The sequence below is a fragment of the Frondihabitans sp. PAMC 28766 genome, assembly GCF_001577365.1.
Lineage (GTDB): Bacteria > Actinomycetota > Actinomycetes > Actinomycetales > Microbacteriaceae > Frondihabitans.
In genome coordinates this window covers 1178781-1236451 of sequence record NZ_CP014513.1, presented here as the reverse complement: position 1 = coordinate 1236451, position 57671 = coordinate 1178781, and the positions used below count along the sequence as shown (strand labels likewise).

Sequence of the window (57671 nt, the reverse complement as noted above, 5' to 3'; positions counted from 1 at the left end):
GCGATGGCGGTCTTGGTCGAGATCTCGTCGGCGACGAACGACTCGACGACGTGGATGCGAGCACCACGAGCGCGGTCGGAGAGCGAACCGAGCAGAGCGGCCGCGATCATCTTCTTGGGGGTGCGCTGCGCGTAGTTGCGGGGCGTCGGGCCGTGGACGATGCCACCGCCGGTCATCTGAGGAGCGCGGATCGAGCCCTGACGAGCGCGACCGGTTCCTTTCTGCTTGAACGGCTTGCGACCGGCACCGGAGACCTCGCCGCGGCTCTTGACCTTGTGCGTGCCCTGGCGGGCGGCGGCGAGCTGAGCGACGACGACCTGGTGGATCAGCGGGATGTTGGCGGTGACGTCGAAGAGCTCGGCGGGGAGCTCGACAGTGCCGGTCTTCGCGCCCTTGGCGTCGAGGACGTCGACGGTGGTTGCGGTTGCAGTGGTGGTAGCCATGCGTTAGGCCCCCTTAACGGCGGTGCGGACGAAGACGATGCGGCCACGGGCACCGGGGACGGCGCCCTTGACGAGCAGCAGACCCTTCTCGGCGTCGATGGCGTGCACGGTCAGGTTGAGGACGGTGACGCGCTCGCCACCCATGCGGCCGGCCATGCGCATGCCCTTGAAGACACGGCTGGGGGTCGACGAAGCACCGATCGAGCCGGGCTTGCGGTGGTTGCGGTGCGAACCGTGCGAGGACGAGACACCGGCGAAGTTGTGGCGCTTCATGACACCGGCGAAGCCCTTGCCCTTGGAAGTGCCGACGACGTCGACCTTCTGGCCGGCTTCGAAGGTGTCGACCGTGAGCTCTTGGCCGAGTGCGTACTCGGCGGCGTCGGCGGTGCGGACCTCGGTGAGGTGACGGCGCGGCGTGACGCCGGCCTTGTCGAAGTGACCGGCACGCGGCTGGTTGACCTTCCGCGGGTCGATCGGGCCGGCGGCGATCTGGACGGCGACGTAGCCGTCGTTCTCTTCGGTGCGGATCTGGGTCACGACGTTCGGCGAGATCTCGACGACGGTGACGGGATGAGCTTGTTGTCTGCATCCCAGACCTGGGTCATGCCGAGCTTCTTGCCGAGCAGGCCCTTGACGTTCTTGGTGGTGGTAGCCATCTGTCAGTCGCCCCCTAGAGCTTGATCTCGATGTTGACGTCGGCGGGGAGGTCGAGACGCATGAGCGAGTCGACGGCCTTCGGCGTCGGGTCGATGATGTCGATGAGGCGCTTGTGCGTGCGCTTCTCGAAGTGCTCGCGCGAGTCCTTGTACTTGTGGGGCGAACGGATGACGGCGATCACGTTCTTCTCGGTGGGGAGCGGCACGGGGCCGACCACGGTCGCACCGGCACGGGTCACCGTGTCGACGATCTTGCGAGCTGACGTGTCGATGACCTCGTGGTCGTACGACTTCAGTCGGATGCGGATCTTTTGTCCCGCCATGTGTGACTCTCTCTCGATGTATACGTCGCGCACCTTCACGGGGCCGCCTGACGCGCATTCCGGAACCGAGGCCCGGGCTGCTGTGTCGGTAGGCAGGAGTCGCTCTCTTTCGAGAGCGGCCTCGTCTGCCGCACCACTGTTTTTCTGTCAATGCCGATCGAGGATGCAGCACGCTGCACTTGCCTCACCGGCGTGATCGAACCCGCGGAGAGATTTGTGACAAGCACAATGCACCTGCGAGGAGGTCCATCTCTCGGCCCGAGACCGACCCCGCGTGGAGGTCGCTCCTGGATCCGGCGCACAGACTGCAGAAAACTACAGAGAGCTGCGCGCCTTCGGATTCGATTGGAAGAGGTATCCTGCTACCCGCGGCCCAGCTCTTGCTTCGACTCGAGAGCCTCGCTGAGCGAGTTTCTCTTGAGCGTCGTGTCACAAGCACTGTGCACTGCCTGGCAGTGATCTCACCCGTAAGGGCGGAATGTTGAACCAGATAAGTCTGCCATAGGGCGGCATTTGCTGCAACCCGGGCGTGTCGCGACCCGGAGGCCCGAATTTCCGGGCCGGATCAGTCTTCGGCCGGGCGGAACCACGGCGGGTAGATCGCGACGCGCGGCGTCGACCCGCCGGCCTCGGTGACCAGCGCCTTCACGCGGTCGCGCATGCGGTCGTTGGGCACGCCGATCAGGGTCACCGACATGAGGTCCACCGAGTCGGGCACCAGGATCTCGGCGTTGAGAAGGGTCGGATCGGCGATCGACGCCCGACGTACCAGCGCGGCCCCCTCGGCGGGGCCCTGCGCGAAGCGCGTGAGCGCGTCGGCGGCATCACCGTCGGCCACCACGAAATCGCTGCCGAGCAGCTTGATCGGGGCGACGAGCACGACGTAGTCGGTGGCCCGCGTCTCACGGGCGGCGGCCGACCAGCGGTCACCGGCGGCACCTGTGCGCACCTGGTTCCAGGTCGTGGCGTCGGGCGACAGCGCGAACGGTACGTGCGAGGCGACGGAGGCGCCCGAGGGCACCACGGCCGCCGCACGCTTCTCGCGGTGCGCGGCCGAGCTCACGTCGATCTCCGGCGTCGCCGCGGCGCGCAGGAGGCCACCGGACAGGATGCCCTCGAGGTTGTCGATGTGGGTCCAGTGGTGGGCCCGCATGGTCGACAGGTCGACGTTCGGCAGGGCGTCAGCGGCTGGGGGGCGTTTCACGCCCGCGACACGAGGGGGCGTGCGGCGCGTTGCGGGAGCCTTGCGGACCGTGGGCGTCGAGGTCGACGACGATGTCGGCTCCTGCGACTCGGGGGTCTGGCGCGGCGAGCAGATGTCGCACAGCTCGATGTCCAGGCCGTGGATGCACTCGATCACTCTGGGCCTTTATTCACTCTGGGCGGGTCCTCTCGTGCGCCCGTAAGTCGGACACAAGGTTCTAGGTTACGTGACCCGGCCCGATCACCGGAACAGGAGTGCTCGCACCTCGGTCTCGGCAGACCCGAGTCGCGCAGGATCGATGGTCTCGCCCGCCTGGTAGGCATCGACGAGTCGCGGGTCGACGTAGCTGCTCTTGGCGATCGAAGGAGTATTGCCGAGCACCTCGGACGCGTCGCGCATCGCCTGCGCGAGTGCTCTCTGTCGCTTGGTGCGAGTCGGCTGCGGGCCCGTCCGCGCGAGGCTCGTGGCGGCGGTCACGGTGCCGTGGAGGGTGCGGAAGTCTTTCGCCGTGAACTCGTCGCCGGCACGCTCCTTCACGTAGGCGTTGATCTCGGGCGAGTGGAGGGGACGCCATGCGGCTCCGGCTTCAGGCCGGTAGGCGAGCAGGCGCGCCCGACCGCCACGACGCTTGAGCGAGCGGATCACGCGGGCGAGGTCGGCGTCGGTAATCGTCGAGCCCCACTCCTGGCCGCTCTTGCCGGGGAAGTCGAGCGCGACGGTGTCGCCCGAGACGGTCGCGTGGCTGCAGAGCAGCGTCGCGAGACCGTGACTGCCGTGCTCTTCGGCATAGCGCTCGGAGCCGACCCGCAGCGAGCCCGTGTCGAGCATGCGGAACGCGGCCGCAAGCGCTCGCTCGCGATCGGGCTCGTCGCGGCGGAGATCCTGCGTCACGAAGCGTCGCGCCACGGGCAGCGACTCGGCGAGGGCGAGGGCACGGTCGAACTTGATGCGGTCTTTCTGCTCGCGCCACGTCGGGTGGTAGATGTATTGGCGGCGGCCGGCAGCGTCGACTCCGGTGGCCTGGATGTGCCCGTTGTCGTATGGGGCGATCCACACGTCGGTCCAGGCCGGCGGGATGGCCAGGTGCTCGATGCGGGCACGCAACTCATGGTCGGAGATGGTCGTGCCGTGCACGTCGCGGTACGTGAACCCGCGCCCGGCCTTCACCCGGGTCACGCCTGGTCTCGTGTGGTCGGTGTGTCGCAGACGGGGCATGGAGCCCATCGAACACCGCGCCGCTTTCTGCCCTTCTCGGCGGGGTACGACGAAGAGCCCCCGACCGCACGGGTCGAGGGCCCTCACGATGCAGTCGGGGGTGTGGCTAGTCGTTGCCGATCTTCTTGTCGGCGGCGTCGCGCGCCTCTTCGATCTTGTCGTGGAACTTGCCGCCGGTGATCTTGTCGGCAGCACCTGCCACGGCGCCGAGGATGCTGTCGCTGACCTCTTCGACCTTGTCGCTCTTCAAGGCGTCTTTCACCTTGTTGTCGTTCAGGAACTCTTTGGCTTTCGCTGTCGCATCGTCCAGGTTCGCCATGATGGCCCTCCCTCACCGGCCGGCACTTCCGGCCATGCAGGCAATGATGCGCCCGTCCGTGCCAAAACTCTAGAAACGGGCGGTTAACGGCGGAAGGGCCGAGCCTCTCGGCTCGACCCTCCTGCTGGATCGCTTGGCGTTTTTGTCTTACTTGTTGATCTTGGTGACGGTACCGGCGCCGACGGTGCGGCCACCCTCACGGATCGCGAAGCGCAGGCCCTCTTCCATGGCGATGGGCTGGATCAGCTCGACGGTGATCTCAGTCGTGTCGCCGGGCATGACCATCTCGGTGCCCTCGGGCAGCGTGATGACACCCGTGACGTCGGTGGTGCGGAAGTAGAACTGCGGACGGTAGTTCGCGTAGAACGGGTTGTGACGGCCACCCTCATCCTTGGACAGGATGTAGACGTTGGCATCGAAGTCGGTGTGCGGCGTGACCGAACCCGGCTTGACGATGACCTGGCCGCGCTCGACGTCCTCGCGCTTGGTGCCACGAAGGAGAAGGCCCGTGTTGTCGCCGGCCTGAGCCGAGTCGAGCAGCTTGCGGAACATCTCGATGCCGGTGACGGTGGTCTTGACGGTCGGGCGGATGCCGACGATCTCGACCTCTTCGTTGACGTTCAGCTGACCGCGCTCAACACGACCGGTGACGACGGTGCCACGACCGGTGATCGTGAAGACGTCCTCGATGGGCATGAGGAAGGGCTGGTCGGTCGCACGGATGGGCTCGGGGACGCTGACGTCGACGGCCTCCATGAGGTCGGCGACCGTGGCGGCCCACTTCTCGTCACCCTCGAGGGCCTTGAGAGCGGAGACCTGGATGACGGGAGCGTTGTCGCCGTCGAACTCCTGGCTCGAGAGGAGCTCGCGGACCTCGAGCTCGACGAGCTCCATGATCTCCTCGTCGTCGACCATGTCGGCCTTGTTGAGCGCCACGACGATGTAGGGCACGCCGACCTGGCGGGCGAGCAGCACGTGCTCACGCGTCTGGGGCATCGGGCCGTCGGTGGCGGCGACCACGAGGATCGCGCCGTCCATCTGAGCCGCACCGGTGATCATGTTCTTCACGTAGTCGGCGTGGCCGGGAGCATCGACGTGAGCGTAGTGACGCTTCTCGGTCTGGTACTCGACGTGGGAGATGTTGATCGTGATGCCACGAGCCTTCTCTTCCGGCGCGTTGTCGATCTGGTCGAACGCGGACGCCGTGTTGAGGTCGGGGTACTTGTCGTGCAGAACCTTGGTGATCGCCGCGGTGAGCGTCGTCTTGCCGTGGTCGACGTGACCGATGGTTCCGATGTTTACGTGCGGCTTAGTCCGCTCGAACTTGGCCTTCGCCACTGTGGGTCCTCCTCAGGACTCTGGTGCAGTGCCCGTGCCGGCCAGATTGTCTCTGGCCAGCCTGGCCCTGCGCATTGGTGTGTTGACATGCTACGCGATCGAGGCTCGACCCCGCATTTCGGGTGGTGCGCCCTGTGGAGGACGCCCGCCCGAGGTGGGCTACTCGCCCTTGTTCTTCGCGATGATCTCTTCGGCGATAGCCTTGGGGACCTCCGCGTACGACTCGAAGGTCATCGAGTAGACGGCGCGACCCGAGGTCTTCGACCGCAGGTCACCGACGTAACCGAACATCTCCGACAGCGGGACGCTGGCCTTGACGACCTTCACACCGCTGGCGTCATCCATCGACGCGATCATGCCACGACGAGAGTTGAGGTCGCCGATGACGTCGCCCATGTACTCCTCGGGCGTGCGCACCTCGACGGCCATGATCGGCTCGAGGAGGGTGGGCTGCGACTTGCGCGCCGCCTCCTTGTAGGCGATCGAGCCGGCGATCTTGAACGCCATCTCGGAGGAGTCGACGTCGTGCGCCGCACCGTCGAGCAGCAGGGCGCGAACGCCGACCGTCGGGTATCCGGCGAGGACGCCGACCTGCATGGCGTCCTGGATGCCGGCGTCGACGGAGCCGATGTACTCGCGCGGAACGCGACCACCGGTGACCTTGTTGACGAACTCGTACGTCGACTCCGCCGTGACCTCGAAGGGCTCCAGAGCGATCTGGACCTTCGCGAACTGGCCGGACCCACCCGTCTGCTTCTTGTGGGTGTAGTCGTAGCGCTCGATGCCCTTCTTGAGGGTCTCGCGATAGGCGACCTGGGGCTTGCCCACGTTCGCCTCGACGTTGAACTCGCGCTTCATGCGGTCGACCAGGATGTCGAGGTGCAACTCGCCCATGCCCTTGATGACCGTCTGGCCCGTCTCGACGTTGAGCTCGACGCGGAACGTCGGGTCCTCCTCGGCGAGCTTCTGGATGGCCAGCGAGAGCTTCTCCTGGTCCTGCTTCGTCTTCGGCTCGATGGCGACCTCGATGACGGGCTCGGGGAAGGTCATCGACTCGAGGACGATCTGGTCGGTCGGGTCGCACAGGGTGTCGCCCGTGGTCGTGAACTTGAGACCGATCACCGCGTAGATGTGACCGGCGGTCACGCCGTCGACGGGGTTCTCTTTGTTGGAGTGCATCTGGAAGATCTTGCCGATGCGCTCTTTCTTGTCTTTGGTCGAGTTGATGACCTGAGCGCCCGACTCGATGTGACCCGAGTAGACGCGCACGTAGGTCAGACGACCGAAGAAGGGGTGCACCGCGACCTTGAAGGCCAGAGCCGAGAACGGCTCGGTCGACTCGGGCTTGCGGATGATGATCTTCTCGGCGTCGCGGACGTCGTGACCCTCCATGGGAGGCACGTCGAGGGGCGACGGGAGGTAGTCGACGACCGCGTCGAGCATCGGCTGGACACCGCGGTTCTTGAACGCGGAGCCGCAGAAGATCGGGTAGAGCTCGGAGTTGACCGTCATCTTGCGGACGGCGCCCTTGATCTCGGCGACCGTGAGCTCTTCGCCCGAGAAGTACTTCTCGAGCAGAGCGTCGTCGGACTCGGCGACGGTCTCGAGAAGCTTGGCGCGGTACTCCTCGGCCTTGGCCTGCATGTCTTCGGGGATGGGCTCGATCTCGTACTTGGCGCCCATCTCGACGTCACCCTTCGCGTCGCCGCGCCACGTCAGCGCACGCATCTCGACCAGGTCGACAACCCCCTCGAAGGAGGACTCGGCGCCGATCGGCAGCTGCATGACGAGTGGCTTCGCGCCGAGGCGCTTGATGATGGTGTCGACGGTGAAGTAGAAGTCGGCGCCCAGCTTGTCCATCTTGTTGACGAAGCAGATGCGGGGCACGTCGTACTTGTCGGCCTGACGCCAGACGGTCTCGGACTGGGGCTCGACGCCCTCCTTGCCGTCGAACACCGCGACGGCGCCGTCGAGCACGCGAAGCGAGCGCTCGACCTCGACCGTGAAGTCGACGTGGCCGGGGGTGTCGATGATGTTGATCTGGTTCTTGTTCCAGAAGCACGTCGTCGCAGCGGACGTGATCGTGATGCCACGCTCCTGCTCTTGCGCCATCCAGTCCATGGTGGCAGCGCCGTCGTGGACTTCACCGATCTTGTGGGTGATCCCCGTGTAGAACAGGATGCGCTCGGTGGTGGTCGTCTTGCCGGCATCGATGTGCGCCATGATGCCGATGTTGCGGACCTTGTTCAGGTCGGTGAGCACGTCCTGTGCCACGGGTTCCTCCGATTGGGGGGTTAGAGAGTGTGGTTGCTGCGGGGGCGGGCGGGGCCTTGTGGGCACCGCTCGCCACCCGCAGAGCTGTTACCAGCGGTAGTGCGCGAAGGCCTTGTTCGACTCGGCCATCTTGTGCGTGTCTTCACGACGCTTCACAGCGGCGCCGAGACCGTTCGACGCGTCGAGGATCTCGTTCATGAGACGCTCGGTCATCGTCTTCTCGCGACGGGCCTTGGCGTAGCTGGTGAGCCAGCGGAGAGCCAGGGTGTTGGCGCGGTGAGGCTTGACCTCGACGGGGACCTGGTAGGTCGAGCCGCCGACGCGGCGCGAACGCACCTCGAGGGTGGGGCGCACGTTGTCGAGCGCCTTCTTGAGCGTGGCGACGGCGTCCTGGCCGTTCTTGGCGGAGACGCCGGCGAGAGCACCGTAGACGATGCGCTCGGCGAGCCCCTTCTTGCCGTCGAGCAGGATCTTGTTGACCAGCTGGCTGACGATGGGGGCGCCGTAGACGGGGTCTGCGACGACAGGGCGCTTGGGAGCGGGACCTTTACGAGGCATTACTTCTTCTCCATCTTCGCGCCGTAGCGGCTGCGAGCCTGCTTGCGGTTCTTGACGGCCTGGGTGTCGAGGGCGCCGCGAACGATCTTGTAGCGGACACCGGGGAGGTCTTTCACACGACCGCCGCGCACGAGCACCATCGAGTGCTCTTGCAGGTTGTGGCCTTCACCGGGAATGTACGCGGTGACCTCGGTGCCGTTCGAGAGCTTCACACGGGCGACCTTGCGGAGGGCCGAGTTCGGCTTCTTGGGGGTGGTGGTGTACACACGGGTGCACACGCCACGCTGCTGGGGGTTGGCCTTCAGGGCGGGAGCCTTGGTCTTGACGACCTTCGGCGTGCGACCCTTGCGGACCAGCTGCTGAATAGTTGGCACTGGTTCTCCTGGATTCGTACTTCTCGGTGCAGGCGTTTCGCTGCGGTGCAGCACTTCCTGCGGTTCTGGCCTACCCGGTCGGCAGGATTCCTCATCTCTGGAGCACGGCCGTCACACTTCGTATTGCTCGGAGTGTTGTGGTCGCGCATCTCCCCCGTAGCGACGCACTATGGATGCAGTGATGCATCATGGGCGCAATCGCGGGGCCCGCTCGACGTGACGAGAAGTTCGTCACCCCGAAGAGACGGCGTTTCTGCTTCGGTAACTCGGCAGAAATCTGGGCGCGCCGTAAAGCGCACACCCGAGCAAGAATAGCCGCGGCCGGGGCCTTAATCAAACGCGAGGGCGCAGAACCACGCGGCGGAGGTGCCGCTGTGGGCGAACTCGCTGTCTCCGAGGCTCACAGATCGTCGTGGCGCCCGTCGCGCTGCTGCCGCGCCGTCTCGACCCGGGCGAGCACGAGGAAGACCGTGACGACCACTCCGGCCCAGATCGAGGTGACCACGACGAACGGGCTGTGCGAGTAGCGCCCCGCGAAGAGCACCAGCCAGACCGCCTCGTTGCGCTCGAACGAGTAGATCAGGCTGCCGATCACGAGCATCAGCACGTAGCTCGCCAGCGCGGTGAGAAGAGCGAGCGGCAGGATCCGGCGGTGTCTGACGCCGTCGGCTCCTGAGCCTTCGCGCACGTCGCGGTCTTCGACCCCGAAGCGCCGCGCCAGCGCGAAGAAGACGGTCGCCATCGACCCCAGCACCATCGCCGGCCCGAGAAGAGTGCCGGCGTCCCGCTCGACGATCACGTCGTCGTCGGTGACGTAGAAGATGAGCCCCGCCGTCAGCACGACGAGCGCGAAGTGCGTCACCGTCGCCATGAAGACGAGGAGGCCGCGGGACATCGCTCCAGGCTACGCGGCGCTGGCTGCGCTAAACCCCCTCGGCCGGCAGCCGCGCAATGCCTAGGCATTGCGCGCTTGCCGACCTCGGGGGTTTAGAGGTGGTAGGTGCCACGGGCCGGTCGATCGGGACCTCCGACCGGTCCGTGGCGGCTTGGGGGCCGCCCGGGCTACTTGCCCGCGGCGGCGTCGGGCGACGACGTGCCGGTGGTGGCGCCGGCGGCGGTCGACGTCGCCGTCTGGGAGGTCTGCGTGCCGGTCGACGTGTCGGTCAGCGCGTAGATCAGGCCGGTGATGTTCCAGTCGAGCGTCGACGTGGCGGCCGTCGAGGTGCTGCTGGTCGATGCACCGGTGCCTGTCGTTGCCGCGGCACCGTAGCCGATCGTCGACGAGACGAAGAGGCGCTGCCCCTTACGAAGGCCCTGAATGAATGCGAGACCCTGCGTGTACGTGCCCGTGATGTCGACCGTGACGGGCAGATCGGAGAAGTTCGCTGCCGTGATGAGCGGGGAGGTCGCCAATGTGGGGGCGGTCGGGGTGGGAGCGGCCGTAGCAGTCGGGGTGGCCGAGGCCGAAGCAGACGCTGACGCTGATGCTGACGGCGAGGCCGTCGATGTGCCGGCTGCCGTCGCGGTCGATGTACTGACCGGCGGCACGTAAGCACTCGCATCCCCGATTGTCAGAGAGTTGAGCTGCACGCCGCTTGATTTCACAATGGAGTTGACCTCTGCGATGAACGCGGCCGATCCGGCGGCGCCAGGCACGGAGGCTTTGAGCACACCCAGCTGCTCCTGAAGCGAGTCGAGCTTGGAGAACTGGCTCTTCAGGGTGGTCAGGTTCGTCGCCAGCGTGGTGTTCTGAACCAGGGTGCTCGCCTGGTTTGCCTGCGCTGTCTGCGCAGCCTTCAGCTGAGGTGAGACACCGAGGAAGAACCCACCGGCGATCACGACGACTGCGGCCAGGGCCGCGCCGATCATGAGGAGACGATTGCGGTCCATGGTCAGTTGCCCTTCGTGTAGGTGTTGGTAAAGACCTTCTGGTTGATGTGAAGCGTGACACTGGCCGTGTAACCGCCCGACTCGGACGACGCGCTGCTTGCAGAAGCGTCGACGTAGCCCTTGAGCGTCGGAAGCGTATTCAGCCAGGTCGTGATCGCGGGAAGCGATGTCGCAGTGATCTCGAAGGAGAGTGTTGCGACGCGCTGGCCCTGAAGAGGAGACATGGGCTGAGCGAGGGCGAGGACGGGCGATGTGGAGCTGACCGAAAGGGAGGTCACCGACACGCCTGTCGGAACCGTCAGAGCCACTTTCTCGAGGTAACCCGCCCAGTCGACATCCGTCGAACCGCCGACCGACTGGGCCGCCTGGATGAGACCGACCTCGGATTGCGTCGTCTTGACCGCGGAGTACTTGCTCTGCTGAGTAGTCAGCGCGGTGGTCTCAGCCTGCGTGGACGCGAGCGAGGTCGTCGCGTTGTTCGCGTAGAGAGTGGAGGCGCCCGTGACGATGCCCATGAGAACAACGGCAGCTGCGACGCCGAGCCACGCGCGGCGGACAACGAGGCCGGCCTTCCGCTCGGCGCGCACCTCGAGCGGGAGGAGATCGACGCGCGGTTGGCCGCCGATGGCGATGAAGCCCCTCCTTTCCTTCGGTGCGGCCGCTGCCTTCACGGGCCTCGCGGCCTTCAGGGTAGGAGCAGGCAGAGCAGGAGACTCGATGCTTGGAGCCGCAGGGGCCTCGAGCACGGCGGTCGTGGTGGCAGCGGATGAAGCGTGCACAGACGTCGTTGGCACCACGGCCTCCCGCGTCGACGGTACCTGTACCAGGGGAGCCGCAATTGGCTGCTGGGCCGCCGCTGTGGTCAGGGGCTCAGGGGAGACGACGGCCGGGGCCAAGGCCACCTTGGCCGCGCGCGGCACTTTCGGAGCACGAGGTTCCTTGGGAGCACGGGACTGCTTCGCTGCGCGAGGTGTCCTCTCGGGCTTCGGGGCCTTCTCCGCTACGACCTTCGGTCCTTTCGCGGTTTTGACGGGGGCCTGCCCGGACTCGGCCGCGCGTTGCGCGCTCTTCGTCAGATAGAACTTCATGCTGCACTCCCGAGAGCCAGGCCGAGCGCGGTGGTCAGGGACAACACGTTCGGGCGGAGGGTCTGTTCGGACACCGATCGGCCGACGGTGATGCCGCTGAGGGGGTCGCCCATGACGACCTCCATGCGGGTGACCTCGGCGAGCGCCTCAGGCAGCCCGATCATCTGCGCTCCGCCTCCGGTGAGGACGATGTGGCTCACCGTCTCGCTGGGGCGGGTGTTGGCGTAGTAGCTGACGGTATTGCGAAGGCTGCCGAGCAGCTCGTTGACCGTCTCGAAGATGACCGACGAGGCGGTCTTGTCTTCTTTCGTGGTGGACGACGCGACGAGGCCGAGGGAGCGCTTCGCGCCCTCGGCGAGCTCGAGAGGGATCTCGAGGCGGGTTGCGAGGTCGGTCGTGACGTCGTCGCCGCCCGAGGGAATGATGCGGACGAACTGCGGCACGCCGTCGGACAGCAGGACGACCGAGGTGGTCGAAGCCCCGATGTCGATCAAAGCGACTGTGCCCTTACTGTTCGAGCGGTTGACGAGGAGCCGCGACACCGCGAACGGGATGAGATCGACGCCGACCGCGTTCAGGCCGGCCAGCTTCGAAGCGCGAACGTTGCCGAGCACGGCGTCTTTGACCGCGGCGATGAGGAGGCCGTTGATGACGGGGCCGTGCTCGCCGATGCTTTCGGAGACAGGGTAGAAGTCGAGGAGAGCATCCGCGACAGGCACGGGCAGCATGTCTTGGACCTGGAAGGGAAGGGACTCCTTGATCCTGGCTTTCGATGCCTTGGCGACGGTGAGGTCGCGGGCCAGCACGCGCTGGTTGCCCATGCCGAGCACGACCTCCTTGCTCTTGAAGCCGGCCTGTGACCAGAGGGTCTTCAGCGCGGCGGCGACGGCCTGCGGCTCGACGACCTCGCCGCGACTGACGCTGCCGGCGGGCAGCGGGACCTCGCCGAAGCGCACGAGGGTGGGCCGGGCCGAGGTCGGATTGGCGATCTCCACCGCGCGCAGCGAGGCTGCACCGATGTCGACGCCGACGATGGACTTACTCATGAGGGGGTTCTCCTGGGAGGGAAGGTGGGGCGGGTGCGCGGTTAGACCACGCCGAGGAGGGACAGGTAGCCGCCGAAGACGGCCGGGCCGGCGAAGACGCCGATCCACGCGCCCACGAGCATCCAGGGACCGAAGGGGATCCCGCCCTTCCTCCCCACGCGCCTGAGGGCGATCAGCACGATGGCGAAGACGCCACCGACGAGGAAAGCCGCGAAGGCTCCCACGAGAAGAGGGCCCCAGCCGAGAAACGCCAGATAGAGGCCGAGGACGCCGGCGAGTTTGACGTCGCCGAAGCCCATTCCCTTCGGGTACGCGAACGCGATGCCGAAGTAGAAGACGAAGAGCGCAGCGCCGCCGATGAGCGTGCGGACGAAGCCCGCGATGTCACCGGTGAGGAGCGAGGACGCGCCGAGAAGGGAAACCGCCACGGCATAGGACGGAACGACGATGCGGTTCGGCAGACGGTGGTGCTCGGTGTCGATGATGCCGAGCGCCACGCTGATCGCAGCGAGGTAGAGGAACGCCACCAGCTCGAGCAGACGCGACACGATGTGCACGGCGTCGTACGTGAGACCCGTGGTCGGCCAGAAGCGGATGGCGACGATCAGGAAGAACGCACCGGTGGCCGCCTCGACGATCGGATAGCGGCTCGAGATCGGCGTCTTGCAGTCACGGCACTTGCCGCGCAGCACGAACCAGCTGAGCACGGGCACGTTGTCGTAGGCGCGGATCTCCGACTTGCAGTTCGGGCAGGCGCTCGCGGGGTGCGACACGGACATGCCGTTCGGCACGCGGTAGACGACGACGTTGAGGAAGGAGCCGATCACGAGGCCGAAGACGGTGGCGAGAGTCGCGGAGAAGAGAAGGGGGGTCAAGGCGATCACAGGGGTGCTCCCGTCGGGCTGAAGGCCGTCTTGGTCTCGGTCATGGACGTGATGCCATAAGAGGTCGAGACAGGTGAAAGGAACTTCGGTGGGGCCTCGTTTGCGAGACGCGGGTCGTAGAGGTAGTTCTTCGTGTAGCCGGTTCCGACGCCGCCCGAGCCGTCGATGGCGGCGGTGGCGACTGCGCCTCGATACTTCTGCACGATCGAGCCGAGGACGGTGAGCTTCCCTTTGGGGTAGCCGGGCGAGGTGGGGTAGGAGGTGCTCGCCCCGTCTGCTGAATAGTTCTCGACCGTGAACGAGTGAGCGACCGACATGATCGCCGCATCGATCGTGCGCGAGCTCTTCGTCCGATCCATCAGCTGCAGCTGGTTCGTCGTGCATGTGTAGCGACCGTTGGCGTTCGCGGTGCCTGTCAGGGTGTTCGTGCAGTTGTAGGAGACTGCAACCGTCGTCGCAGGGTTGTAGACGAACACATTGTTCTGGCCGATGAGCCCGAGGAGATCGGTCGCCTTGTTCGTGGTGTCGTAAGTGATGTCGCCCGTGACGTACACGTAGTTGTTCGCGGCGATGGTGACCGCCCCGTTGACGACTCCCTGCACGAAGGCGTCCCCGTTCTTGCAGCTGTACGACGCTGTCGTCGGGGCGGTCTCGCCGACTGCCGGGTAGCCGACCCCATTGCCGACAGTGGAGCCGTCGGCGCCAGTGCACGTGTAATTCAGGGGCAGGTTGCTCTTGAAGAACGCTGTTCCTCCGGGCCCGGCGGTCGATGCCGCGCGTGGGTAGTTCGGGTCGCTCGTAGTAGTCGGCACGTTCTGCACGTAAACGAGGTTGTTCGGCACGACAGTGAAGGTCTGGCCGCCGGGGCTGCCGAGCGTCCCGCCCTTCGACGAGTAGCCCGGTGTTCCGCAGGCAGCCGGCTGCGTGCTGCCGACGAGAACGGCGGGATCACCAGCGATCTCCGTGTACTGGGTCCATGGCGAGTACACGGTCCAGGTGCCGTTGCTGTTGAAGGTGAAGGTGGTCGGGCCGGTATACAGGCAACCCGGACGAGGAACAGTCGAAGCCGTCAGATCGTTGCGTGTCTCCTGAATGAGCGAGCCGATGGTCGCCGGCATCTGGATGAGGGGCACGTAGGTCGGGTTGCCGAGGCCGTTGAAGTTCGGCAGCGTGCCCTTCGGGCAGCTCGTCGTGCCCGGCACCACGTAGCCGTTGGCGACCTTGGCGACCGGAGCCGACGTCGTCACCTTGCCGAGGAATGTCGAGCCGCAGATCGAGATCGTGTCGTTGCTATGAGCGGGGCCCGAGATCGTATCGCCGGACGCGAACGAGATGATGCTGCAGCTGCTCGAGATCGAAGTGTTCCACTGATATGCGTTTGAGGTCGACGAAGCCGGGCAATCGCTGTCGATCGACGGGTCGGTGTACTCGTCGTCGGTGAAGTAGAGGTAGTCGAGAAACCCGGACTGCTTGAGGTTGGCCACGACGGTACGGGTCGTGTTTCCGACCCTGCCCGTCGACTGCAGACGCAGGATGCCCTGGCTCGAGTACAGCGTGTTGTCGACCTGGTAGCGGTACGATCCGCTCGCTGGATTGTTGGGGTCGACGGGCTGCCAGGCACCTGAACCGAGATTAAAGGCCGTGTTACCGTCTGTTCCCCCCGGGAAAAGGCTCGCACCGCTGAAGGTGCTGCCCGTCGTGCCGTATTGGCTGTAGCCGTTGTCGTTGGCCAGCTTGGACTGGTAGTCCTCGACGCCCGCGTAGGCGGCCTGCGCCGCGGCGGACCAGTTGGCGTCAGTCTGGGACTGCGTGTCGCCGGAGACGGACGAAGCGACCAGGGCGCCGCTCATCAGGGTCAGGACCATGCCGAAGATGATCACGGTGGCCAAGGCCATACCGCGCTCGTCACCGGTACCGCTGACGACGCGGGCCAGTCGGCGGGCGATGCGTATGCGAAGGAGAGTGATCATGAGGATGGGCTCCTGGCGATCTGCAGATTGGGAAGACCGACCGTATTGGTCAGCAGCGTCGACTGAGCGCTGGAAGCACCGGTGCCGATCTGAAGGTTGACGGTCACCGCGGCGATGCTCTGAACGCTGGCGACAACACCGCTCGAGTTGAGGGCGATGCTCGCCCCCGTCGTATCGACGTAGGAGAAAAGTGCCGGGCCGCCCGCAGCCGGCAGCAGAACCGGCGAGGCGATCGTCCTCGTCGTCGTCGGGGCGGAGCCGAACGTGAAGAAGCCGTTGGAGACCACCGGCTGGTAGACCGACTCGACGAGGTTGCCCGATGCGTCTGGAGCGATCGTGACCATCTCGGTAGATGCGGTCGTGCCTGCAAGATTGATGCTGGTGTAGAGGGTGATCGAGTTAGCACCGGCCGAGACGAAAGCCGGTGTATTCGTGGTCTGGCCGTTCACTGGAAGGGTCGTGGCTCCCCGGATCATGCGCGCCACTTCGTTCATGCCAGACGAGGCGACCCGGTTCGAGGTATCGATCACATGGTCGTACTGGTTGGCCCGACTTGCGCTTGTGAAGAAGCCCACCATCATCACCAGGAGGATCGAGAAGATCGCCATCGCGACGAGCAGTTCGGTGAGGGACAAGCCGAGGTCTTGACGGTTCGGAGCCGAGATCTGTGCGACTCGAGTTCGAAGCCTCGCGATCATGGGGTCACCCCGCGAGGGTCGAACGTGATCGTGCCGTCGGAGTTGACATAGCCCGCAGTCTTGAGGTTGCTTGCAGTCAAGGTGACCGCGGTCGACTTCGTGCCGACCGTGATCTTCCATGTTCCGAAGGGAAGCGCGAGAGTCGGAGTACCGGCCGCAGTCGAAAACGTATAGGACATGCCCGCCGTGCACCCGGGGTCGCCGTTGGCCGTCGAGCTGACGGATGTCGCATAGATCGGGATCAGGCCGCCCGTGAGGACGCCGAGCGTGTTCGCAAGCGCCGGGAGGGTGACGACACCCATGGGGATCTTGACCGTCGGGTTGCCCGTGCCGGAGGCGGCCGCCGTCACGAAGCTCGAGCCGACGGCCTGCGTCTTCGTGTTCGGCGTCGTCCACTCGGTGGGATCGGGGTCGAGGCAGGTCTTGTCGGTGGTGGCACCGGGAACGACGGGCGAGTAGGCACCGGTCTCGTAATGGTAGCCACCCGTGAACGGGAACAGATTGACGGAACTCGTCGAGCTCGCCGTTGTGCTCGTGTAGGTGCCCGACGTGCTCGTGAAGGAGGTGGCCAGATTTGTCGGCAGGAGGGCCGAGCCGGAGTAGTTCGATGCGTATTGGAGCTGTAGCTGGGCCGACGTGTCGTACAAGAACGGTTCGGGAGACGAGGTGCCGGCCGTGACGACCGCGATCTTCGACGGGCTCGCGACCTGCGAGGAGTCGACGCCGTTCGTCATCGACAGCGTCACGTTGTAGTTGCCCGGGGTGACCTTCAGCGCGTAGCTGCAGCCGTTGGAATCGGTCACGGCGGGTGCGGTGGCGAGGGCGACGGCACCGTTGGGCGTGGAAGTCGGGGCGATGCTGACCGTGACGCCGGCGACACCGGCGCCTGAGGCACCTGTCACGAAGACGACGATGGACCCGAGCGTCGGGTCGTTGATGCGGCTGTTGGGAGCAAGGGTCGTCGTCGTCACGACAGGATTGGTCGTACCGGCGCCGGGGTAGGTGACGGTATCGCGGACGATCTTGTACTGCAGGGTTCCGGTGCCGGTTCCGCAGGCCGTTGTCGTCGTGTCGGACGACTGCCACTCGACGGAGCGGTTGATCGTGAATGTGGTGCCCTGGACAGTCGTCGTCCAGGTCTTGCTCACGACGGCGAACACGTCGGCCACGGCCCGTGCCTGGTCGAGATCCTGAGAAGCGAGGTTCAGCGCCACAGTGCGCGAGCGGGAATCCTGGCTGATCACGAGCGAGTTCGTGATGGCCGCAGCAACCGAGACGGCGATGATCGAGAAGACGACCATTGCAATGATGACTTCGACGAGGGTAAAGCCGGAATCCGACGATGTGGAGCGGTCGGAGCCGATGATCTGGCGAATGCGCTTCATTGTGGTCACCTCCCTCAGGTGCGTGCGGCGAGAAGAATGGGGTAATGCCGGATGCAGCGGTCTGAATCGTGGAGCAGGGCGGGCACCGTCTCCGGTGCCCGCCCCCGGGGCCTTGCTGTTACTTAGGAGGTGGGGGGGAGAGCCGAGGCCGTGGTGGTCGCGGTCGCAGACGTGCCACCGGCGACGCAGACGCCCTTGGCGACACCTGTCGAGTCGGTTGCGAAGAACGCGTTACCGGTCGACGAGAGCGCCTCGATGCAGTAAGTGCTGCCACTGGCGCTCGGGTAGTAGCCGATGCCGGTGGTGCTGGCGCCCCAGGTGCCGCCGGCGGCGGTGAGACCAGGCTGCGCCGTGAATGTGGACGGCGTTCCGCTCGTACCGGAGAAGGCGATAGCGGCGCCGCCATTGAACTTGCCGGTCGAGCTGTTGGTCTGGAGGCTGACGATGGCCGTCTTGAAGTTGGTCAGGTCGGACTGGACGTTGGAGTCCTTCGCGTTGTTCTGCACACCGAGGTAGACCGGGATGGCGATCGCAGCGAGGATGCCGATGATGATGACGACGACGAGGAGCTCGATCAGGGTGAAGCCCTTGTCGTCCTGCTCGACGATGTTCTTGCGGCGAGCGTTGAGCTTGCCCATGAGAGTGAAGTACATGACTTGTTCCGTTCGGGATGGTGGGGAATGGGAGGGTCTTGCTTTGCGTATGGAGGCAAGCTCTGCCTGCCAAGAGAGACGTTATTGGGCGAGCAAGGGAGTGCAGAATCCCTTACTCGGGGGGTTTTCGGCCGTTTCGTGGCCCCAGTAGGGGGACCTCCCCGTTCGGGTGAAACCCCCGATGAGGGGCATGTTTTTTAGATGCCTCGCGACCCCCGGACGGGGCACGCAAAAGCCCCGCCGCCCAGAAGGGCGACGGGGCAAATGACGACAGGTGCTGTCTGGATTGATCAGGAGCGGCGGTGAACGGCGTCCTTTCGACGCCGACGCCTCGCAAGAGCGGTGGCGATGTTGGTAATCATGGGGATGTTCCGCTTCGGGTGTGGCCACCGGCCCGGTGGGTGCCCTGGCAGCTCGCCGGCACGGGTCAGTGGATGAGCGAGGTGATTTTGAAGATCGGCAGGTAGAGCGCGACGATCATGCCGCCGATGACGACGCCGAGGAAGGCGATCATGAGCGGCTCGATGAGCGACGTGAGGGCCTCGGTGGTGGCCTGGACCTCGGCGTCGTAGAACTCGGCGATCTTGACGAGCATGATCTCGAGCGAGCCGGAGTCTTCACCGACCGCGATCATCTGCGTGACCATGGCGGGGAAGACTTCGGTCTCAGTGAGCGGGCCGGCGACGGATTCGCCCTGGCGGACCGACTCTGCGACTTTCTGGAGGGCCTGCTGAAGCACCCAGTTGCCTGAGACCTCGCCGACGATGCGCAGGGCCGTCAGGATGGGGACACCGGCTCCGATCATGTTCGAGAAGTTACGGCTGAATCGCGCGATCGCGATCTTCTGAATGAGCGGGCCGAACACTGGAAGCTTGAGCTTGAGCGGGTCGAGGAACGCCCTCACCTTCTCGTCGTGTTTGTGGCCCCGCCACCAGATCATGAACGCACCGATGCCCACGATGAGGATCGGAACGACGTAGACCATAGCGTGTGACGCGATCACCAGGATGCGCGTGGGCAGTGGCAGCTGACCGCCGAGCGACGCGAACATGGCGGCGAAGATCGGGACGATGAAGAGCAGCATGACCACCACAGCCACCAGCGACATGCACAACACAACCACCGGATAGGTCATAGCCGACTTGATGGTGCCCATCAGCTTGACCTCCTTCTCGAAGTTGGTCGCGAGGGAGTCGAGGGCGCCCTCCAAGAAGCCGCCGGTCTCGCCGGCGCGCACCATGTTGATCATGATGGGCGGGAGGTATTGGGTGTGCTTGCCGACCGCGTCCGAGAACGAGACTCCGGTCTCGACGTCCTCGCGGATCTCGGTGAGGATCTTGGCGAGCTTCGGGTTCTCGGTCTGCTCGGCGAGGATCGAGAGGGTGCGCAAGAGCGACAGGCCAGAGCCGATCATGGTCGACATCTGCCGGCTCATGATGGCGAGGTCTTTGAGCTTGACGCCCTTCGAGAAGCCGGGGATCGAGATCTCGCGCTGGAGGCCCGTGGTCGACGACTCGGAGATCGCGATCGGCGAGACGCCCATGGTGCGGAGGCGCGTGACGACGGCGCCCTCGCTGGAGGCCTCGACCTTGCCCTTGACGACCTTGCCGGCGGAGTCGCGCCCGCGGTAGGCGTAGGTGAGTGCGGTAGCCATCAGTGGTGTCCTCCTGAGAACGCGTCGCCGAAGTCGATGCCGCCGCCGGCGAGGCCGGTGTCGGCGCCCGTGTCGGTGCGGGTGACGAGGCGGTGGAAGCCCTCCTCGTCGTGCACCTTCTCCATGGCGGCCTTCAAGGTGACGGTGCCGGAGTTGACCAGGTCGGCGAGATCCTGGTCCATGGTGTGCATTCCGAGATCGCGGCCCGCCTGCATGGAGGAGGCGATCTGGTACGTCTTGCCCTCGCGAATGAGGTTGCCGACGGCCGGGGTCATCATCATGACCTCGGTCGCGACGACGCGGCCACGGCCGGTGGCGCGGGGCACGAGGGTCTGGCAGACGACGCCCTGCAGCGTCGAGGCGAGCTGCGTGCGCACCTGGTCCTGCTGGTGGGGCGGGAAGACGTCGATGACGCGGTCGATGGTCTGCGCGGCATCCTGCGTGTGCAGCGTCGCGAAGACGAGGTGGCCGGTCTCGGCTGCGGTGAGGGCCACCGAGATCGTCTCGAGGTCTCGCAGCTCGCCGATCAGGATCACGTCGGGGTCCTGCCGCAGCACGTGCTTGAGCGCGTTCGCGAAGCTGTGAGTGTCGCTGCCCACCTCGCGCTGGTTGACGATCGACATCTTGTGGTTGTGCATGAACTCGATGGGGTCTTCGACGGTGACGATGTGGTCGGCACGGGTCGAATTGGCCAGGTCGATCAGGGCCGCCAGGGTCGTGGACTTTCCGGATCCGGTGGGCCCGGTCACGAGGACGAGGCCGCGCGGCAGGCCGGCGAACTTTCCGAGGTCGGGGTCGATGCCGAGCTGGTCGAGCGTCTTGATCTCGGTGGGGATGAGACGGAAGACGGCACCCAGCACACCGCGCTGCTGGAAGAAATTGACGCGGAAGCGGGAATCGGCGGAGAGCGAATAGGCGAAGTCGAGCTCGAGGGCCTCGTCGAACTCGGCCTGGCGGTCGGGCGTGAGGAGGCTGGTGAGAGCAGTGCGGACCGTCTCGCGGTTCCACGGGGCGGGCGAGATCGCGGGGCGCAGCGAGCCGTCGACGCGGAGGGTCGGCGGGGCGTCGACCGTGACGTGGAGGTCGGAGCCGCCCTGCTCGACGACCTGGCAGAGGGCCTCGATCAGGCCCTTGTCGGCCGTCTTCGCGGCGTGGTCGGCGAGGACGGTCCGCGCGGCGGCACCGTTCGGGTCGAAGCCGGTCGCGGCCACGGGCAGCACCGCGGTGGGCGCGGCGGCCGGCGCACCGGACGGAGTCGGAAGCGCATCGAGGTCGAAGACCGGCACGGCCGAGGGGGTGGGCAGCGCGTCCAGGTCGAAGACGGGGGCCGCCGCGCTGACGACGGGGCGAGCGTCGGCGAGCGGGTGCACCTCGGCGACGGGGCGGCCGTCGAGCGAGGGGTTCGGGGCGGACCACGACTGAGGCGCGGGGAAGGACGACGGCGGCCAGGCCGGCAGCTCGTGCGAGTCGGTCTCGGGCGCCTGCTCGCGAGCCCAGCGGCGGCTGCCGACGGGCGCAGGCGACCAGCCACCGGCTGCGGGGGCGTCGGCAGCGTCGTCGAGCGAATACACGGGGCGGTTCCCCTCTGCCGGTGTCGGCAGGTCGTACAGCGGGTCACTCATCGGTGGTTTCCTTCTCGGTGGGTTCTCGGGTTCGGTTCGCGCAGCCCCAGCGGCTACGCCACGACCCGGAGGATCTCTTCGACGCTGGTGAGGCCCATCTTGGCTTTCTCCCAGCCGTCCTGACGGAGGGTCAACATGCCCTGATCCTGGGCGAGTCGGCCGATCTCGGCGCTCGAGGCGCGCTGCACGGCGAGGCGTTCAATGTCTTCGGAGACCGCCATGACCTCGTGGATGGCGATGCGTCCGCGGTAGCCGGTGTTCGAGCACGACTGGCAGCCGACCGGCTCGTAGATCGTCGGCATGGGCTGGTCGGGGTCGACGTGGAACTTGAGCACGCTGAGAGCCAGCGGCGTGTAGTCGCCTGGCCGCTTGCAGCGGTCGCAGAGGCGGCGCGCGAGGCGCTGGGCCACGACGCAGTCGAGGGCCGAGCCGACGAGGAAGGGCTCGATGTCCATCTCGGTGAGACGCACGATCGCGCTGGGCGCGTCGTTCGTGTGGAGCGTCGAGAGCACGAGGTGGCCGGTCAGCGACGCCTCGATGGCGATCTGCGCCGTCTCGTGGTCGCGGATCTCACCGAGCAGGACCACGTCGGGGTCCGAGCGCAGGATGCTGCGGAGCGCGCTGGCGAAGGTGAGGCCCGCCTTCGGGTTGACCTGCACCTGGTTGATGCCCGGCATCCTGTACTCGACCGGGTCTTCGACGGTGATGACGTTGATCTCGGGGCGGGCGACCGCGTTGAGGGTCGTGTAGAGCGTGGTCGACTTGCCGGAGCCGGTCGGGCCGGTGACCAGGATCATGCCGTAGGGCTTCGAGTACGACTCGGCGTAGACGTCGAAGTTGCGCTCGAGCAGGTTGAGGTCGCGCAGGTTCATCGACGTGTTCGAGTTGTCGAGAATACGCATGACGACCTTCTCGCCCCACACGGTGGGCAGGGTCGCCACGCGCAGGTCGATCTGGCGGTTGCCGTGACGCACCGACATGCGGCCGTCCTGGGGCTTCCGACGCTCGGCGATGTCGATGTCGCTCATGATCTTGAGGCGGGAGATGACGCCGTTCTGGATCGACTTCGGGGCCGGCTGCATCTCGTGCAGCACGCCGTCGATGCGGTAGCGGACACGCACCTCGTTCTCGCCAGGCTCGATGTGGATGTCGGACGCCTGGTCTTGGATGGCCTGGCTGACGAGCAGGTTGACGAAGCGGACGATCGGCACGTCGTCGTCGGGGCCGCCCGCGATGTCCACTGCGGACTGGTCGCTGGCGGTGTTCTCTTCTTCGAGGGTGTTCGTGAGGTCGTTGAGCTCGTCGTCGGCACGGAGGTAGCGGTCGATGGCGGTCTTGAGGTCGCCTTTCTCGGCCATGACCCACTCGATCGGCATGCGGGAGGCGGCACGCACGTCGTCGAGGGCGAACACGTTGCCGGCGTCGCTGACCGCCACGAGCAGGAGCCCGTCGTGGATCGCGATCGGCAGGGCACCGTGGCGACGACAGACGGCGGCGGCCACCATCGTCACTGCGTTGCGGTCGACGGGATAGTCCATCAGCTCGACGAAGTCCATGTTGGCGGCCTGCGCGCGCGCCTTGGCGATCTGCAGCTCGGAGACGACGCCGCGCTCGAGGAGGTCGCGCACCGATGCTTCTTCGTCGGACGGGTTCGACATCAGGTCGAGCTGCTCGATCGGCAGAAGACCGTGCAAGATCAGGATCTCGGTCATCGACGCCATGCGGAACCTCCTAGGACAGGGGGCCGCGACGCCATCCGGATGCGTGCGGCCGAGCCCGACGTGGGTGGTCGGGCTCAGCTAGCATCTCCGTTCGCGGCGAGGGGGGCCATATCCCAATGGAGGTGCCACCCGTCGGGGGGTGCGCCCCGCGAAGAGGACGCACCTCCCGGGTCAGAAGTCGATGAGAGTCGGATCCGACTCGATGACGCCCGACGCCTGTGTCACGCTGAGCTCACCGGCGGCACGAGGTGCCGCCGCCACGACGACACTGGCTCGACCCGTGGCGCTCAATTTCTTCACCGCGACGACCCTGTCGTCACCGTCACGCACAGTCGCCATGGCTCCCGGAATCCCTTCGACGTCGATGATGGTCCGACCGCCCGAGCTGGCGGTCGTCTTCACCGCAGGTGCGACAGGCACGAGGTCTCCCACCCCCTTGAGCAACGTGAAATCGATTCCCGGCGAGCGCTCGAGGTCGTCGCCCGAACCGAGCTCGACGTTCGCGACGTACATCGACTCGCTGCGCGGCGCCGAGAACACCACTGATGCTCGACCTTCGCTCAGCGGTGCGCGTGCGACCACAGCGCCGAAGAAGTCGCGGACGGAAAGGACTGCCCCCGCCGGTGCACCGGTCGTGGAGGCCGACACCCGCGCCACGCCCCCGTCGATCTCGGTGCTCTCGACGGTCGGGATGACGAGCTGGCCAGGGGCCGGTGTCGTCGTGTCGCCTAGCCGGAACGGAGTCGCCGCAGAGACGGCACCGTCGTAATCCTGGACGATCGTGAACCGTCGCTCAGAAGGGAGGTCGCGTGGATCCCAGTCGGCCGTGACTCGAGCCGTCGAGTCTCGTGCGATGGCAGTACCGACGACCGCGCCACGTGCGTTTTTCACGACGAGAGTGGCGTTGACCTTCACGCCCGTGACCGTCACGTCGACTTTGCCGCGCCCGGGGAAGGACGTGTCGGTCGACACGAACACCGGCGCGTCGACGGACGCGACCGTGCGATCGACCTTCAGCGCGCGAGGATCCGACTCGCCTCGGTCGGACGACATGACGGCAGTGAACGTGTCGATCGATCCCTTGCCGAGGGACACCGGGACATCGACGAGGTTGCCGGCCGGGATCACACGCGTGACCGTGTCGCCGGTCGCCGTCGAGGTGACGGTGACTGTAGAGCCGACGGGGCCGCGGGCCTTGAGGCGAGCACCGTCGGGTGTGAATCCCGCGAACTCGAACACGCCGAGCTGAGGGATCGCCGACTCGGCCCGGGCCGAGGCTGCGGGCGCCGCCTGGCCACTTGCTGCGGGGAGGACGACGGGCGACAGGAGTGCGAAGCCGATGCAGGCACCGGCGAGATTCTTCGTGAATGACATGGTTGCCTCAGGCTTTCGGGAGTTCGAAGTCGTCGCGGTCGGACTGCGCGCCGTTCATCGACTGCGTGATCAAGAATTCGGTGCCGGCTTTGCTCGCGGGCGGGACGGTCATCGCCAATTGCGCCCTGCCGTTCGTTCCGGCCAGGTGGGTGGCGACCACGGCGCCCTTGTCGTTCCTGATGGTCACGACCGCGCCAGGCAGGGCCGAGGCCGTCACGACGGCCCTCGAGCCGGTTCGCTGCACGTCCTCGACTTCGGGAGCGTCGGATACTCGATGACCGATGCCTTCCTTGACGACGAACCAGCCGGACGACGAGTGGGCGCCCTGATGGGAGGCTTGCACGCGGAAGCGTGCTTCGGCGGCGGGTGCGTTGAAGCTGAGTGTCGTGATGTCTCCGGTGCGAGGTGCGGAGGCGACGACCCGGTCCATCTCGTCGCGGATCTCGACGCGGTCCGTAGTGGCGTCGCTGCGAACCTCGACGACGATCTGCGAACCCTCGAGGCGGTGGGTCTCCGTGGGCTTCAGCGGGGCGTTCTTCGTGAAGTAGGCGCCGCCGGAGAACTCCTGCCCAGCGCAGTCGTACTCGACCTCGAACCCGTGATCGAGGGGGTGCTCGATCATCGTCGCCCACGTGCCGTCGTCCGACACCTTCACGTCCTTGCCGAGGCCGCCGAAGTCGGTGGACAGATCCTGACCGACGCGGACGGTCTCGGTCGCCGGCCCGGTGCCCTCGAGCGAGACGACGTCTCTCTTCTTGTCGTATGCGGTCACCTCGATGTCCAAGTGCTGTGGAACGACGTGCACGCGCACGGCGGAGGGCTTCGTCTCGTGCTTGCCGTCGGCCGAGACGAAGACGGCCTCGACGTTCGTCACGCCGAGAGGCAGTGGTGACGAGGTGCAGCCGGCGTAGTGATAGGAGTCATCGCCCGTAGCCGGCTTCTCCCCGCGGCAGAGGACGGCTTGCGTCGAGGCGCTGCGAATGACGAGGGACGCACCGATGTGACTGTCCTCTTTCCAGTCGACGGCGAATCGCGGGGTGCGGTCCGATGTCGCAGCCACTTCGTCTTCAGGAGAATGACCGTCGACCAGGTAGAGCTCTGGCGCGGTGCCCGACCAGGAGGCACGGGGAGCTGTGGGCAGAGTCTGTGCCGCGGACGCGGCAGTGACCGGCAGAAAAATGCTGGCCGCTAGCCCGAGGGAACCGGCAGCAAACGCGGTGGAGTGCTTCATATCGACTTTCGTGTCACCGACTCGGGAAGGCCGCATGACCCATCGGTACACGTATTTTACATGTTACTTTCACGCGTGCCTGAACGCAGGAAGGCCCCGCCACTCGCGAGAGTGACGGGGCCTTCCGTTCGCAGAACTGCTGCGGTGCGGGGCTGCCGCTTAGTTGTACGTGCCCGGCGTGAAGTCGTCCGACGAGAAGCTGTCGAAGTCGACGAAGCTGAGGTCAGCCTCGTTGAACGTCGCATCGTCGGTGAACACGCGGTTCGGGTAGCGCTCGGCCTTCGCCTCTTCGGTGGCCTCGACGGCCACGTCGCGGTAACGGCTGAGGCCGGTACCGGCCGGGATCAGCTTTCCGATGATGACGTTCTCTTTCAAGCCCATCAGCGGGTCGGACTTGCCCTCCATGGCGGCCTGCGTGAGCACACGCGTGGTCTCCTGGAAGGACGCGGCCGACAGCCACGACTCGGTCGCGAGCGACGCCTTGGTGATACCGAGGACCTCTTGACGAGCCGAGGCCGTCTTCTTGCCCTCGGTCAGGGCGGCGCGGTTGATCTCGTTGTACTTCATCCGGTCGACGAGCTCACCCGGCAGCAGGTCGGTGTCGCCGTGGTCGACGACGGTCACCTTGCGGAGCATCTGTCGGACGATGACCTCGATGTGCTTGTCGTGGATCGGCACACCCTGCGAGCGGTAGACGTCCTGGACGCCACCGACGAGGTGCTGCTGGACCGCGCGGACGCCCTTCACACGAAGGACCTCTTTCGGGTCGACGGCACCGGCGATGATCTGCTGCCCGAGCTCGACGTGCTGGCCGTCTTCGATGAGAAGCGTGGAGCGCTTCAGCACCGGGTAGATGACCGGCTCGTCGCCGTTGTCGGGCGTCAGGATGACGCGGCGGGCGCGATCGGTGTCTTCGATCACGACACGCCCGGCGCTGTCCGCAATGGGCGACGCACCCTTGGGGGTGCGGGCCTCGAACAGCTCGGTCACGCGGGGAAGACCCTGCGTGATGTCGTCGGCCGACGCCGAACCACCGGTGTGGAAGGTGCGCATGGTCAGCTGCGTGCCGGGCTCGCCGATCGACTGGGCCGCGATGATGCCGACGGCCTCACCGATGTCGACGAGGTTGCCGGTGGCGAGCGAACGGCCGTAGCACTTCGCGCAGACGCCGACGGCCGACTCGCAGGTCAGCACCGAGCGCACCTTGATGCTCTCGACGCCGGCCGCGACCAGCTGGTCGATCAGGACGTCGCCCACGTCGGCGCCACCCTCGGCGACGACGACACCCTTGGGGTCGACGGCCTCCGAAGCGAGCGTGCGAGCGTAGACGGTGTTCTCGACCGTCGCGTCGCGCACCAGCTTGCCGGTGGAGTCGGGCGCCGCGATCGGCAGCTCGAGACCGCGGGTGGTGCCGCAGTCGTCTTCGCGGATGATGACATCCTGCGAGACGTCGACGAGACGACGCGTGAGGTACCCCGAGTCGGCCGTCCGGAGAGCCGTGTCGGCCAGACCCTTGCGGGCACCGTGCGTCGCGATGAAGTACTCGGCCACCGACAGCCCCTCGCGGTACGAGGAGATGATCGGGCGAGGGATGATGTCACCCTTCGGGTTGTTCACCAGACCGCGCATACCGGCGATGTTGCGCACCTGCAGCCAGTTGCCTCGAGCACCCGAGGTCACCATGCGGTTGATGGTGTTGCTCTTCGGGAAGTTCTCGCGCATCGCAACGGCGACCTCGTTGGTCGCCTCCGTCCAGATCTTGATCAGGTCGGCGCGACGCTCGGCGTCGGAGATGAGGCCCTTGTCGAACTCGCCCTGAACGGCCGCAGCCTGCTTCTCGTAGCCCGCCACGATCTCCGGCTTGCGCGGAGGCGTGAGGATGTCGGAGAGAGCGACGGTGACGCCCGAGCGCGAGGCCCAGTAGAACCCGGCGTCCTTGATGTTGTCGAGGGCGCCGGCGACGGCGACCTTCGGGTAACGCTCGGCGAGGTCGTTGACGATCTGCGAGAGGACACCCTTGTCGGTGACCTCCTGCACGAACGGGTAGTCGTCCGGCAGGGCCTCGTTGAACAGCGCGCGACCCAGCGTCGTCTCGACGAGAGTGGTCTCACCCTCGACGTAACCGGCCGGAGCCTGCCCCTCGGCGAACGTCAGACCCGGGATCCGGATCTTGACGACCGCGTTGAGGTCGAGCGAGGCCTGGTCTTTGGCCAGGATCGCCTCGGAGACGGACGAGAACGCCCGGCCCTCACCCGTCGCACCCTCGGTGACCGTGGTCAGGTGGTGCAGACCGATGATCATGTCCTGTGCGGGCAGGGTCACCGGGCGACCGTCGGACGGCTTCAGGATGTTGTTCGACGCCAGCATCAGGATGCGGGCCTCCGCCTGCGCCTCGACGCTCAGCGGGAGGTGCACGGCCATCTGGTCGCCGTCGAAGTCCGCGTTGAACGCGGCGCAGACGAGCGGGTGCAGCTGGATGGCCTTGCCCTCGACGAGGAGCGGCTCGAAAGCCTGGATGCCCAGGCGGTGCAGCGTGGGCGCGCGGTTCAAGAGAACCGGACGCTCACGGATGATCTCTTCGAGGACGTCCCACACCTGCGGGCGCGAACGCTCGACCATGCGCTTGGCGCTCTTGATGTTCTGAGCGTGGCTGAGGTCGATGAGGCGCTTGATGACGAACGGCTTGAAGAGCTCGAGAGCCATCTGCTTGGGCAGACCGCACTGGTGCAGCTTCAGCGTCGGGCCGACGATGATGACCGAACGGCCCGAGTAGTCGACGCGCTTGCCGAGCAGGTTCTGGCGGAAGCGACCCTGCTTGCCCTTGAGCATGTCGCTCAGGGACTTGAGGGCGCGGTTGCCGGTACCGGTGACGGGGCGACCGCGGCGGCCGTTGTCGAACAGTGCGTCGACGGCCTCCTGCAGCATCCGCTTCTCGTTGTTGACGATGATTTCGGGGCGCCGAGGTCGAGCAGACGACGAAGACGGTTGTTGCGGTTGATCACACGACGGTAGAGGTCGTTGAGGTCACTGGTCGCGAAGCGGCCCCCGTCGAGCTGCACCATCGGGCGGAGCTCGGGCGGGATGACCGGGACGACCTCGAGCACCATGGCGGCCGGCGAGTTGCCGGTCGACAGGAAGGAGCTCACGACGCGGAGACGCTTGATGGCACGGATCTTCTTCTGACCCTTGCCGTTGGCGATCTGGTCGTGCAGCACTTCGGCTTCGGCCTCGAGGTCGAACGACTCGAGGCGCTTCTGGATCGCCTCGGCGCCCATGTGGGCCTCGAAGTAGATGCCGAAGCGGTCCTGCAGCTCGTGGAAGACGGCGTCCTCCGGCTTGAGATCGCCGACCTTGAGGTTGCGGAAGTCCTCCCACACGCGCTCGAGACGGGTGATGTCTTCGTCGAACGCCTTGCGCGTCTGCGACATCTCCTTCTCGGCGCCGTCTTTCGCACGACGCTTCTGGTCGCTCTTCGCGCCTTCGGCCTCGAGGGCCGCGAGGTCGTCTTCGAGCTTCTTCATGCGGTCGGCGATACGGCTGTCGCGCTGCGTCTCGAGCTGCTTGATCTCGAGGCGGAGCTCGTTCTCGAGGCCCGGCATGTCGGCGTGACGGCCTTCGTCGTCGACCGAGATGACCATGTAGGCGGCGAAGTAGATGACCTTCTCGAGGTCTTTCGGCGCCATGTCGAGGAGGTAGCCGAGACGCGACGGAACACCCTTGAAGTACCAGATGTGCGTGACGGGGGCGGCGAGCTCGATGTGGCCCATGCGCTCCCGCCGGACCGAGGACTTGGTGACCTCGACGCCGCAGCGCTCGCAGACGATGCCTTTGAAGCGGACTCGCTTGTACTTGCCGCAGGCACACTCCCAGTCGCGGCTGGGGCCGAAGATCTGCTCTCCGAAGAGGCCGTCCTTTTCGGGCTTCAGCGTGCGGTAGTTGATGGTCTCCGGCTTCTTGACCTCACCGTGCGACCAAGCGCGGATGTTCTCGGACGTGGCGAGGCCGATCCGCAGCTCATCGAAAGTTGTTGCTTCGATCAATGTTTATCCCTTTTGTGGAAAAAGTGTCTTTGGAGGGTGAGCGCTTCTAGATCTCGTCGACGGACGAGGACTCGAAGCGGGAGGAGATGTTGATGCCGAGCTCTTCCGCAGCACGGAACACCTCGTCGTCGTTGTCGCGGAGGCTGACCGTCGTGCCGTCGGCAGACAGCACCTCGACGTTCAGGCAGAGCGACTGCATCTCTTTGATGAGCACCTTGAAGGACTCGGGGATACCCGGCTCCTGGATGTTCTCACCCTTGACGATCGCCTCGTAGACCTTGACGCGGCCGAGGATGTCGTCGGACTTGATGGTCAGGAGCTCTTGGAGCGCATACGCGGCACCGTAGGCCTCGAGGGCCCAGACCTCCATCTCGCCGAAGCGCTGGCCACCGAACTGCGCCTTACCACCCAGCGGCTGCTGCGTGATCATCGAGTACGGGCCGGTCGAACGGGCGTGGATCTTGTCGTCGACCAGGTGGTGCAGCTTCAGGATGTACATGTAGCCGACCGACACGGGCTCGGGGAACGGCTCGCCGGAGCGGCCGTCGAAGAGCTGCGTCTTGCCGGACGACCCGATGAGGCGGTCGCCGTCTCGCGTGACGAGGGTCGAGTCGAGCAGACCCGCGATCTCGTCTTCCGAAGCACCGTCGAACACCGGGGTGGCGACCTTGGTGCCGGCGGGGGCCGACAGGGCCTCCTTGGGCAGGTTCTCGGCCCACTCCTGGATGCCGTCGACGTTCCAGCCCTGCTTGGCGATCCACCCGAGGTGGATCTCGAGCACCTGGCCGAAGTTCATTCGACCGGGCACGCCCAGCGGGTTGAGGATGATGTCGACCGGGGTGCCGTCGGCGAGGAACGGCATGTCCTCGACCGGCAGGATCGTCGAGATGACGCCCTTGTTGCCGTGACGACCGGCGAGCTTGTCACCCGCGGTGATCTTGCGCTTCTGGGCGATGAACACGACCACGCGCTGGTTGACGCCCGAGCCGAGCTCGTCGTCTCCGTCTTGCGCGTCGAACACCTTGACGCCGATGATCGTGCCCTGCTCGCCGTGAGGCACCTTCAGGGACGTGTCGCGGACCTCGCGGCTCTTCTCGTTGAAGATCGCGCGGAGGAGACGCTCTTCGGCGCTGAGCTCGGTCTCGCCCTTCGGCGTGACCTTGCCGACCAGGATGTCGCCGGGGCGGACCTCGGCGCCGATGCGGATGATGCCGCGCTCGTCGAGGTCGGCCAGCAGGTCGGGGCTGACGTTGGGGAGGTCACGAGTGATCTCCTCCTTGCCGAGCTTCGTGTCGCGGGCGTCGACCTCGTACTCCTCGATGTGGATCGAGGAGAGCGTGTCGTCTTTCACGAGGTTCTGCGACAGGATCATCGCGTCCTCGTAGTTGTAGCCCTCCCACGGCATGAACGCGACGAGGAGGTTCTTGCCGAGCGCGAGCTCGCCGTTCTCGGTCGCGGGGCCGTCTGCAAGCACCTCGCCGACCTCGACGCGCTGGCCGGCGTCGACGATCACGCGGTGGTTGTAGGACGCACCCTGGTTGGAGCGGTCGAACTTGCGGAGGTAGTAGTCCTGCGTGCCGCCCTCGTCGAGCTGCACGGTGACGGCGTCGGCGGAGACCTCGAGGACCACGCCGGCCTTCTCGGTGGTGACCACGTCGCCGGCGTCGATGGCGGTGTAGCCCTCCATGCCGGTGCCGACGAGCGGCGACTCGCTGCGGACCAGCGGGACCGCCTGGCGCTGCATGTTCGCACCCATGAGGGCGCGGTTCGCGTCGTCGTGCTCGAGGAAGGGGATGAGCGACGTCGCGACCGACACCATCTGGCGCGGCGAGACGTCCATGTAGTCGACCTCGGACGGATCGACGAGCTCGACCTCTCCGCCCTTGCCGCCACGGCGAACCAGCACCTTGTCGTCGGCGAAGTCGAACTTGTCGGTCAGCGGGGCGTTGGCCTGCGCGACGACGAACTCGTCTTCCTCACTCGCGGTGAGGTAGTCGATGTCGGCCGAGACGTGGCCCTTGGTGACGCGACGGTACGGCGTCTCGATGAAGCCGAACGAGTTGATGCGGGCGAACGACGCGAGCGAGCCGATCAGGCCGATGTTCGGGCCTTCCGGGGTCTCGATCGGGCACATACGGCCGTAGTGCGACGGGTGGACGTCGCGGACCTCGACGCCGGCGCGCTCACGCGACAGACCGCCGGGCCCGAGGGCCGACAGGCGACGCTTGTGGGTCAGGCCCGACAGCGGGTTGTTCTGGTCCATGAACTGCGACAGCTGCGACGTGCCGAAGAACTCCTTGATCGCGGCGACGACGGGGCGCACGTTGATCAGGGTCTGCGGGGTGATCGCCTCGATGTCCTGCGTGGTCATGCGCTCGCGGACGACGCGCTCCATGCGGGACAGGCCGGTGCGGACCTGGTTCTGGATGAGCTCGCCGACGGCGCGGATGCGACGGTTGCCGAAGTGGTCGATGTCGTCGATGTCGAGACGGAGCTCGACCGGCTGACCGTCGCGAACGCCCGAGATGGTCTTCTGCTCGGCGTGCAGCGACACCAGGTATTTGATCGTCTTGACGATGTCTTCGACGGTCAGGACCGAGTCGGACAGCGGGGCGTCCATGCCGAGCTTGCGGTTGATCTTGTAGCGACCCACCTTGGCCAGGTCGTAGCGCTTCGGGTTGAAGTAGAAGTTGTCGAGGAGCGCGCGTGCGGCCTCGGCAGCGACCTGCTCGCCCGGGCGGAGCTTGCGGTAGATGTCTTTGAGCGCCTCTTCCTTCGTCAGGATGGCGTCTTTCTCGAGGGTCGCCTCGATCGACGCGAAGCCCTTGAACTCCTCGAGGATCTCTTCGCTCGTCAGGCCGAGGGCCTTGAGGAAGACGGTGACGCTCTGCTTGCGCTTGCGGTCGATACGGACGCCGACCTGGTCGCGCTTGTCGATCTCGAACTCGAGCCAGGCACCGCGCGAGGGGATGATGCGCGACGAGTAGACGTCTTTGTCAGAGGTCTTCTCGGGGGTGCGGTCGAAGTAGACGCCGGGCGAACGGACGAGCTGCGACACGACGACGCGCTCGGTGCCGTTGATGATGAACGTGCCGCGCTCGGTCATGAGCGGGAAGTCGCCCATGAACACGGTCTGCGTCTTGATCTCACCGGTGAGGTGGTTCATGAACTCGGCGTTGACGTAGAGAGGGGCGGCGTAGGTCTTGCCGCGCTCTTTGCACTCGTCGATCGAGTACTTCGGGTCTTCGAGCTCGGGAGCCGTGAACGAGAGCTGCATCGTCTCGCCGAGGTCTTCGATCGGCGAGATCTCTTCGAAGATCTCTTCCAGGCCCGAGTGCACGGCGAGGTCGGTGCGGCCCTGAGCCTGGCCTTCAGCGAGGCGGCCCTTCCACACGTCGTTGCCGACAAGCCAGTCGAAGCTCTCCGTCTGAAGCGCCAGCAGGTCGGGGACCGTCAGCGTGTCGGTGATCTTCGCGAACGAGAGTCGCGATGCGGTGCGACCGTTCTTGGGTGAGTTGGTGTGTGCGTTGGGCGCAGCAGCCAAGGAAACTACCTCCGTGGCCCTGTGAAAGGGCCTATGTCGTCTGTCGGACAGTACGTTGTGGTGAAACGAGCAAACCCTGGTGTCGGGGAGTCGTGGGACTCGGACGAGACACCCGCTGATTCGCCGCGATATTCGAATCAGGCTTCAGACGACCGCAATATGACGACTGAACGCATGGGTAGCGCAAGGGTCAAGAATAGTACGCCCCGACGCGCCCTGTCTAGTGGGTCGTTGACCTTTTTTCGATCAGCGGGTATAAGGTAGCTCAGGGCCGACGGCGAGCCGGATGCCGAGGGCGATCATCACGCAGGCGATGATCGCGTCGAGCACCCGCCAGGCCGCGGGCCGCGCGAAAACGGGCCGCAGCAGGCGGGCCCCGAAGCCGAGAGCTGCGAACCAGAGGCAGCTCGCGATCAGCGCGCCGACGGCGAACCACCACCGCTCGTGGCCCTGCCGATTGGCGACGGAGCCCAGCAAGAGCAGCGTGTCGAGGTAGACGTGGGGGTTGAGCCACGTGAACGCGAGCGCCGTGAGGATGACGGTGCGGAGGCGAGGGGCGTCGGATCCTGCGCCGTCGGATCCTGCGCCGTCGACTCCTGGGCCCGTCGCGGCTGTCGCGGTCGTCGAGCTCGTCACGGCGATCGTGTCGGGGTCGGCCACCAGCGCGCCCAGCCGCAGGGCGCGCTTCGCCGCGAGCAGCCCGTAGACGATGAGGAAGGCGGAGCCGACGACGCGGATGATCACGAGAGTGACGGGCGCCGCCTGCACGAGAGCGCCGATGCCGGCGACGCCCGCCGCGATGAGCGCGGCGTCCGACAGAGCGCAGATGACGATGACGGGGGCGATGAGACGGGTGACTCCCCCGATGCCGAGGCGCAGCACGAAGGCGTTCTGCGCGCCGATCGCGATGATCAGCGACAGGCCGGTGACGAGGCCGAGCAGGGCTGCGAGAAGAGGGGCGGGCATGCCTCTACCGTGACGGTTGACGCTGCTGAAGTACAGCTAATGAATTTCACGGTGCATAAGATCGGCTTATGCAGACCGAACAGCTCCAGACGCTGTCAGCGCTGGTCGACGAGGGCACCTTCGACGCGGCGGCGCGGCGGCTGCATGTGACGGCGTCGGCCGTGTCGCAGCGCGTCAAGGCGATGGAGCAGGAGGCCGGCCGCGTGCTGGTGCAACGCACCACCCCGGTCACGCTCACCGAGGCCGGCACCGTGATGCTGCGGTTCGCCCGACAGGTCGCGCTGCTCGAGGCCGACGCGCGGCGAGAGCTCGCGGGCGACAGCGCCGGGCCGGACGCCGCCGACGAATCGCGGCCGGTCACCAGGATGCCGCTGGCCGTCAACGCCGACAGCCTCGCCACCTGGTTCCTCCCCTCGCTTGCCGGGCTGGGCGACGAGCTCGGTGTCGCGTTCGACCTCCACCGCGACGATCAAGAGCGCACGACGCGGCTGCTCCGCTCGGGCACCGTCCTCGCCGCGGTCACGTCGACGCGCGAGCCGGTGCAGGGCTGCGTGACGAGTGCGCTCGGGGCGATGCGATATCGGGCGGTGTGCTCGCCCGCCTTCCGCGAGCAGTGGCTGCCGGGAGGGACGGGAGGGGCGCAGGATCCTGAACTCGTTGCCTTGAGGTCGGCCCCGGCGGTGCACTTCGACAACGCCGACGACCTGCAGGACGCCTTCCTGCGCGACACCGCGGGCGGGCCCGGCTCGGGGCCGCGGCACTTCATCCCGACGTCGGGCGACTTCGCCCGGGCGGTGGTGCTGGGGTTCGGCTGGGGGATGCTGCCCGAGCAGCAGTGTCTCGAGCCGCTCGCGGCGGGCGAGCTCGTCGAACTCGCGCCGGACTCGCCGGTCGACGTGCCTCTTTACTGGCAGCGGTGGAATCTGCGGTCGGCGCTGCTCGACTCCGTGACCGCAGCCGTCGCCCGCGGGGCTGCGGCGTCCCTCCTCCCCCTCTAACCCGACGAGTCTTACCTTTTCGGCTCGGCCTTACCGGCGAGATGGTCAGGACGAGCCGAAAAGGTAAGGGCGGGGGGGGTCAGGAGCGAGGCGCGACGTAGCGCTTTGCGCCCCAGAGGGCCGGGCGCTTCGGCACGAAGCGGGCGGTGCGGGCGAGCAGCGCGTTGGGCAGGCCGTCGACGACGCTCGGGCGGCCCTGGGCGAGCGCCCGCTTGGCCGTGGCGATCAGCTGGTCGGTGGTGCGCTTGCCGGCGCCCGAGAAGTCCTCGCCGGCGACCTCGAAGAAGGGAGTGTCGGTCGGGCCGGGGCAGAGCGCCAGCACGCGCACGCCCTGACCTGCCACCTCGTGCCAGAGCGCCTCGGTGAACGAGAGCACATACGCCTTCGACGCGGCGTAGGCGGCCATCGTCGGGATCGGCTGGAAGGAGGCCGTGCTGGCGACGTTCAGGATCGTGCCGTGGCGCCGCTTCAGCATGCCGGGGAGGAAGCGCTGCGTCAGCTCGGTGAGCACACCGCAGTTGAGCTGCACCATGGCCGCAAGCCGGTCGGGGTCGGAGGTGGCGACGGGCGAATGGAGCCCGAACCCGGCATTGTTCAGGAGGAGATCGACCGTGATGCCGGCTGAGGCGACGTCGTCGACCAGGTGAGCACTGGCATCCTGCACCCCCAGGTCTCGCGCGAGGACTGTGACCCGCCGCCCCGTCTCGCTGCGGATCTCGTCGGCCAGCGCCTCGAGCTTGTCGGCGCTGCGGGCCACGATCACGAGGTCGAGGCCGTCGTGGGCGAGCTGTCGGGCGAAGGCTTTGCCGATGCCGGTGGAGGCGCCGGTGACGAGGGCGGTGTCGGTCATTCCACGGAGACTACTGGGCCGATGCTGGGACTACTGGGCGGCGCAGGGTGCGGCGGAGTCGAGCATGGTCGAGTAGGCCACTTCACGCTGCGGCTCGATCTGCTCGACACGGGCTCGCAGCTGGCGCAGCACGTCGTCGTACGAGTCGCGGCCGAGGACGAGACGCAGCGGCGCCGGTGTCACCGACGTCGAGCGGATGATCTCCCGCGCGACCTTCACGGCGTCGCCGGCGATCGCGAAGTCGCCCCGCTCGATGGCGCGGCGAGTGTCGCCCGCGGGGCCGGCGTCGTACTCGGGCATGACCGGGGCGGTCTGCAGGCCCGTGCTGAAGCCGGTCTGAGTCGCGCCCGGCTCGACGATCGTCAGGCCGATGCCGAACGGCGCGATCTCGGCGGCGACGGTCTGGCTGAAGCCCTCGATGGCCCACTTCGAGGCGTGGTAATAGCCGAAGTTCGGGTAGGTGGCCTGGCCGCCCGCGCTCGAGACCTGCAGGATCCGACCGCTCGCCTGGGCGCGCAGATGCGGCAGCGCTGCCCGCACGACCTGCATCGAGCCGATCACGTTGGTGCGCAGCACGCGCTCGATCTGGTCGTCGCTCGCCTCCTCGACGCTCGCGAAGACGCCGTACCCGGCGTTGTTGACGACCACGTCGATGGTGCCGAGGTCGGCGAAGGCGCGGTCGACGACGTCACGCACCGCGAGCGTGTCGGTGACGTCGAGCGCGGCGACCCAGAGCCGGTCGCCGTACTCGGCCCGGAGGTCGTCCAGGGCCTCGGGGCGGCGGAGCGTCGCGGCGACGCGGTGGCCTTCGGCGAGCAGCTGACGGGTCATCTCGCGGCCGAGCCCCGACGAGGTTCCGGTGATGAGCCAGGTGGTTGACATGTGGTGCCTTTCCGTACCCCGAAGCCTTTCTCCGCGGCACGAATGCGACGCTACGAGCTCGAGTGGACTCGAGGTCAAGCGCGATTTCGGCGGGGTCTGAAGCGCGTACGATCACCCGCATGACGACGACGATCGACTCCGGGCGGCTCACCATCGGGCAGGTCAGCGCGCAGACCGGGCTCAGTGTGCACACCCTGCGGTTCTACGAGCAGGAGGGGCTCTTCATCGGGCCCGTCGCGCGCGACTCGGCCGGTCGACGTGTCTACGACGCCGACGAGGTGATGTGGCTGAACGTCTGCACGCGGCTGCGCAGCAGCGGCATGCCGCTCGCCGACATCCACCGCTACGCCGACCTCGCCCGCGAGGGCGAGGGCAACGAGCTCGAGCGCCTCGAGCTCTTGACCGGCCACCGCGAACGGGTGCGCGAGCAGCTCGCCGAGATCACCGCAGCACTCGAGGTGATCGACCACAAGATCGGCATCTACGAGAGCCATCTCGAGGCGGGGTCGGCGGCATCGCTTTGGGCGACCGGCGGGCCGGTCTGCGACGTGCCCTGACCCGTGCCCTGACCCGTGCCCTGACCCGCTCGCACCCGCGCGGGGCCGGGCGTCATCCGGATCGCGACGCCATCGGCATCCTGACACCCCCAAAATGCGGTTGAAATCGGGGTTGTCGGCTCTTTTCAACCACAGCCGTTGTTAGTGTTCGAGCATCCGCCAGCCCGCACCCCCCCGACGGGCACGACGCCACCCGAGCAGGACCTACCCGACCATGACCCTCCGCGACCCGACTCTCGCGCCTGCCACCGGGCGCCGCGGGCCGGCGAAACCGATCACGGGCCAGTCAATCGAACGCATCGTGGCCCGCTGCGTCGGCGTGTTCAGCGTCGTCTTCGGCGTGCAGTCGGTTTCGTTCGCCATCGTGCAGCAGAGCGAGCTGAAGCAGCCCTGGGGCGAGATGGTCACCATCCTGCTCTTCACGGCCCTGCTCGCCACCGCCATCGCCGGTTTCGCCGCGCGTTTCGTCTCGGTCGTGGCCGCGAGCGTGCCCATCATCTACCTGGTGGCCCTTCTGACCTGGCCGCTGTCGGTGCAGGATCCGGCGCACGTCCAGGCCTCTCCCCCGTGGCTCTGGTACGTCTTCAACGTCGCGCTGGCGGCCGCCGCGATCGCTTTCAGCCCGACCGTGGCGGCGATCTACCTCGTGATCGTGCCCGTCGCCTACTTCGCGGTGCGCCTGACCCCCTCGGGCGGGAGCGCGACGCCGGGCCACGCGCTGCTCGACTCGGTGTTCGCGGCGATCCTGGGCGCGGGCATCCTGATCCTCGCCGAGTTGCTGCGGCGGGCCGCCGGCGATGTCGACGCCGCGCAGTCCGGAGCCGTCTCGCGGTACTCCGACGCGGTGCGCGCGCACGCCACCGAGGTCGAGCGGACCCAGGTCGACTCGATCCTGCATGACGGCGTGCTCACGACACTGTTGTCGGCCGGCCGCGCCTACTCGGCCGAAGAGCGCGGCCTCGCGGTGGCGCTCGCACAAGCCAGCATGGTTCGGCTCGCCAGCGCCGCGCACGCGCCGATGTCGGGCGTCGGCACGGTCGGCCTCGTCTCAGTGCGCGATCGGCTCGAAGCAGGTCTGCAGCACGTCGACCCCGACGCCAGGATCACGACGCCCGACCTCGCCGGCGACCTCCGGCTGAACGCCGACATCGCCCAGTCGCTCGGCGACGCTGCGGCGCAGGCCCTCGTCAACAGCCGGCAGCACGCGGGCGACGGGGCCTCGCGGTGGGTGTCGGTCGCGCACGAGGACGGCGTCGCAGTGATCGTCGTCGGCGACGACGGCGCGGGGTTCGACACGTCGGTGCGGTCGGAGCGTCTCGGTGTGCGCGTCTCGATCCTGGAGCGGATCGCGGCCGTCGGCGGGCTCGCCACGATCGAGAGTTCGCCGGGGGCCGGGACTGTGGTGACGCTGCGGTGGCCGGGGGTGGCGGCGGAGGAGGTCGAGGTGGGCGGGGTGTGAGCCGGCTACGCCGGCGGGCGGAGCAGCTCTCGGCTGCGGGTCAGGTGGAGTTCGAGAAAACGCGCACCGACGCTCGTCGCCGCCGAGACGGTGACAAAGGACTCGTGACGTTCGATTGGGCCGAAGCCGGCCGCGGCGAGCTGCGGCGCCCAGTCGGCGGTCACGGGGTAGCCCTGCGCGGCGAGGGCCGCGACGATGCGTTCGCCGAGTCCTTCGCTGGTGGTTCCCAGGTCGGTGGGGCTGTAGCGAGTGGCCCCGGTGAACTCGGTCACGACGGCGACGCCCCCGGGCCGGAGCAGGTCGAAGACCTGCTGGAGAACCCGTGCAGGATTGCTCGTGTGATGCAACGAGAGGGACGCCCAGGCGATATCGGCACCGTCGGGAGCGACGCTCGGCCAGTCGCCGTCGAGATCGACGAGATGAGTCTCGACCTGAGTCGAGACGCCGGATGCCACCGCGGGCGCAAGGATTCGCTCGATCATGGTGGCCGACGCATCCAGCGCGTGGATTCGCGCGCCCGTGAAACGGGCGGCGAGGGCGACGGTGCCGGCACCGGTCCCTGCGCCGAGGTCTGCTAAGCACTGAATGCCATATCGGCATACACTCTTGCGCATGACGCAAGAACCCCTCGACGAAGTCGTCCGTCAACGAATTCGCAGCCTGCGACTCGCTCGAGGGTGGACGCTCGACACGCTCGCCGCCCGCTGCTCCCTGTCGGCGTCGACTCTGAGCCGGATCGAGACAGGGCATCGGCGGATCGCACTCGATCAGCTCGTCCCCATCGCCGCCGCTCTCGGCACGACACTGGATCAGCTCGTCGAGCCGGACGACGACGAGGACGTCGTCATCCGCCCGGAGCCCGAAGCACAGGCCGGATCGACGATCTGGCTCCTCTCTCGCGAACGCGATCGCCGGGGAGTCACCATCGCGAAGATGCGCATCACGCCCGAGCGAGAGATGAGTGCCCCCGGGGTCCATCCCGGCTACGAGTGGTTCACCGTGCTGAGCGGAACCATCCGCCTCCGCCTCGGTGAGCGGAACATTCTGGTGCGCGAGGGACAGGCCGCGGAATTCCCGACCATGACACCGCACGCGATCCTCGCGCACGACGGCCCCGCGGAGATCCTGACCATCTTCGATCACGACGGCGAGCGGGCCCACATGCCTGGACACAGGAGGGCCTCGCACGACCGGCAGACGCCGACAAACACCGGACCGCCCTCCGGGGCCGACGACACCGACTGATGAGAACTCCGTCCTCCGTCGGCCTTGGGGCACGCGGCCCGCTCAGAGGAATTTGACGGCGCTGAGGATGATGCCCGCGATGGCGACGAGCCACACGTAGGGCAGCACCCGCACCATCACTTGCTGCGGTTTGACGCCGGAGTACTGCGCCGCCCAGACGGTCTGCGTGCTCGTGGGGTCGCCGACGCCGAACACCTGGTTGTACGACGACATGAGACCGAGCACGGCCATCGGCGAGTAGAAGCCGATCGCCGTCAGGGCGCCGGCGATCCCTGCACCGAGGCCGAAGATGTTCAGGGGCCCGCGGTAGAGGCACAGAGGCACGAGGATCGAGAACACGATCACGTACAGCCAGATATTCGTCGGGGCAACCGTTTTGACGATCGGCGCCAGCGCACCGACCGCGCCGGGCAAGGCGACGGCCGACAGCAGCATACCGATGGCGATGAACAGGACGATGGGCGGTGCGGCGACGCGGAACCCGTCGTACAGCGACTTCAGCAGGCGCGTCGTCCACAGGCGCGGCCGGGTGGTCGTGACGACGGCGAAGAGGACCCCGACGAGGAGGGACGGGATGATGGGCACCTGGAGGGCGAGGGCGAGCACGATCGGGATGACCGGGGTCAGCAGGGCGAACCACGGCGCGTCGCCGAGACGCTGGCGCCGCGATTCCTGGCGTCGCTGCGACATCGCGGCAAGCGACCAGGAGTGCTCGGTGCCTCGGCGGCGGACCTCGATGAGCACGTAGGCGATCGCGGCGAGGGCGGCGAACGGGAACAGCAGGATCAGGAAGGATCGCACCTCGGGAATGGTGAGGTTCAGCGTCGTGGCGAAGAACTGCCAGGTCGGCAGTTCGAACGGGGCACCTGCGCCGATGCCCATCAGGATGGTGCCCGCGGCGGTGACCTTCGGCACGCCGACGGCGATCATGGCCGGAATGCCGATGACACCGGCGAGAAGGGCGGCCGGAGCGGAGCCGGTCACCGCGCCGCAGAGAGCCGAGATCACGAGCACGCCGAGCGCGACGACGACGGGACGCTCCCCTGCGAACTCGACGGTTTTGCGCACGAGTGTGCTGGCGATAGCGGTCTCTCGCATCAGGGACCCGAGCCAGGATCCGAGGAGGATGGCGATCATCGTCGAGGCGAGTTTGATCGCGCCGTCGCTGAGCACCGTCTGCAGGATGCTGTTGGTGGCGCCGAACAGCGGCGCCTTGGCCACGATGGCAATCGCCACCGCGATCAGCACAAGCGCGAACGCGGTGGGGACCTTGCCGGTGAGGATCAAGACGACCCCCACCGCCATGATGACGATGATGGCGATACCCATGGTCAGTTCTCCTTGTGAGTGGTGTCGGCGTCGTTGCCAGTGGGGCCGTCGAGTGCGGCCATCGCGGCCGCGGTGACGAGAAGGGGCGAGCGGTCGAGGCCGAGTGTCGCCTGCGCGAAGGCGTGGGCGGCGAGTTCGTCGGCGCCGGCGACGTAGGCGTAGCGGCGATGCCGGCCGATGCGGAAGATCGTCTGGCCGACGGCCTCGCGGAGCTCTCGGGCGTGATCGCGGATGACCAGCTCGTGGGCCTGTTCGTGGGCGGTCGCCGCAGCGCGGATCGATCCTGTGGGGAAGAGAGTGCGCCAGCCGAGTTCGTCGACGAGGTGCTCGCAGAAGTCGACGCTGTCGGTGAACAGCTCGACGGTGTGCTTTCGGGAGTTGTAGCGGGCGATCACCGGGTCGCCGTCGTGAAGGCCCCCCGTGCGTTCGATGACGGTGACGTCGTCGGCGGCGCGGCCGGCTCGGGCGAGCGATCGGCCGAACTCCTGCGCGCGAGCGCTCCATTCGAGCACCTGGGAATCGGGCCGGGACTCGTTCGTCGTGACCCCGGAGAGGAGCCGCGCGCCGAGGGCGGGGTCGTCCACGTCGATGAGGCGCCGGATCCGAGTGATCTCTGCTCGGCTGAGGGTCGTGGCAGCTGCCTGCGCAGCGCTCATTTCCGGGCCTCCAGTACGGCGACCAGCGATTCGTCGCGGTCGCGTCCTTCGACTTCGGTGCGGGCCAGAGAGATCAGCTGCGACTCGTCCAGCACGCCCGAGAGATCGGCGATCCGCGGGCCGATGAGAAGCTGCAGGGCGGGGGCGCGTGAACCGCCGTCGCCGTAGGAGGTGGTCTCGTCGATCAGGCGGGGCAGGAAGTCCCCGCCGGCGCCGACGGTGGACTGCTCGACTCGGGCGTCTGGCGAGACGAACCGGATGACGCCGTCGCGATCGATGACGCGTACGGCTTGACGCGCCGACCCCAGGAGCCGTCGTTTGCCTGGTGTGCCGAAGACGACGTGGCTGTCGGTCGAGGCAAGGATCTCCACTGCTCTCGGGGCGACGTCGAAGCTCTTGGCGGCAGCGTTCAAGAGTTCGTCGTCGGTGACCTGGTGCGTGCGATCCTGCGTCCGCAGTTCCGTGGCGCCGGTGGCGATCGCTCGGACCGTGTTGGATTGCGGGTCGACGGTCACGTCGACGGCGACGTCGGCGGGCGAGGCGCCCTGGGCGATGACGGCCTGTTCCGCTTCTCGACGGACGGCGAGGATCTGCTCGTCGGTCGCACCGGGGATCACCCGTTCGACCTGTTCGCGGATGAGCGCGAGTGCGACGCCGATGGGGCTGATGACTTCGCTGTGCTCGGCGATGCGCCAGTCGTGCTTCGACTGCGATCCGACGAATGGCGTGACAGACGCGGCCCCGCCTCCTCCGCCGATCAGCACTGCGGATTCGGCAGGGAGCTGGTAGTCGTCGATCATGGCGTCGACCACGGCCTGGACCGGGGCGGCTCCGGCGGCCAGCACCTGGGTGGCGGCGGCCGCGATGTCGGTGCCGAGGGCGGCGGCCAGCGGTGCGAGTGCTGCACGTGATGTCGCCGGGTCGGCGTGGGCGTAGTCGTGCTCGGGGACGAGACCGAGGGCGTTGGCCGCGCACGTCATCGTGATGGCGAACCGGCCCGAGCTCGATTCGAGCGCGACGTAGTCGGCAGGGTCGCCCTCGATGGGCGCGATCGAGACGAGCCGGGCGCCGTCGAGCTGCCCGGGTTCGGCGTAGCAGGCGTAGGGCAGGCCGGCGATGTGCGCGCTGCGCGGGCCGACGTGGATCACCGCGGGTGACGCGTCCAGACGAGCCCGGACCATGGATCCGCCGCCGACGCCGACGGTGCGGACGTCGAGGGCCGACAGGAACGTCGACGAGCCGCCGAACTCGGTGTACTTCACGGCGACCTTGCCGCGTCGGATGACGGAGATGTCGGTCGAGGTGCCGCCGGTCTCGAGGAAGATCCCGTCGCTCACCTTCTCTTGCATCAGGGCTCCCGCAACTCCGGCGGCGGGGCCGGAGAGCACGGTGAGGAGCGGGCGTCGGCGCATCTCGTCGAGCGACATCACGCCGCCGTCGCATCGCATCACCATCAGCGGCGCCGTGATCCCGGCGGCGTCGATGCTCGCCTGGACGAGGTCGGCGGTGGCGAACATCTTTGGGAGGATCACCGCGTTCAGCACGGCCGTGCGGGTGCGCTTTCCGAGCCCGTAGAGCGACGAGATGTCGTGCGTGGCCGTGACGAGGAACTTCTGGCGTCGGGCCGCCTGAGCGACGGTGTTCTCGCCGATGGAGTCGTCGACGCTGAACGGCTCGGTGACCACCACCGATCCGATGCCCGCCTCCGTGAAGCGGTCGAAGATGGCGTTCAGGGCAAGCGTGTCGCCGGCGTCTTTCAGCTGCTCGAAGTGCACGGGCAGCTTCTTGCCCTCGGTGATGTCGATCTTGCCGAGCGCGCTGAGGCGCTTCACGAACGCTCCGGAGAGGCCGTTGCCGATTCCGATGAGCCCGACCGGTGCGACGTCGCCCTCGAGAAGGGCGTTGGTTGCCTGGGTGGTTCCGTGGGCGAGGAAGACGACGTCGGAGGCGTCTCGGCCGACCGACTCGAGGAGGCCGTTCAGGGCGACGACGATGCCGTGGGCGACGCCGTCAGGGTGGTCGTGGCTGGTGGGCACTTTGATCTGGCCGACCAGCTGGAGGGTGGTGGCGTCGATGGCGACGGCGTCGGTGAAAGTGCCGCCGACGTCGATGCCGATTCTCAGAGCGTTGGGTTTCACTGCGTTGTGACCTCTCTTACAGGGGATGGGGGTGTCAGTAGCCCTGGACTTCGGGCCAGCGGCGCTCGATGCCGTGGCGGTCGAGCACTGCTGCGAAGTCGGCGAAGGTGTTGGGGTCGGCTTGGACGTCGCGGGGTTCGAGGGGTGAGTCGAGGCAGAATGCGGCCAGCTCTCCGGCGACCTCGCCGACGTTCCATTCGACGGGGTGCAGTCGATAGCAGCCGTTCGAGATATGAGTGGTGCCGATGTTTTTGCCGGCCGGCAGCAGGTTCGTCACTCGGCGCGGGATCAGGGCTCCGAGTGGGATCTCGAACGGCACGCTCGGCACGTCGACGTAGTTGTCACCTCCCGTGGACGGGTGCAGGTCGAGGCGGTAGCTGCCGACGCCGATCGAGTCGTCGTACCGGGTGCGCCCGGTGACGCCCAGCAGGTCGGCTGAGACGTCGCGCTCCGTGATCGTGGTGACCGCCTTGATCCTGCGTGCCTCTCGCACGTAGGGCGCTTTGGCGAGGCCGTCGGTCGTGCCGGTGACGTCGGGGCGAGGTTTCAGGCCCGGGAACCCGAACCCGCCATCGGCACGAGGCGCCTCGGTCTGAAGCCAGTACAGCACCGAGAGTGACAGCTGCCGGGCCTCGTCGAGGGCCTTCTCGGCGGTGGTGTCGCCCGCGCCGATGAGCGGTTCGAGCCAATAGTCGTTGAGTGGCCAGTTGACGACGCAGATGTCGGAGTCGAACGTGCCGTCGGCGAAGAGCTTGCGTGCGAGGATCCGGCGGAAGCCCCATAGTTCCTTGTCGCCGGCATCCGCACTCTGATCAGCGCTGACCGCGAGGGGATCGACGTCAGGGTTGGGCTCGAAGGTGCGGGTGCCGGCTTCCAGAGTGCGCGGGTCGGGTGCCACGAAGCCGATGAGCGGCGCGGGCCAGAACGCTGGCTGGTAGCTGCGCCAGAAGTCGTACATTTCCGGCTTGTCGATCGTGTGGTCTTCTCCGTCGTGGTGCGAGACGGCGAAGCAGAACGTGATGCCCTGCTGGTTGAGAGGCTGAGCGGCGTCCGGCGCATGAGGCTCGTCGAATTCAGCTTTGGCTTCGGCCCCGATGACGCTCTCGACGCCGCCGAGATCGAGCAGGATCCCGGTCTCGGTCGCGTCGAGCACGTACGCCCCGGCGAGCCGCGTCTCGGTTCCGTCGTCGGCCACCACGGTCACGCCCGTGCATCGGTCGTCGTCCATGTGAACGGAAGTGGGTCGCTGTTCGTAGAGCACCGTAAGGAGACCGGCCGAACGGTACGGCTGGAGCAGCTCGTCGATCACCGCGACCGCGACGCGCGGCTCGTGGCAGAGCTTGCTGACACGTCCGGCACCCGGGTTCAGTTCGGGCAGGGCTCTTGCCTCTGGTCGAAGAGGGTAGTTGCGGCGGTAGTAGTCGCGGATCCCTTCACGGAGGGCTCGGTAGCTTGCGGTGATGCCGAACTGCTCGACCCAGGGGTGCTCGTCGGGCGGCACGGCCTGGCTGGTCATCTGACCGCCGAGCCAATCGGTCTCATCGGTCAGGATCGCGCGGCGGCCGGCTCGGCAGACGGCGATCGCCGCGGCGACTCCGCCGAGGCCACCACCGATGATCACGACGTCGGTATCGAGGGTGCGGATGGTGCTGGGCATTCTGGTGCTCCTTGGAACAGGGGTGGTGGGAAAGACAGCAGTGGCGGGGGAAGTCAGGCACAGGGTGGCGGTGCGAGTGTGGCTCCAGTGACGATGGCGGCGTCGAGCAACTGCTGCCGGGGCAGCGGATCCGTGCCTCGCGTTCCGTTCAGCACCTCATGGAGCAGTGCCACGGCGCGAGAGCCGAGTTCCGGGCGAGGGGCGCTCAGCCGTGTGAAGTCGACGGCCCGCTCCATCGGTCGGCTGTGCTCGCCCAGCACTACGATCGACAAATCCTTCGGTACGTGAACGCCCTCGACAGCGCCCAGGTCGAAGAGGGCCTGCGCATCGAGCGGGTCCTCGACGAAGACGACTGTGGCGTCAGACGCCCGGATCTCCTTCCAGATGTCTCCGAGCGACTTGTCGCCGATCGTGAACTCCGTCGTGTGTCCGTGGCCGGAGAGACCATCGAGAAGGCCCGTTCGTCGGTCGGTCGTCGACTCGGCCGTGGTCGGCAGGTGAATGGACGCGAACCTTTCGTGGCCGGCCTGGACGGCGAGATCTGCGAGCTTACGAGAGGCGGAGGCGTAGTCGACACCGACGTAGGGCACGCGACCGCCTGCCGCCTCGCGTCGACCGATCGCGACGAACGGGTAGCCGCTGTCGACAAGGCGCTCGAGGTCCGCTGCGTCCATCTCCCGTCCGAGGAGCAGACAGCCGTCAGCCAGACGGAGTCGGCTGGACTCGTGGAAGAGGCGGCGGCGCCCGTCGAGTAACGGTGTGCTGGTGAAGAGCAGCAGGTCGGCGCCGAGGTGTTCCGCCGCGCTTTCGACGCCCGTCAGCAGTGGCGTGTAGAAGTCTGAGGAATCGTTGGGGAAGGCGTGCTCGTAGGTGAAGACGCCGATGAGGTTGTTGCGGACCCCTGCGAGACTTCGGGCCACCGGGTTGGCGACGTAGGTGGTCTCCCGGATGACCCGGAGGACACGGTCGCGAGTTTCTGGCGGAATGCGGCTGGCCGTGTCGGCTTTCCCGTTCAGCACGAGAGACACCGTGGGTTGGCTGACACCTGCCATGTCGGCGATCATCCGCTGCGTCACACGGGGCGCGCGGGTCGTCATTTGGCGAACCGGGCGACGAACGATCTGCCAGCGGAACCCGAGAGCGCCACAGAGATCGTGAGGTTCGGCGACGTCGCTTCGACAGTCACTCCGGGGTCCACCGCTGTCGTGCTCGTGACGGCTCCGTCGATCGTCACGGTGACGCTGCCCGTCAGCTGCTGCGTCGGGTCGCTGACCGCGACGTCGACGGCGTTGGCCGACTTGATGACGACGACGGAGACGGGTTGGCTCACGGTGATGCCGGCAGCCTTCGGGGCGGAAGCGCTCCAGAAGTTCGCCAGGGTGATGCCGGTGCTCGTCTGGGTGACGGCCTGCACCTGGGCTGTGTTGGCCATCGTCAGGATGTCGGTGGAGGTGGCCATGGCGGAGGTCGCCGCCTGCGTGGCGCCGGGCATCTGAATGTAGGAGTAGCTGGCGTTGGTCGGGCTCACGCCGTGGTCGAGCCAGAAGGAGATGAACCTGCGCGTGTAGTCGGTGTCGTCGTCGTAGACCCCGCGGAGGTCCATGTCGGTCCATTGGCCGGAGAGGTCCTCCCTGACGGCTTGAATCGTGGTCCCCTCGGGGAAGACGTAGCCGCACTGACCCGGGATCCAGGCCCAGCGAGGGGTGAAGGCCGTCGGCGCGCTGCTCGGCATGGTGAGGACCGTCTGACCGTCGATCACCGGAGTGACGCTGCCGTTCGGGCCGATGTTGCGGTTCTCGACGATCGTTTGGATGTCTCGTCCGTCGGTCGACGTGATGCCAGCGCCGAGGCACACGATGACGTCGTCGATACAGAACCATGACTTCTTGCCGACGAGGGTCTGCACGCTGAAGGACAGGCCCATGCCGACGGCGGCGCGACCGTCCAGCAGTGCTCCTCCGGCCCAGGTGTTCGTGGTCGTCCGTCCGACACCGTCGCTGAGGGTCTTCGTGTCGAGCGTCGTACCAGGGATCCGATACTTGTCGACGGTGGGCCAGAACTCGTTGGTGAACTGCGCGAGTTCGTTCGGCAGGTAGAGGTACACGGCGCCTTCGCCGGTGTACCAGCCCTGTTGGTTTTCGAGGTTGCCCGCTTCGTAGGGGTGGATGGCCGCCGTGTCCATGGCGATCGCATAGGCGAACCCCGGCCGGCGGTGCACTGCTCGCGCCATGGACGGCGCCATCACGGTACTGATCGACTCGCCGACCGCGGTGACGCCGGTGTTCGTCGCCAAGGCGCGGCCCTGGACGATGGATGCGAGGCGGACCTGCTCGATGGGTGCGGAGTCGTAGGTGAAGTAGGGCTGGGCGGTGTCGGCGGCGATCCACCCCTTGGTCTCGGCATTGACCGTGGCCGCTTGAGCTGCGGGAAGGACGGATGCCAGCTGCACGAGTGTCGAGAGGGCGAGACGGCCGGAGCGGTGGTCGGTGTCGTAGAAGCGGGAGAGGTTGCGCCCGCGGACCATGTCCATCATCGCGCCGCCGAAGATCCACGGGCGGTAGTTGTTCTGCGTCCAGGTGTAGACCTCGGCGATCTTGTCGCTGCCGAAAGCCCACGGGGTCCCACTTGCGGCCTTCATCGAGTACGTGAGGTACTGAAGCAGCGAGTTGCCGTATCCGCCGGTGTAGGCGAAGTAGACGTGCTGCACGAAACCGCCGTCGGTGTAGAACCCGTCGCCGCTCGTCGAGTAGGTGAAGATGGTCTCCCAGGCCGTCTTCGCGCCGCTGATGACGGTGGCGTCCTGACTGAGAGCACCGCGAACCAGAGCGATAGAACAGGCCCAGTTCCGGTTGGCCCCGGTGGAGGTGGTTCCGGCGGTGATCGTCGGATCGGGGGCGTAGTGGGCGATAGCCGTCGTGGCGGTGGTGATCTGCGTCGATGTCAGGTCGTCGAACATGACGATGCAGAAGTCGTTCAGGGCGAGCGGGATCCCGATCTCGAAGTCCCACCAGTTGTCGTACGAATGGACACTGGGGCCGTATTCGTTGGCGAGGAACCAGTCGAAGGCGCTCGTCAGGTCCGACTGCAGTTGGGCGTTGCCGCTCAGGGACGAGCCCGGCGAATGGAGCGCTAGAGCCAGTGTTCGCAGCCGACCGGCGGCGGTCGTCTGAATGGCGGACGTCGTACTGCTATTCAGGTCGGACCAGAGGTAGGTGCGGGAGGCCGATGTGTCCAGGGAGTCCCAGAGGGACTGCGCGACGGCCGCGGAGTCGGTGACGTACTTGGCCACGACCGTGTCGCTCAGGTCGAAGCTGCCGATGAGCGTGTCGAGCCACTGCGTGCGCAGCGTTGTGAAGTCCACGGTCGTGGCCGCGCGTGCCGGTGCGGCTCTGAAGACGGCGTCCGCGCCCATGAGGAGCGGCACAGCAGCTATCCCGGAAAGAAGAACTGTGCGGCGTGAAACGGTGTGATCCTCGTTCGTCGACGACATGGTCGAGTCCCTTCGTCCTGGGCGGCACCACCTCGATGTGGAACCGCAACGGAAACGACTCTAAGGACGATCCACCTGCTAATACCAATGAGCAAGAGAAATGAGTGTGAAGACTTTCCGAGCCGACGTAGAACCCCAGCCTCGGACATCGTTTTCAGAACCCGTCAGCACGGACTTCGGCACTCGCCTGTACGCCGGAGGGATCAGCACTAGGGGAACGGATGGGAACCCGTTCCGTGCACATTGTTCTTGGCGCCGATCAGCCGGCCGGACGGGGTGGTCTACCGGTTGTTTCCTGCGGGCTCGTGATCTAGGGAAGCGAGGTAGTCAGCGTTATCTCGCAAGGCGGGCTTGTACCTCTCGAGTTCAGGCGCAATGACGTGATCGGCCAAGAGAGTGAGAAGGCTCGCAAGGGCGGTGTTCACCTGTCCGGCCGCGTGCAACGTGAGGGATTCGAAGGCTCCTAGAGCCACAGAATCCCGAAACTCAGCACGCGCCCGCGAGAAGACTCGCAGCGATTCTTCGATCCGGCCGAGGTTGCGGAGAGTGCTTCCGTATTGGAGATAGCAGCGGCGACGAATATCTCCCGTCAGACCTCGCTCCAATGACTGCTCGTAAAAACCGAGCGCCGTCGCTTCTTCACCCGCGGTGTCGTAAGCACCGCCGAGTTCGTAAAGGACCCTCGGATTCTCGGGGTGCTTCTCGTAGAGGGGCAGAAGGGCATCGATGGTTGGGCGCATGTTGCCCCGGTCCCGGGCGGCGAAGATGCCGTCGAGCTGTGCGTCGAGAGTGTCTGGCATGGTCCGGTCCTCCAAGAGGGATCAAGCAGGCCGCGGAGGCCGGGACGACAGAATATCGATCGTCTCGGTAGCAGATCGTCTTTCGAGACGCTGCTACAAGTCCATGCCGAGCACAGTCCGGACGGTGACATGCCCACCGAGGTCGTCCTTGCGCCGGCTCATCCCGATTTTCCGCGCGACCCGTTCTGAGGCCGCGTTGTCGGGATTGATGATCGCCACCAGGTCGGACGCGTCCAGCTTCTCTCGCGCGAAGTCTCGGCAGGCGGCAGCGGCCTCGGTCGCGAAGCCTTGCCCCTGCAACGCCAAGCGAACGTGGTACCCGACTTCCAGCTCCGGCGTCCCGTTGACGTCCTGCCACGTCAGCCCGCAGTCCCCGACGAACTCTCCTGAGTGCGTCTCGATGATCCAGAGTCCGAAACCGTAGGTGTTGTAGTTCTCCCGATTCCAGGCGATCCATTCAGCTGCCTCGTCGCGGCTCTTGGGCGCCGGGTAGAACTCCATCACCCGAGGGTCGCTGAGAAGGTTCGCCATGTAATCGAGATCTGTGTGGGTCATCTCGCGGAAGCGAAGCCGCGGAGTGGGGCCAGGAAGCATGACAGCACCGTACCGATGTCGCATGGACACGTGCGACCGCGAATCAGTAACCTGCCGTGCATGGCACTGACGCTGATGTGTGGGCTTTCGTTCGCCGGTAAAAGCACCCTCGCTGCTCGTCTGGCCGAAAAACTCGATGCGAGCCTCATCAGCCTGGACGCCATCAACGAGGAACGTGGCCTCTACGGCGGACAGGGCATCCCTTTGGAGGAATGGGCGGCGTCGGATGAGATCGCACACGAGCGCGTCGAGACCCTTCTTCGCGAGGGCCGGCAAGTCGTGGTCGATGACACAGGCTCCCCTCGCTTCATCCGCGACCAGTGGCGCGCCTCGGCCTCGGCCGCAAAGACCGACTTCGCACTGGTGTGGGTCCAGATCGACCTCGCCTTGCAACGCGAGCGTGTCAATGCGAACCGCGAGTTGCAGCAGCGCCATGACGTGACGGATGCGGTACTCAAGGAGCACGCAGGAAGCTTCGAGTCACCTACCGACGAGAGCGCACTAGTCATCGACGCTCAAGACACCAGAGACCCTCAGCGCATCGACCAGCTACTCGCAAAAATTCGTCGAGGACCTGTCCGATAGGCGGACGTTTTCCATGCGCCTCGACGAGCGTTCGCAGGGGAACGTCATCCGTTCACGTCGCCGTCTGTTGCCCAGGCAGCTCGGACGGCAAGGAGCGCTTGTTCGAGGCTGAGGCCTTGCTGGCGGATGGCGGCGGTGAAGTCGAGGGCGGCATCGAGGATTTGAGGGTAGTTGTCGGCCTGGATGCTGACCCGGGTGCCGGCGCCTCGTCGCGTGACGATGAGCCCGTCGGCTTCGAGGAGGGAGTACGTTCTGGCGACGGTTCCCGGGGAGACGCCGAGGTCGGCGGCGAGTTGGCGGACGGTCGGGAGGCGTGCGTCGGTAGGGAGGATCCCTAATCGGATTTGGTTCGCGATCTCTACTCGAAGTTGTTCGAAGACAGGGGTTGGGTCAGTGACATCGACCTGGATCATGCCGGGTCCCGCACCAGTCGAGTCAGCATCACGGTGGCGAGGCCGAATGCCCCGATTCCGGCGATGATCTCGATGATGCCGATGAGGTGAGCGGGTTGGGCGTAGTTCATCCCGATCTGTCTGCACATCGATGAGCCGGGGCCGGTGCTGTGGCAGTCGCCGATGATGGGGAAGAACGACTCTGCCCAAGTTGTCGCGCCGGCGTGCCAGAGCAGGGTGCCTATGGCCATGCACAGCCCTGTGACGGCGATCGCGACGACCGCGCGGGCCAAGCTCTGGCGTCGGAGAGAGTCCTGGCGTTGGGTGGCTGTGCTGCCGCTCCCGGGAGACGTCTCAAGGAGGACCAAGGCGGCGACGGCAAGAGCTACAACGACAACGTCGGCGGTAATCGCAGCGGCGGTGAACCAGCCGTCAAATCCCTGAGCACCGTTGGTCGTACTGCCCCGGGTGACGTCGAGTGACCAGGCGAAGGTGCCCCCACCGTCATCGACCATAATCGTCCACAAAGCCACGACGACGAGCACCAACAGAATCGCCGCGACACCCACCGGGAGCGCGTTCGGAAAAGACAAAAGCTTCTGACGACGATATGAGAGGTCAATGGTCCGCACCGATGGCTGCGGGCCTTGAGGTCCTCGCGCGAACAACACCACCAGCAAGGCCGCGACCGCGCCGATCAGGGGAGAGAACACCTGGCCGAAGCCGAATACATCGGGCGGGCCCTCATTCAAAAATCGGAGATAGAACGGGCTCGACACGGAATCAGATCGGACCTGCGCGATCCCGAAGACGACAGCTGCCAGCAATCCCGCCGCCAGCCCCACGGCCGCTGCGCGGCGAATAATGCTGGCGCTGCCAGTGTGAGCGGCGCCCCCCTGCGGCGCGGGACGAAGGGCGGGACGAAGGCCGGCGGTCACGAGAAGAATCGCGACGACCGCCAATACCCCGAGAAACCATGGCTGCATCACGTGAACCCCCTTGTGTCATTTCACCCATACAAACGGAACTTCCCTGTTGTGTCAATAAACCAGAACAAGATTACGCGGGGGATGTGAGATGGACGGCCCGCGCTTCGCGTGGAGGGCATCGACAATTCAGCTGCCTTCGCGTTCCGGGCAATGACCGCAACAAATGCAGATCAGTCTCGTCTCCGCGCGGACCGAAATGACCTTCGGGGACGGCTGAGATACACGTCCGGGAACGCCTATCGATCCGTCCGTTTTAGAGCGAGTCGACCAAACCCTCAGCAGTGCCCACTACCTCGTGGCGAAGATCACTACGCCAAGCCCGGCCAGGGTCAAAATCACGACAGCACCTAGAGCTGCCGGGGAAAACCAGGAGCCGGTTTTGCCGCGGCTTATCCGGCTACGGCCCAAGAAGAACGCGGCGACTAGGACTGCGCTTCCACCCAATGCAACCAAAGCCAAGCTCCCGGAGGTTCCTGCGTCGCTGCAGGCATGCCCCGCGGGCCGCTCGCCGCAGTTCTGATAGGCGATCAGATTCTGATTGAAAACTATGGCCAGGGCCACGCCGGTGGCCAGGATTCCAACACCGTTCAGGGCGTGGAAACCCACCCGATCAAGTCGCGATTTCGCCATTTCAGCATCCCCCCTCAGAACAGAATTCAACGAAAGTATGGGAGAGACCGGTTGGGAAGCCCGCGAGTAGGGGGCGCGCCTTGAAGTCCTGGCCGAAGATCATGCGACCGCGCACCGTATTCGCAGACGGGACCGTCACCGTTCGCGAAAGGGGCGGGGCCGAGCGCAACCCTGGGCGTGCGTTGTCCAGAACCTCGCAATGCATCGCTTGCGCGGGCCGGAGAGCAGATTTGTGGAACCGATGGCGATTGCGCTGTAACGAATCGAGCTGCTGCGGACACTCTTAGGTGTGACGGATGATTCGGCCGAGTTCCAGCTGTGGGAACGAGCGCGCCAAAACGACGGTGAGGCCTTCGGTCGTCTGTTCGATCTGCATCGCCATCGGGTCTATCGTCGTGCCCTGGGCCTCGTCGACTCGCAGCACGACGCTGAGGACATCACGGCAGCCGCGTTCTTCGAACTCTGGCGTAAACGCCATAGCGTCACGCCGGCGAATGGGTCGGTCCTTCCCTGGCTTCTGGTCACGGCCCTCAACCTGTCCCGCAATCTGCGCCGCTCGACAACGCGTTATCAGCGCTTCCTCCGAACGGCTCCGCGGAGCACGGCGGACGATGGGCCCGACGCGGAGAGGATGGAGACCCGAAGTCGGCTGGAGGATTCCCTCCGCGAACTCTCTTCAATCGACAGCGCGCTCTTGGTCCTTACGGTGTTGGAAGGTATCCCGCTCGCCGAGGCCGCCGAAGTGGTCGGCCTGAAACCGTCGACCGCTCGCGTTCGGCTCCATCGTGCGCGCGCACGCCTCCGCCTGGATCTGCATGACCTCGACCCCGCACCATTTCAGATAGAAGGGAACAGTTGATGGACGACTTCGAGCTGGACGCAGGATTCGCCGCCGCAGTCCGCGCCGAGCTCGTCGCGGTCGGCACCAAGACGAGCGGCCTCCGGCGGCACCAGCGTCGCACCCGCCTGGCAGCGGTCGGTATCGCCGCGATCGCCGCTGCGGCGACGATGGGGGCTGCCCTCGTCGTTCACAGCTTCCCTGGGAGCACCACCGTCGCACCGATCGGGACGGCGGTGACTGTCACGCGCACCGGCACCGCGACAATTCAGCTCGGCACCCCCGCGTACGGAGCGAACACCGTGATCATCGACGTCACCTGCGTCAGCGACACTGGCAACATTTCCGTCCCATCGACGAGCGGGTTCTCGCAGGACGCCGCGGGCAAGGCGACGTGGCTGGTCACGACCGGCGAGTGGAACTGCGCCACAAGAAAGACGACCGTGCACATCAAAGACGGCTACCTCGCCCCCGGCAGCACTTCGATCACGGTCACGGCCGACCCCGGCACGACCTGGAAAGCGGTCGCCAAATACGGTGACGCGACAACGAGCGCCTGGGGTGTCAATGCCCACGGCCAGACCTACGGTGCACCCAACGGAAAGAGCGGCTTCCCCGATCTGGAAGGAGCGCAGGCGACGAACGGGAAGATCGGCTTCATCTACGCCAAGGAGTCTGACGCTTTTATGGGCACCGGATGCATCAACGTCTACAAATCAGACGGGACCACCGTGATCGGCAAGTTCGGGATCGGCACGACAACCTGCGGCAGCGACCCGGCCGCCACCAATAACACGGACCACAACAAGTAGGCACACCCCGGTACCCGGCAGCAATTCTGTTCGCCCGAAAGCCGGACGGCTAGCGTGCGCCGCCTATCGCGTGCGAAACGGAACGGCGGATTCTGGCGGTTATTGCAACAGGAGCTTCTCGATCGCTTCGATCGGTTTCTCACCGGCTCCGACCTCTTCGTCGTCAACGGCATTAACAATCAACCCGGCGTCACCAAAACCCAAATCAAGATGACCAGCTGCAACGGAGCGACATCTCTCACCGGCTACCCGTCCATCCCAGACCTGAACGGAACGTTTACCATCCCCTGGGCAAACCACGGCAGTCTGGAAAAATGCTAACCATGAACACTAGGCGATGGCTGACGGTACTCGCCATCGTGGTCGGCGCCATCGTCACCATCGCCGTGTGCTGCGTCCTTTTCGTCGTCATCTACACCCTCGTCGCAGGCGGACCACCATTCATGCACAGCAACCCACCCACCAGCCCGTAACCGAGCGCCGCAAGAGCGCCGACCGTCTGGCCGGCGCTCTTGTGCTGTCACCCGACACCCCCGCGCGCCGCGGGCAACATGACTGATTACACGCTTCATCGAGAGGTGAGCGCTGAGGATCCTGCTGCGCTCGAGCTGCCGCCTACGGAACCAATCGACATTACCTCCTCGGTCCAGCACGAACATCTACCGCCGGCGCGCTCCCGCTACACCTTCCCCCGATGGCAAGTCCGCTCGACGCTACCCAAAACGGCTGACCTTGACGATCATTTGGCTCAGCTTTGGGACCGGGCCTCGGAGTCCCTAGAGAGAGCCGTTCGCCTCCCTGAGGAGGTCGTCAGGTATCTCGATATCGTCCGCTACTACGACGTGCGGGCCTTTCAAAGCCACGGGATAAACATTCCCCGTCATTGGATTGGGCTTCTCGGACGAATTGGCGCTGAAGTAGATGTAGACCTACACGTTCTGCGGGACGGGCCCAACGATGACTGGCCCAATCCCTGATCCGAGATCCTCGAAGGCCCCTCGCCGTTCGTGGTGACCGACGCAGGAGAGGGGACGGCTTCCGTGCGGCTCGGACACCGTTCGCGAGGGAACGTCATCCGTTCAGTTTTGGTTCATAGCCGCCTCAGGTCTGTTCTGGGATCGACCATGTGGTTGGGCTTCGGCCGTCGCTGGGGAGGAGACTAGCGAGCCATTCGTCTTCGAGTCCTTGTCGGCCGACCCCAGCTCGGCGTGAGACGCCCTCGAACCGAAACCCGACTCTCTGCGCGACTCGTGCCGAGGCGATGTTCCCTGCGAACGCTCGCCACCCCAAGCGTTCCAGACCCAGCGCGTCGGGCGTGGGAGCGAATGCGAAGTCGATTATTCGGAGAGCCGCTTCGGTCAGCAGGCCGTGTCCGCGCCACTCGGCCGACAGCCAGTAACCGAGCTCTCCGCGAGAGTCGCCGAGGAGATCGATCCCTATGACCCCGGCGAACGCGCCGTCATGATCGAGAGCCCACGTGCACGTACGCCCCGCCTCCCATCCCGTGTTGGAGAACGTCTCGACGTAGTCGACCGCCGATTGGCGCGTGTATGGCAAAGGGATGGGCACACGCCGCTGCAACTCGGCGTCTTGGCACGCGATTGTGATTGCGACGACATCCGCCAAGAGCGGGGCGCGCAAAGTCAACCGCGACGTCTTGAGAGTGACTTTTTCCACTCAACGACTCTAGATCGCCGCCCGAAGGCCGCCCCAACCTTGCGAAGTGCTCGTGCGGGAGTTTGCGACGCCTTCGCCTTTCGCGCGAGGTCATGTTCGCAAGCCGGACGTCGACCGTGCGCATCGTCTTGTGTTGAGAAGGGAACCTCCATCATTCGCGCTGAACTCCGCGCGGGCTGGATGAGCAGACGGACGCAATCGAATGGTTTACTCGAGTGCGTCTCGCCTCTCGTCATCTGTCCGGTGAAACAAAAGCTAGATGGTTGAGTTCGAATACGAGCGAAGGGAGCCACATGCTGCCCAAGCGATTTCGTCCTGGCATCTTGGTTGCAGCCATCGTGATGGTTCTACTCGGCGCGGGCTTCCTTCTCCCTAACGTCGACAACAATCTGACCATTGCCGGCTGGTTGCTGATCGCAGGAGGCGTCGTTGGCGTCGTCCTGGAGCAGGTACGCATTAGTAAAAAAGACTGATTGAGCCGCCGACTCGGCTCGACGCGAGGTGCTTCTCCAGGGAACGCTCTGCGGGCACTGCGAAACACGGTTCGAGCCAGTTGTTACGCTCCGATTGGCTGACATGGCCGGTCGAGGAGGACTTGAGTGGCAAAGATCAAGGATCCAAAA

50 protein-coding genes and 2 pseudogenes (1 of these 52 only partly in view) are annotated in these 57671 nt (G+C 66.3%); 10 read left to right on the top strand and 42 right to left on the bottom strand.

The window, feature by feature from the left end; genetic code table 11:
- The 27 genes and pseudogenes from rplD to AX769_RS05895 form a co-directional block, all read right to left on the bottom strand.
- Positions 1–443: the 5' portion of a 50S ribosomal protein L4 gene (rplD, locus tag AX769_RS06025; protein ID WP_066277075.1), read on the bottom strand. Its footprint begins 220 nt before the window's first position; only the first 443 of its 663 coding nucleotides appear in the window; it begins with the start codon at positions 441–443; its stop codon lies beyond the left edge, outside the window.
- Positions 444–446: 3 nt separating this feature from the next.
- Positions 447–1099: pseudogene (gene rplC / locus AX769_RS06020) on the bottom strand (50S ribosomal protein L3).
- Positions 1100–1113: 14 nt separating this feature from the next.
- On the bottom strand, positions 1114–1422 hold the full coding sequence (gene rpsJ / locus AX769_RS06015; protein ID WP_055964962.1) for a 30S ribosomal protein S10: 309 nt from the start codon (positions 1420–1422) through the stop codon (positions 1114–1116).
- Positions 1423–1987: 565 nt separating this feature from the next.
- The gene (locus tag AX769_RS06010; protein WP_066277070.1) at positions 1988–2782 is read right to left on the bottom strand and encodes a DarT ssDNA thymidine ADP-ribosyltransferase family protein; all 795 of its coding nucleotides are present in this window, start codon (positions 2780–2782) and stop codon (positions 1988–1990) included.
- An 84-nt stretch (positions 2783–2866) separates the two neighbouring features.
- Positions 2867–3841: a DNA topoisomerase IB gene (locus tag AX769_RS06005; RefSeq protein WP_066277068.1), complete on the bottom strand. Its 975-nt coding sequence runs from the start codon at positions 3839–3841 to the stop codon at positions 2867–2869.
- Between the two features lie 106 nt (positions 3842–3947).
- Positions 3948–4160 (bottom strand): Rv0909 family putative TA system antitoxin, encoded by a 213-nt coding sequence (locus AX769_RS06000; protein WP_066277066.1) that lies wholly within the window; start codon positions 4158–4160, stop codon positions 3948–3950.
- Positions 4161–4307: 147 nt separating this feature from the next.
- A complete protein-coding gene (gene tuf, locus AX769_RS05995) occupies positions 4308–5498 on the bottom strand; it encodes an elongation factor Tu (RefSeq protein WP_066277062.1) in 1191 nt (396 codons plus the stop codon).
- A gap of 159 nt (positions 5499–5657) precedes the next feature.
- Positions 5658–7772, bottom strand: a complete 2115-nt coding sequence (gene fusA / locus AX769_RS05990) for an elongation factor G (protein WP_066277059.1) — start codon at positions 7770–7772, stop codon at positions 5658–5660.
- 87 nt (positions 7773–7859) lie between these two features.
- Entirely contained in the window at positions 7860–8330 is a 471-nt protein-coding gene (gene rpsG, locus AX769_RS05985; protein ID WP_055964944.1) for a 30S ribosomal protein S7, read from the bottom strand.
- Positions 8330–8704, bottom strand: coding sequence for a 30S ribosomal protein S12 (gene rpsL, locus AX769_RS05980; protein ID WP_055964941.1), 375 nt, complete (start codon positions 8702–8704; stop codon positions 8330–8332). Before rpsL ends, rpsG begins: the two co-directional genes overlap by 1 nt.
- Positions 8705–9104: 400 nt before the next feature.
- Entirely contained in the window at positions 9105–9599 is a 495-nt protein-coding gene (locus AX769_RS05975; protein WP_066277057.1) for a DUF6121 family protein, read from the bottom strand.
- A 167-nt stretch (positions 9600–9766) separates the two neighbouring features.
- A complete protein-coding gene (locus AX769_RS05970; protein WP_066277055.1) occupies positions 9767–10594 on the bottom strand; it encodes a hypothetical protein in 828 nt (275 codons plus the stop codon).
- Between the two features lie 2 nt (positions 10595–10596).
- Entirely contained in the window at positions 10597–11388 is a 792-nt protein-coding gene (locus AX769_RS05965) for a hypothetical protein (protein ID WP_157887482.1), read from the bottom strand.
- A 290-nt stretch (positions 11389–11678) separates the two neighbouring features.
- Positions 11679–12728 carry a type IV pilus assembly protein PilM gene (gene pilM / locus AX769_RS05960; protein ID WP_066277052.1) on the bottom strand — a complete coding sequence of 350 codons (1050 nt, stop codon included), beginning with the start codon at positions 12726–12728 and terminating at the stop codon, positions 11679–11681.
- 41 nt (positions 12729–12769) lie between these two features.
- Positions 12770–13612, bottom strand: a complete 843-nt coding sequence (locus tag AX769_RS05955) for an A24 family peptidase (RefSeq protein WP_369824066.1) — start codon at positions 13610–13612, stop codon at positions 12770–12772.
- The gene (locus AX769_RS25055) at positions 13609–15582 is read right to left on the bottom strand and encodes a hypothetical protein (protein WP_066277050.1); all 1974 of its coding nucleotides are present in this window, start codon (positions 15580–15582) and stop codon (positions 13609–13611) included. The genes AX769_RS05955 and AX769_RS25055 overlap by 4 nt, the downstream gene beginning before the upstream one ends.
- Positions 15579–16280: a type II secretion system protein J gene (locus AX769_RS05945; protein WP_066277044.1), complete on the bottom strand. Its 702-nt coding sequence runs from the start codon at positions 16278–16280 to the stop codon at positions 15579–15581. Before AX769_RS05945 ends, AX769_RS25055 begins: the two co-directional genes overlap by 4 nt.
- On the bottom strand, positions 16277–17665 hold the full coding sequence (locus AX769_RS05940) for a prepilin-type N-terminal cleavage/methylation domain-containing protein (protein ID WP_066277041.1): 1389 nt from the start codon (positions 17663–17665) through the stop codon (positions 16277–16279). Before AX769_RS05940 ends, AX769_RS05945 begins: the two co-directional genes overlap by 4 nt.
- A 122-nt stretch (positions 17666–17787) precedes the next feature.
- Positions 17788–18303 carry a type II secretion system protein gene (locus AX769_RS25940; protein WP_369824092.1) on the bottom strand — a complete coding sequence of 172 codons (516 nt, stop codon included), beginning with the start codon at positions 18301–18303 and terminating at the stop codon, positions 17788–17790.
- A 442-nt stretch (positions 18304–18745) separates the two neighbouring features.
- Positions 18746–19972 carry a type II secretion system F family protein gene (locus AX769_RS05930; protein ID WP_066277039.1) on the bottom strand — a complete coding sequence of 409 codons (1227 nt, stop codon included), beginning with the start codon at positions 19970–19972 and terminating at the stop codon, positions 18746–18748.
- Positions 19972–21594 carry a PilT/PilU family type 4a pilus ATPase gene (locus tag AX769_RS22925; RefSeq protein WP_082763522.1) on the bottom strand — a complete coding sequence of 541 codons (1623 nt, stop codon included), beginning with the start codon at positions 21592–21594 and terminating at the stop codon, positions 19972–19974. Before AX769_RS22925 ends, AX769_RS05930 begins: the two co-directional genes overlap by 1 nt.
- A gap of 53 nt (positions 21595–21647) precedes the next feature.
- Complete coding sequence (locus AX769_RS05920; protein ID WP_066277036.1) at positions 21648–23315, bottom strand: GspE/PulE family protein; 1668 nt, start codon at positions 23313–23315, stop codon at positions 21648–21650.
- Between the two features lie 171 nt (positions 23316–23486).
- Positions 23487–24689 carry a hypothetical protein gene (locus AX769_RS05915; protein WP_066277033.1) on the bottom strand — a complete coding sequence of 401 codons (1203 nt, stop codon included), beginning with the start codon at positions 24687–24689 and terminating at the stop codon, positions 23487–23489.
- Positions 24690–24696: 7 nt separating this feature from the next.
- Positions 24697–25749 carry a hypothetical protein gene (locus AX769_RS05910; RefSeq protein ID WP_066277031.1) on the bottom strand — a complete coding sequence of 351 codons (1053 nt, stop codon included), beginning with the start codon at positions 25747–25749 and terminating at the stop codon, positions 24697–24699.
- 330 nt (positions 25750–26079) lie between these two features.
- A pseudogene (locus AX769_RS05905) lies at positions 26080–29960 on the bottom strand (DNA-directed RNA polymerase subunit beta').
- 46 nt (positions 29961–30006) lie between these two features.
- The gene (gene rpoB / locus AX769_RS05900; protein ID WP_066277026.1) at positions 30007–33504 is read right to left on the bottom strand and encodes a DNA-directed RNA polymerase subunit beta; all 3498 of its coding nucleotides are present in this window, start codon (positions 33502–33504) and stop codon (positions 30007–30009) included.
- A gap of 246 nt (positions 33505–33750) precedes the next feature.
- Entirely contained in the window at positions 33751–34470 is a 720-nt protein-coding gene (locus AX769_RS05895) for a LysE/ArgO family amino acid transporter (RefSeq protein WP_066277024.1), read from the bottom strand.
- A gap of 68 nt (positions 34471–34538) precedes the next feature.
- On the opposite strand from AX769_RS05895, the gene AX769_RS05890 reads away from it, so the two are divergent.
- Complete coding sequence (locus AX769_RS05890) at positions 34539–35468, top strand: LysR family transcriptional regulator ArgP (RefSeq protein WP_066277022.1); 930 nt, start codon at positions 34539–34541, stop codon at positions 35466–35468.
- 79 nt (positions 35469–35547) lie between these two features.
- On the opposite strand, the gene AX769_RS05885 is transcribed toward AX769_RS05890, so the two are convergent.
- Together AX769_RS05885 and AX769_RS05880 are read right to left on the bottom strand one after the other, a co-directional pair.
- On the bottom strand, positions 35548–36318 hold the full coding sequence (locus tag AX769_RS05885) for an SDR family oxidoreductase (RefSeq protein ID WP_066277016.1): 771 nt from the start codon (positions 36316–36318) through the stop codon (positions 35548–35550).
- Between the two features lie 30 nt (positions 36319–36348).
- The gene (locus AX769_RS05880; RefSeq protein WP_066277014.1) at positions 36349–37200 is read right to left on the bottom strand and encodes an SDR family oxidoreductase; all 852 of its coding nucleotides are present in this window, start codon (positions 37198–37200) and stop codon (positions 36349–36351) included.
- A gap of 119 nt (positions 37201–37319) precedes the next feature.
- Between AX769_RS05880 and AX769_RS05875 the strand changes: the two genes are divergently transcribed.
- Positions 37320–37757 (top strand): MerR family transcriptional regulator, encoded by a 438-nt coding sequence (locus AX769_RS05875; RefSeq protein ID WP_066277013.1) that lies wholly within the window; start codon positions 37320–37322, stop codon positions 37755–37757.
- Positions 37758–37971: 214 nt separating this feature from the next.
- Positions 37972–39216, top strand: coding sequence for a sensor histidine kinase (locus AX769_RS05870; protein ID WP_066277010.1), 1245 nt, complete (start codon positions 37972–37974; stop codon positions 39214–39216).
- A gap of 5 nt (positions 39217–39221) precedes the next feature.
- Here AX769_RS05870 and AX769_RS05865 read toward each other — a convergent pair whose 3' ends face one another.
- Positions 39222–39830 carry a trans-aconitate 2-methyltransferase gene (locus AX769_RS05865; RefSeq protein ID WP_082763521.1) on the bottom strand — a complete coding sequence of 203 codons (609 nt, stop codon included), beginning with the start codon at positions 39828–39830 and terminating at the stop codon, positions 39222–39224.
- Here AX769_RS05865 and AX769_RS05860 point away from each other — a divergent pair.
- Positions 39829–40461 (top strand): helix-turn-helix domain-containing protein, encoded by a 633-nt coding sequence (locus AX769_RS05860; RefSeq protein WP_066277008.1) that lies wholly within the window; start codon positions 39829–39831, stop codon positions 40459–40461. The two genes, AX769_RS05865 and AX769_RS05860, sit on opposite strands and share 2 nt — an antisense overlap.
- Before the next feature lie 42 nt (positions 40462–40503).
- Here the strand turns inward: AX769_RS05860 and AX769_RS05855 are convergent, their stop codons facing one another.
- The 8 genes from AX769_RS05855 to AX769_RS05820 form a co-directional block, all read right to left on the bottom strand.
- Positions 40504–41790: a transporter gene (locus AX769_RS05855; protein WP_066277005.1), complete on the bottom strand. Its 1287-nt coding sequence runs from the start codon at positions 41788–41790 to the stop codon at positions 40504–40506.
- Between the two features lie 2 nt (positions 41791–41792).
- Positions 41793–42446: a hypothetical protein gene (locus tag AX769_RS05850; RefSeq protein WP_204249328.1), complete on the bottom strand. Its 654-nt coding sequence runs from the start codon at positions 42444–42446 to the stop codon at positions 41793–41795.
- A complete protein-coding gene (locus AX769_RS05845) occupies positions 42443–44584 on the bottom strand; it encodes a hydantoinase/oxoprolinase family protein (protein WP_066277003.1) in 2142 nt (713 codons plus the stop codon). Before AX769_RS05845 ends, AX769_RS05850 begins: the two co-directional genes overlap by 4 nt.
- A 34-nt stretch (positions 44585–44618) precedes the next feature.
- Entirely contained in the window at positions 44619–46241 is a 1623-nt protein-coding gene (locus AX769_RS05840) for an FAD-dependent oxidoreductase (protein WP_066277000.1), read from the bottom strand.
- 53 nt (positions 46242–46294) lie between these two features.
- On the bottom strand, positions 46295–47338 hold the full coding sequence (locus tag AX769_RS05835) for a LacI family DNA-binding transcriptional regulator (protein ID WP_066276997.1): 1044 nt from the start codon (positions 47336–47338) through the stop codon (positions 46295–46297).
- Complete coding sequence (locus tag AX769_RS05830; RefSeq protein WP_082763520.1) at positions 47335–49731, bottom strand: polysaccharide lyase 8 family protein; 2397 nt, start codon at positions 49729–49731, stop codon at positions 47335–47337. Before AX769_RS05830 ends, AX769_RS05835 begins: the two co-directional genes overlap by 4 nt.
- 281 nt (positions 49732–50012) lie before the next feature.
- Positions 50013–50531 (bottom strand): tetratricopeptide repeat protein, encoded by a 519-nt coding sequence (locus tag AX769_RS05825; RefSeq protein ID WP_066283222.1) that lies wholly within the window; start codon positions 50529–50531, stop codon positions 50013–50015.
- 93 nt (positions 50532–50624) lie between these two features.
- Positions 50625–51125 carry a GNAT family N-acetyltransferase gene (locus AX769_RS05820; protein WP_066276991.1) on the bottom strand — a complete coding sequence of 167 codons (501 nt, stop codon included), beginning with the start codon at positions 51123–51125 and terminating at the stop codon, positions 50625–50627.
- Between the two features lie 60 nt (positions 51126–51185).
- Here AX769_RS05820 and AX769_RS05815 point away from each other — a divergent pair, with 60 nt between their 5' ends.
- A complete protein-coding gene (locus AX769_RS05815; RefSeq protein ID WP_066276989.1) occupies positions 51186–51710 on the top strand; it encodes an ATP-binding protein in 525 nt (174 codons plus the stop codon).
- Between the two features lie 44 nt (positions 51711–51754).
- On the opposite strand, the gene AX769_RS05810 is transcribed toward AX769_RS05815, so the two are convergent.
- From AX769_RS05810 to AX769_RS23755, 3 genes are all read right to left on the bottom strand, one after another.
- Positions 51755–52123 carry a GntR family transcriptional regulator gene (locus AX769_RS05810; RefSeq protein ID WP_066276987.1) on the bottom strand — a complete coding sequence of 123 codons (369 nt, stop codon included), beginning with the start codon at positions 52121–52123 and terminating at the stop codon, positions 51755–51757.
- Positions 52120–53091 (bottom strand): hypothetical protein, encoded by a 972-nt coding sequence (locus AX769_RS05805; RefSeq protein WP_066276985.1) that lies wholly within the window; start codon positions 53089–53091, stop codon positions 52120–52122. Before AX769_RS05805 ends, AX769_RS05810 begins: the two co-directional genes overlap by 4 nt.
- 288 nt (positions 53092–53379) lie before the next feature.
- On the bottom strand, positions 53380–53721 hold the full coding sequence (locus AX769_RS23755; RefSeq protein WP_157887480.1) for a hypothetical protein: 342 nt from the start codon (positions 53719–53721) through the stop codon (positions 53380–53382).
- A gap of 289 nt (positions 53722–54010) precedes the next feature.
- Between AX769_RS23755 and AX769_RS22920 the strand changes: the two genes are divergently transcribed.
- From AX769_RS22920 to AX769_RS23745, 4 genes are read left to right on the top strand one after another with little or no spacing between them, the layout of a single operon-like run.
- Complete coding sequence (locus tag AX769_RS22920; protein ID WP_239451955.1) at positions 54011–54580, top strand: RNA polymerase sigma factor; 570 nt, start codon at positions 54011–54013, stop codon at positions 54578–54580.
- Complete coding sequence (locus AX769_RS05800; protein ID WP_066276982.1) at positions 54580–55371, top strand: hypothetical protein; 792 nt, start codon at positions 54580–54582, stop codon at positions 55369–55371. Before AX769_RS22920 ends, AX769_RS05800 begins: the two co-directional genes overlap by 1 nt.
- A gap of 54 nt (positions 55372–55425) precedes the next feature.
- The gene (locus AX769_RS23750) at positions 55426–55692 is read left to right on the top strand and encodes a hypothetical protein (RefSeq protein WP_157887479.1); all 267 of its coding nucleotides are present in this window, start codon (positions 55426–55428) and stop codon (positions 55690–55692) included.
- A gap of 2 nt (positions 55693–55694) precedes the next feature.
- Positions 55695–55844 (top strand): hypothetical protein, encoded by a 150-nt coding sequence (locus AX769_RS23745; RefSeq protein WP_157887478.1) that lies wholly within the window; start codon positions 55695–55697, stop codon positions 55842–55844.
- Between the two features lie 628 nt (positions 55845–56472).
- On the opposite strand, the gene AX769_RS05795 is transcribed toward AX769_RS23745, so the two are convergent.
- Positions 56473–57048: a GNAT family N-acetyltransferase gene (locus AX769_RS05795; protein ID WP_066276980.1), complete on the bottom strand. Its 576-nt coding sequence runs from the start codon at positions 57046–57048 to the stop codon at positions 56473–56475.
- Positions 57049–57341: 293 nt separating this feature from the next.
- Between AX769_RS05795 and AX769_RS05790 the strand changes: the two genes are divergently transcribed.
- Positions 57342–57521, top strand: coding sequence for a hypothetical protein (locus tag AX769_RS05790; RefSeq protein ID WP_066276977.1), 180 nt, complete (start codon positions 57342–57344; stop codon positions 57519–57521).
- Positions 57522–57671 lie beyond the last annotated feature (150 nt).

Coding starts and splice junctions, on each gene's coding strand:
- AX769_RS05830 (WP_082763520.1), bottom strand. CDS start 49,731: ATGTCGTCGACGAACGAGGATCACACCGTTTCACGCCGCACAGTTCTT.
- AX769_RS05975 (WP_066277057.1), bottom strand. CDS start 9,599: ATGTCCCGCGGCCTCCTCGTCTTCATGGCGACGGTGACGCACTTCGCG.
- AX769_RS05825 (WP_066283222.1), bottom strand. CDS start 50,531: ATGCCAGACACTCTCGACGCACAGCTCGACGGCATCTTCGCCGCCCGG.
- pilM (WP_066277052.1), bottom strand. CDS start 12,728: ATGAGTAAGTCCATCGTCGGCGTCGACATCGGTGCAGCCTCGCTGCGC.
- AX769_RS22925 (WP_082763522.1), bottom strand. CDS start 21,594: ATGAGTGACCCGCTGTACGACCTGCCGACACCGGCAGAGGGGAACCGC.
- AX769_RS05880 (WP_066277014.1), bottom strand. CDS start 37,200: ATGTCAACCACCTGGCTCATCACCGGAACCTCGTCGGGGCTCGGCCGC.
- AX769_RS05915 (WP_066277033.1), bottom strand. CDS start 24,689: ATGTCATTCACGAAGAATCTCGCCGGTGCCTGCATCGGCTTCGCACTC.
- AX769_RS05840 (WP_066277000.1), bottom strand. CDS start 46,241: ATGCCCAGCACCATCCGCACCCTCGATACCGACGTCGTGATCATCGGT.
- rpsG (WP_055964944.1), bottom strand. CDS start 8,330: ATGCCTCGTAAAGGTCCCGCTCCCAAGCGCCCTGTCGTCGCAGACCCC.
- AX769_RS05860 (WP_066277008.1), top strand. CDS start 39,829: ATGACGCAAGAACCCCTCGACGAAGTCGTCCGTCAACGAATTCGCAGC.
- AX769_RS05890 (WP_066277022.1), top strand. CDS start 34,539: ATGCAGACCGAACAGCTCCAGACGCTGTCAGCGCTGGTCGACGAGGGC.
- AX769_RS05940 (WP_066277041.1), bottom strand. CDS start 17,665: ATGAAGCGCATTCGCCAGATCATCGGCTCCGACCGCTCCACATCGTCG.
- AX769_RS05970 (WP_066277055.1), bottom strand. CDS start 10,594: ATGGACCGCAATCGTCTCCTCATGATCGGCGCGGCCCTGGCCGCAGTC.
- AX769_RS05875 (WP_066277013.1), top strand. CDS start 37,320: ATGACGACGACGATCGACTCCGGGCGGCTCACCATCGGGCAGGTCAGC.
- AX769_RS05945 (WP_066277044.1), bottom strand. CDS start 16,280: ATGATCGCGAGGCTTCGAACTCGAGTCGCACAGATCTCGGCTCCGAAC.
- AX769_RS05930 (WP_066277039.1), bottom strand. CDS start 19,972: ATGGCTACCGCACTCACCTACGCCTACCGCGGGCGCGACTCCGCCGGC.
- AX769_RS05815 (WP_066276989.1), top strand. CDS start 51,186: ATGGCACTGACGCTGATGTGTGGGCTTTCGTTCGCCGGTAAAAGCACC.
- AX769_RS05820 (WP_066276991.1), bottom strand. CDS start 51,125: ATGCTTCCTGGCCCCACTCCGCGGCTTCGCTTCCGCGAGATGACCCAC.
- AX769_RS05810 (WP_066276987.1), bottom strand. CDS start 52,123: ATGATCCAGGTCGATGTCACTGACCCAACCCCTGTCTTCGAACAACTT.
- AX769_RS05835 (WP_066276997.1), bottom strand. CDS start 47,338: ATGACGACCCGCGCGCCCCGTGTGACGCAGCGGATGATCGCCGACATG.
- AX769_RS06000 (WP_066277066.1), bottom strand. CDS start 4,160: ATGGCGAACCTGGACGATGCGACAGCGAAAGCCAAAGAGTTCCTGAAC.
- AX769_RS05895 (WP_066277024.1), bottom strand. CDS start 34,470: ATGCCCGCCCCTCTTCTCGCAGCCCTGCTCGGCCTCGTCACCGGCCTG.
- AX769_RS05920 (WP_066277036.1), bottom strand. CDS start 23,315: ATGGCGTCGATGACCGAGATCCTGATCTTGCACGGTCTTCTGCCGATC.
- AX769_RS25055 (WP_066277050.1), bottom strand. CDS start 15,582: ATGATCACTCTCCTTCGCATACGCATCGCCCGCCGACTGGCCCGCGTC.
- AX769_RS05885 (WP_066277016.1), bottom strand. CDS start 36,318: ATGACCGACACCGCCCTCGTCACCGGCGCCTCCACCGGCATCGGCAAA.
- AX769_RS06005 (WP_066277068.1), bottom strand. CDS start 3,841: ATGCCCCGTCTGCGACACACCGACCACACGAGACCAGGCGTGACCCGG.
- AX769_RS05800 (WP_066276982.1), top strand. CDS start 54,580: ATGGACGACTTCGAGCTGGACGCAGGATTCGCCGCCGCAGTCCGCGCC.
- AX769_RS05855 (WP_066277005.1), bottom strand. CDS start 41,790: ATGGGTATCGCCATCATCGTCATCATGGCGGTGGGGGTCGTCTTGATC.
- AX769_RS05870 (WP_066277010.1), top strand. CDS start 37,972: ATGACCCTCCGCGACCCGACTCTCGCGCCTGCCACCGGGCGCCGCGGG.
- rpsJ (WP_055964962.1), bottom strand. CDS start 1,422: ATGGCGGGACAAAAGATCCGCATCCGACTGAAGTCGTACGACCACGAG.
- AX769_RS23745 (WP_157887478.1), top strand. CDS start 55,695: ATGAACACTAGGCGATGGCTGACGGTACTCGCCATCGTGGTCGGCGCC.
- AX769_RS05865 (WP_082763521.1), bottom strand. CDS start 39,830: ATGCGCAAGAGTGTATGCCGATATGGCATTCAGTGCTTAGCAGACCTC.
- AX769_RS05850 (WP_204249328.1), bottom strand. CDS start 42,446: ATGAGCGCTGCGCAGGCAGCTGCCACGACCCTCAGCCGAGCAGAGATC.
- AX769_RS25940 (WP_369824092.1), bottom strand. CDS start 18,303: ATGGGCAAGCTCAACGCTCGCCGCAAGAACATCGTCGAGCAGGACGAC.
- AX769_RS23755 (WP_157887480.1), bottom strand. CDS start 53,721: ATGGCGAAATCGCGACTTGATCGGGTGGGTTTCCACGCCCTGAACGGT.
- AX769_RS05790 (WP_066276977.1), top strand. CDS start 57,342: ATGCTGCCCAAGCGATTTCGTCCTGGCATCTTGGTTGCAGCCATCGTG.